The 56109-nt window shown below is 66.1% G+C and carries 52 protein-coding genes (1 of these 52 only partly in view); 27 read left to right on the forward strand and 25 right to left on the reverse strand.

Going from position 1 to position 56109, the window contains the following annotated elements:
- Window positions 1–234: 234 nt before the first annotated feature.
- Complete coding sequence (gstA, locus tag BRAO375_RS08325; RefSeq protein WP_009027018.1) at window positions 235–849, reverse strand: glutathione transferase GstA; 615 nt, start codon at window positions 847–849, stop codon at window positions 235–237.
- A 144-nt stretch (window positions 850–993) separates the two neighbouring features.
- On the opposite strand from gstA, the gene BRAO375_RS08330 reads away from it, so the two are divergent.
- The 5 genes from BRAO375_RS08330 to BRAO375_RS08350 all read left to right on the forward strand — a co-directional run bounded on the left by BRAO375_RS08330 (window position 994) and on the right by BRAO375_RS08350 (window position 5134).
- Window positions 994–1482, forward strand: coding sequence for a MarR family winged helix-turn-helix transcriptional regulator (locus tag BRAO375_RS08330; RefSeq protein ID WP_009027019.1), 489 nt, complete (start codon window positions 994–996; stop codon window positions 1480–1482).
- 96 nt (window positions 1483–1578) lie between these two features.
- Entirely contained in the window at window positions 1579–2949 is a 1371-nt protein-coding gene (locus BRAO375_RS08335) for a glutamate--cysteine ligase (RefSeq protein ID WP_009027020.1), read from the forward strand.
- Window positions 2950–3215: 266 nt separating this feature from the next.
- Complete coding sequence (locus tag BRAO375_RS08340; protein ID WP_009027021.1) at window positions 3216–3878, forward strand: PAN domain-containing protein; 663 nt, start codon at window positions 3216–3218, stop codon at window positions 3876–3878.
- Between the two features lie 131 nt (window positions 3879–4009).
- Window positions 4010–4411: a thioredoxin family protein gene (locus BRAO375_RS08345; protein WP_009027022.1), complete on the forward strand. Its 402-nt coding sequence runs from the start codon at window positions 4010–4012 to the stop codon at window positions 4409–4411.
- Window positions 4412–4417: 6 nt separating this feature from the next.
- Complete coding sequence (locus BRAO375_RS08350) at window positions 4418–5134, forward strand: cytochrome c biogenesis CcdA family protein (RefSeq protein ID WP_009027023.1); 717 nt, start codon at window positions 4418–4420, stop codon at window positions 5132–5134.
- Between the two features lie 183 nt (window positions 5135–5317).
- Here the strand turns inward: BRAO375_RS08350 and BRAO375_RS08355 are convergent, their stop codons facing one another.
- The 4 genes from BRAO375_RS08355 to tldD all read right to left on the reverse strand — a co-directional run bounded on the left by BRAO375_RS08355 (window position 5318) and on the right by tldD (window position 8528).
- Window positions 5318–5887: a nucleotidyltransferase family protein gene (locus BRAO375_RS08355; protein ID WP_009027024.1), complete on the reverse strand. Its 570-nt coding sequence runs from the start codon at window positions 5885–5887 to the stop codon at window positions 5318–5320.
- Window positions 5888–5967: 80 nt separating this feature from the next.
- On the reverse strand, window positions 5968–6306 hold the full coding sequence (locus tag BRAO375_RS08360) for an MmcQ/YjbR family DNA-binding protein (protein ID WP_009027025.1): 339 nt from the start codon (window positions 6304–6306) through the stop codon (window positions 5968–5970).
- A 9-nt stretch (window positions 6307–6315) separates the two neighbouring features.
- On the reverse strand, window positions 6316–7107 hold the full coding sequence (gene lepB, locus BRAO375_RS08365) for a signal peptidase I (RefSeq protein WP_009027026.1): 792 nt from the start codon (window positions 7105–7107) through the stop codon (window positions 6316–6318).
- Window positions 7104–8528 carry a metalloprotease TldD gene (gene tldD / locus BRAO375_RS08370; RefSeq protein WP_009027027.1) on the reverse strand — a complete coding sequence of 475 codons (1425 nt, stop codon included), beginning with the start codon at window positions 8526–8528 and terminating at the stop codon, window positions 7104–7106. Before tldD ends, lepB begins: the two co-directional genes overlap by 4 nt.
- Window positions 8529–8612: 84 nt before the next feature.
- Between tldD and BRAO375_RS08375 the strand changes: the two genes are divergently transcribed.
- A complete protein-coding gene (locus BRAO375_RS08375) occupies window positions 8613–9113 on the forward strand; it encodes a GNAT family N-acetyltransferase (RefSeq protein ID WP_009027028.1) in 501 nt (166 codons plus the stop codon).
- A gap of 75 nt (window positions 9114–9188) precedes the next feature.
- On the opposite strand, the gene BRAO375_RS08380 is transcribed toward BRAO375_RS08375, so the two are convergent.
- Window positions 9189–9815, reverse strand: a complete 627-nt coding sequence (locus tag BRAO375_RS08380; protein WP_009027029.1) for an invasion associated locus B family protein — start codon at window positions 9813–9815, stop codon at window positions 9189–9191.
- Between the two features lie 476 nt (window positions 9816–10291).
- Here BRAO375_RS08380 and coxB point away from each other — a divergent pair, with 476 nt between their 5' ends.
- The 8 genes from coxB (at window position 10292) to BRAO375_RS08420 (ending at window position 17278) form a co-directional block, all read left to right on the forward strand.
- Window positions 10292–11131: a cytochrome c oxidase subunit II gene (coxB, locus tag BRAO375_RS08385; RefSeq protein ID WP_009027030.1), complete on the forward strand. Its 840-nt coding sequence runs from the start codon at window positions 10292–10294 to the stop codon at window positions 11129–11131.
- Window positions 11132–11203: 72 nt separating this feature from the next.
- On the forward strand, window positions 11204–12817 hold the full coding sequence (gene ctaD / locus BRAO375_RS08390; RefSeq protein ID WP_009027031.1) for a cytochrome c oxidase subunit I: 1614 nt from the start codon (window positions 11204–11206) through the stop codon (window positions 12815–12817).
- A gap of 171 nt (window positions 12818–12988) precedes the next feature.
- The gene (locus BRAO375_RS08395) at window positions 12989–13927 is read left to right on the forward strand and encodes a heme o synthase (RefSeq protein WP_009027032.1); all 939 of its coding nucleotides are present in this window, start codon (window positions 12989–12991) and stop codon (window positions 13925–13927) included.
- A 21-nt stretch (window positions 13928–13948) separates the two neighbouring features.
- Window positions 13949–14125 (forward strand): cytochrome c oxidase system small membrane protein, encoded by a 177-nt coding sequence (locus tag BRAO375_RS08400; protein WP_009027033.1) that lies wholly within the window; start codon window positions 13949–13951, stop codon window positions 14123–14125.
- A gap of 36 nt (window positions 14126–14161) precedes the next feature.
- Complete coding sequence (locus BRAO375_RS08405) at window positions 14162–14797, forward strand: cytochrome c oxidase assembly protein (protein WP_035639603.1); 636 nt, start codon at window positions 14162–14164, stop codon at window positions 14795–14797.
- 87 nt (window positions 14798–14884) lie between these two features.
- Complete coding sequence (locus BRAO375_RS08410; protein WP_009027035.1) at window positions 14885–15742, forward strand: cytochrome c oxidase subunit 3; 858 nt, start codon at window positions 14885–14887, stop codon at window positions 15740–15742.
- A gap of 169 nt (window positions 15743–15911) precedes the next feature.
- Window positions 15912–16301, forward strand: a complete 390-nt coding sequence (locus BRAO375_RS08415; protein ID WP_009027036.1) for a DUF983 domain-containing protein — start codon at window positions 15912–15914, stop codon at window positions 16299–16301.
- A gap of 218 nt (window positions 16302–16519) precedes the next feature.
- The gene (locus tag BRAO375_RS08420) at window positions 16520–17278 is read left to right on the forward strand and encodes an SURF1 family protein (RefSeq protein ID WP_009027037.1); all 759 of its coding nucleotides are present in this window, start codon (window positions 16520–16522) and stop codon (window positions 17276–17278) included.
- A 74-nt stretch (window positions 17279–17352) separates the two neighbouring features.
- Here BRAO375_RS08420 and BRAO375_RS08425 read toward each other — a convergent pair whose 3' ends face one another.
- Window positions 17353–18186, reverse strand: coding sequence for a PhzF family phenazine biosynthesis protein (locus tag BRAO375_RS08425; protein ID WP_009027038.1), 834 nt, complete (start codon window positions 18184–18186; stop codon window positions 17353–17355).
- A gap of 854 nt (window positions 18187–19040) precedes the next feature.
- Between BRAO375_RS08425 and BRAO375_RS08430 the strand changes: the two genes are divergently transcribed.
- Window positions 19041–19388, forward strand: a complete 348-nt coding sequence (locus BRAO375_RS08430; protein ID WP_009027040.1) for a barstar family protein — start codon at window positions 19041–19043, stop codon at window positions 19386–19388.
- On the opposite strand, the gene BRAO375_RS08435 is transcribed toward BRAO375_RS08430, so the two are convergent.
- Both BRAO375_RS08435 and BRAO375_RS08440 read right to left on the reverse strand, forming a co-directional pair.
- Window positions 19385–19612 carry a hypothetical protein gene (locus tag BRAO375_RS08435; RefSeq protein ID WP_009027041.1) on the reverse strand — a complete coding sequence of 76 codons (228 nt, stop codon included), beginning with the start codon at window positions 19610–19612 and terminating at the stop codon, window positions 19385–19387. The genes BRAO375_RS08430 and BRAO375_RS08435 overlap by 4 nt on opposite strands.
- Window positions 19609–19932, reverse strand: a complete 324-nt coding sequence (locus tag BRAO375_RS08440) for a YbjQ family protein (protein WP_035639604.1) — start codon at window positions 19930–19932, stop codon at window positions 19609–19611. Before BRAO375_RS08440 ends, BRAO375_RS08435 begins: the two co-directional genes overlap by 4 nt.
- Window positions 19933–21364: 1432 nt before the next feature.
- Between BRAO375_RS08440 and thrC the strand changes: the two genes are divergently transcribed.
- From thrC to BRAO375_RS08460, 4 genes are all read left to right on the forward strand, one after another.
- Window positions 21365–22780, forward strand: coding sequence for a threonine synthase (thrC, locus tag BRAO375_RS08445; protein WP_009027043.1), 1416 nt, complete (start codon window positions 21365–21367; stop codon window positions 22778–22780).
- The gene (locus BRAO375_RS08450) at window positions 22780–24069 is read left to right on the forward strand and encodes a M16 family metallopeptidase (protein ID WP_009027044.1); all 1290 of its coding nucleotides are present in this window, start codon (window positions 22780–22782) and stop codon (window positions 24067–24069) included. Before thrC ends, BRAO375_RS08450 begins: the two co-directional genes overlap by 1 nt.
- A gap of 94 nt (window positions 24070–24163) precedes the next feature.
- On the forward strand, window positions 24164–24751 hold the full coding sequence (locus BRAO375_RS08455) for a GNAT family N-acetyltransferase (RefSeq protein WP_009027045.1): 588 nt from the start codon (window positions 24164–24166) through the stop codon (window positions 24749–24751).
- Window positions 24752–24956: 205 nt separating this feature from the next.
- The gene (locus BRAO375_RS08460; RefSeq protein WP_009027046.1) at window positions 24957–25568 is read left to right on the forward strand and encodes a hypothetical protein; all 612 of its coding nucleotides are present in this window, start codon (window positions 24957–24959) and stop codon (window positions 25566–25568) included.
- Between the two features lie 125 nt (window positions 25569–25693).
- On the opposite strand, the gene BRAO375_RS08465 is transcribed toward BRAO375_RS08460, so the two are convergent.
- From BRAO375_RS08465 to BRAO375_RS08485, 5 genes are all read right to left on the reverse strand, one after another.
- Entirely contained in the window at window positions 25694–26185 is a 492-nt protein-coding gene (locus BRAO375_RS08465; protein ID WP_009027047.1) for a F0F1 ATP synthase subunit B family protein, read from the reverse strand.
- Entirely contained in the window at window positions 26185–26745 is a 561-nt protein-coding gene (locus BRAO375_RS08470; protein WP_009027048.1) for a F0F1 ATP synthase subunit B family protein, read from the reverse strand. The genes BRAO375_RS08465 and BRAO375_RS08470 overlap by 1 nt, the downstream gene beginning before the upstream one ends.
- A gap of 28 nt (window positions 26746–26773) precedes the next feature.
- Window positions 26774–27001, reverse strand: a complete 228-nt coding sequence (locus BRAO375_RS08475) for a F0F1 ATP synthase subunit C (protein ID WP_006615622.1) — start codon at window positions 26999–27001, stop codon at window positions 26774–26776.
- Window positions 27002–27039: 38 nt separating this feature from the next.
- Window positions 27040–27783 carry a F0F1 ATP synthase subunit A gene (locus tag BRAO375_RS08480; RefSeq protein WP_009027049.1) on the reverse strand — a complete coding sequence of 248 codons (744 nt, stop codon included), beginning with the start codon at window positions 27781–27783 and terminating at the stop codon, window positions 27040–27042.
- 73 nt (window positions 27784–27856) lie between these two features.
- Window positions 27857–28234, reverse strand: coding sequence for an AtpZ/AtpI family protein (locus BRAO375_RS08485; protein ID WP_035639607.1), 378 nt, complete (start codon window positions 28232–28234; stop codon window positions 27857–27859).
- A gap of 295 nt (window positions 28235–28529) precedes the next feature.
- On the opposite strand from BRAO375_RS08485, the gene BRAO375_RS08490 reads away from it, so the two are divergent.
- The 3 genes from BRAO375_RS08490 to BRAO375_RS08500 all read left to right on the forward strand — a co-directional run bounded on the left by BRAO375_RS08490 (window position 28530) and on the right by BRAO375_RS08500 (window position 30314).
- Complete coding sequence (locus tag BRAO375_RS08490; RefSeq protein WP_009027050.1) at window positions 28530–29153, forward strand: 2-hydroxychromene-2-carboxylate isomerase; 624 nt, start codon at window positions 28530–28532, stop codon at window positions 29151–29153.
- 102 nt (window positions 29154–29255) lie between these two features.
- Window positions 29256–29822, forward strand: a complete 567-nt coding sequence (locus tag BRAO375_RS08495) for a hypothetical protein (RefSeq protein WP_009027051.1) — start codon at window positions 29256–29258, stop codon at window positions 29820–29822.
- 24 nt (window positions 29823–29846) lie between these two features.
- Window positions 29847–30314 (forward strand): secondary thiamine-phosphate synthase enzyme YjbQ, encoded by a 468-nt coding sequence (locus BRAO375_RS08500; RefSeq protein WP_009027052.1) that lies wholly within the window; start codon window positions 29847–29849, stop codon window positions 30312–30314.
- Between the two features lie 107 nt (window positions 30315–30421).
- On the opposite strand, the gene BRAO375_RS08505 is transcribed toward BRAO375_RS08500, so the two are convergent.
- Complete coding sequence (locus tag BRAO375_RS08505) at window positions 30422–32092, reverse strand: MFS transporter (RefSeq protein ID WP_009027053.1); 1671 nt, start codon at window positions 32090–32092, stop codon at window positions 30422–30424.
- Window positions 32093–32445: 353 nt separating this feature from the next.
- Between BRAO375_RS08505 and BRAO375_RS08510 the strand changes: the two genes are divergently transcribed.
- The 3 genes from BRAO375_RS08510 (at window position 32446) to BRAO375_RS08520 (ending at window position 36490) form a co-directional block, all read left to right on the forward strand.
- Window positions 32446–33120, forward strand: a complete 675-nt coding sequence (locus BRAO375_RS08510) for a response regulator (protein ID WP_009027054.1) — start codon at window positions 32446–32448, stop codon at window positions 33118–33120.
- Between the two features lie 811 nt (window positions 33121–33931).
- Window positions 33932–34243: a hypothetical protein gene (locus BRAO375_RS08515; RefSeq protein WP_009027055.1), complete on the forward strand. Its 312-nt coding sequence runs from the start codon at window positions 33932–33934 to the stop codon at window positions 34241–34243.
- Window positions 34244–34456: 213 nt separating this feature from the next.
- The gene (locus BRAO375_RS08520; RefSeq protein ID WP_009027056.1) at window positions 34457–36490 is read left to right on the forward strand and encodes a DUF3857 domain-containing transglutaminase family protein; all 2034 of its coding nucleotides are present in this window, start codon (window positions 34457–34459) and stop codon (window positions 36488–36490) included.
- Between the two features lie 104 nt (window positions 36491–36594).
- Here the strand turns inward: BRAO375_RS08520 and BRAO375_RS08525 are convergent, their stop codons facing one another.
- Complete coding sequence (locus BRAO375_RS08525; protein WP_009027057.1) at window positions 36595–37566, reverse strand: alpha/beta fold hydrolase; 972 nt, start codon at window positions 37564–37566, stop codon at window positions 36595–36597.
- 101 nt (window positions 37567–37667) lie between these two features.
- On the opposite strand from BRAO375_RS08525, the gene BRAO375_RS08530 reads away from it, so the two are divergent.
- Window positions 37668–38597, forward strand: coding sequence for a LysR family transcriptional regulator (locus BRAO375_RS08530; protein WP_009027058.1), 930 nt, complete (start codon window positions 37668–37670; stop codon window positions 38595–38597).
- 12 nt (window positions 38598–38609) lie between these two features.
- Here the strand turns inward: BRAO375_RS08530 and BRAO375_RS08535 are convergent, their stop codons facing one another.
- The 8 genes from BRAO375_RS08535 to BRAO375_RS08570 all read right to left on the reverse strand — a co-directional run bounded on the left by BRAO375_RS08535 (window position 38610) and on the right by BRAO375_RS08570 (window position 51827).
- The gene (locus tag BRAO375_RS08535; RefSeq protein ID WP_009027059.1) at window positions 38610–42119 is read right to left on the reverse strand and encodes a PAS domain-containing hybrid sensor histidine kinase/response regulator; all 3510 of its coding nucleotides are present in this window, start codon (window positions 42117–42119) and stop codon (window positions 38610–38612) included.
- A 288-nt stretch (window positions 42120–42407) separates the two neighbouring features.
- The gene (hemA, locus tag BRAO375_RS08540; protein ID WP_009027060.1) at window positions 42408–43637 is read right to left on the reverse strand and encodes a 5-aminolevulinate synthase; all 1230 of its coding nucleotides are present in this window, start codon (window positions 43635–43637) and stop codon (window positions 42408–42410) included.
- 221 nt (window positions 43638–43858) lie between these two features.
- Window positions 43859–44056 carry a hypothetical protein gene (locus BRAO375_RS08545; protein ID WP_009027061.1) on the reverse strand — a complete coding sequence of 66 codons (198 nt, stop codon included), beginning with the start codon at window positions 44054–44056 and terminating at the stop codon, window positions 43859–43861.
- A 70-nt stretch (window positions 44057–44126) separates the two neighbouring features.
- Entirely contained in the window at window positions 44127–46757 is a 2631-nt protein-coding gene (locus BRAO375_RS08550) for a metallophosphoesterase family protein (protein WP_009027062.1), read from the reverse strand.
- 80 nt (window positions 46758–46837) lie between these two features.
- Window positions 46838–47896, reverse strand: a complete 1059-nt coding sequence (locus BRAO375_RS08555; protein WP_009027063.1) for an MBL fold metallo-hydrolase — start codon at window positions 47894–47896, stop codon at window positions 46838–46840.
- Window positions 47897–48178: 282 nt separating this feature from the next.
- Entirely contained in the window at window positions 48179–50317 is a 2139-nt protein-coding gene (locus BRAO375_RS08560; RefSeq protein WP_009027064.1) for a methyl-accepting chemotaxis protein, read from the reverse strand.
- A gap of 247 nt (window positions 50318–50564) precedes the next feature.
- Window positions 50565–51296 (reverse strand): outer membrane protein, encoded by a 732-nt coding sequence (locus BRAO375_RS08565; RefSeq protein ID WP_009027065.1) that lies wholly within the window; start codon window positions 51294–51296, stop codon window positions 50565–50567.
- A 219-nt stretch (window positions 51297–51515) separates the two neighbouring features.
- Window positions 51516–51827 (reverse strand): hypothetical protein, encoded by a 312-nt coding sequence (locus tag BRAO375_RS08570; RefSeq protein WP_009027066.1) that lies wholly within the window; start codon window positions 51825–51827, stop codon window positions 51516–51518.
- A 370-nt stretch (window positions 51828–52197) separates the two neighbouring features.
- Here BRAO375_RS08570 and BRAO375_RS08575 point away from each other — a divergent pair, with 370 nt between their 5' ends.
- A complete protein-coding gene (locus BRAO375_RS08575; RefSeq protein WP_009027067.1) occupies window positions 52198–54186 on the forward strand; it encodes a methyl-accepting chemotaxis protein in 1989 nt (662 codons plus the stop codon).
- 83 nt (window positions 54187–54269) lie between these two features.
- Here the strand turns inward: BRAO375_RS08575 and BRAO375_RS08580 are convergent, their stop codons facing one another.
- Window positions 54270–56109, reverse strand: the 3' portion of a protein-coding gene (locus BRAO375_RS08580) for a xanthine dehydrogenase family protein molybdopterin-binding subunit (protein WP_009027068.1). 425 nt of this gene lie beyond the right edge of the window; 1840 of the gene's 2265 nt are visible here — the last part of the coding sequence; its start codon lies off the right edge, out of view; the stop codon is at window positions 54270–54272.

Raw genomic sequence — 56109 nt, forward strand, 5'->3', positions numbered from 1 at the left:
TCTCAGGAAAAGGTCTTAGTTGGTGGAGACCTCTTCATTCGGCCGCTTCCAGCACGAAGGTAGTCCGCAAGTCGTGCCCGGCATTCCCAGCGGGTTCTCGAAGTTAGCTATCGATTGAGGGGGAGGACTCACGCAGAGTCCCCGTGTGGACCCCCACCCCTAACCCCTCCCCGCAAGGGGGAGGGGAGCTCACCGGCGTCGTGGCGTCGCGATCGCTTTATAAGAAGCTAATGCTCACCCCGCCTTCATCAGCCCTTCCTTCGTCAGTGCCTCCTGCACCTTCGGCCGGGCCGCCACGCGGTTCTTGTAGGCCACCAGGTTCGGCATCGCCGAGAGATCGAACTTCATGCGCTCGGCCCAGGTCAGGATCGTGAACAGATAGCCGTCGGCGACGGTGAACTGGCTGCCCATCAGATAGTCGCGGCCGGCGAGCTGGCTGTCGATGTACTTGAACTTGCTCATCACCCGGTCCTTGAAGAACGCCTTGGCCTCGTCGGCGAGCACTGGCGAGAACATCGGACCGAAATTCTTGTGCAGCTCGGACGTGATGAAGTTCAGCCACTCCAGCAGCTTGTAGCGCTCGCCGCTGTCGCGCGCCGGCGCTAATCCCTTGTCCTTGGCCTGGTCGGCGATCATCTGGACGATGACCGGTCCCTCTGTCACGATTTCGCCGCTCGGCAGCCCCAGGGCGGGCACCTGGCCCTTCGGATTGACCTTGAGATAATCGTCGCCATTTTCCAGGGTCTTGGCGCGCAAATCGACCTTGACGAGGTCGTAGGGCAGGCCGGCCTCGAGCAGGGCGATATGGGGCGAGAGCGAGCAGGCGCCGGGTGAATAATAAAGCTTCATCTTGTATTCCCTCCGTGAGACCTTTTTTTGCTGGAACCGACCGGGCGTACCACCCGCCCTTACATGCAGGTGCATGGAATAGTCAAGATTGATGCAGCTGCATCGAATGCGCTAGAACGAGGACCTGAGGATACGAGCCGGCCCATGAAACGCAAACCATCGACCGAGGCGACCGCCGCCTGGATCCGCCTGATGCGGGTCCAGAGCCGGGTGCTGGACTGCGTCGAGCAGGAGCTCAAGAAGGCCGGTTTCCCCCCGCTCGCGTGGTATGATGCGCTTCTCGAGCTGTCGCGGGCCCCCTCGGGCGAGTTGCGTCCGGTCGAGCTGGAGCGGCAGATGCTGATCCCGCAATATTCGACCTCGCGGCTGATCGACCGCTTGGTCGACGAAGGTCTGGTCATCAGGCGCGAATGCAAGATGGACAAGCGGGGCCAGTTCGTGGAGATCACCGAGGCCGGCCGCGAGTTGCAGAAGCGGATGTGGTCGGCCTATTCGGCGGCGATCGAGAAGCATGTCGGCTCCAAGCTGTCGGATGCGGATGCTGCCAAGCTCTGCACGCTGCTCGACCGGCTCGGCTGCTCCTGCGGGCAGGCCGCGCCCCTGGCGGCCGGAGAGGGCGCGTCGACCCGATGAAGCATTGGCACTCATTCACAGCCGCGGCCCCAAGGGGTCCGCGGCCCGTCCTGTCACCACGCGCGACCGTCGAAGCGCTTCTGAACCGAGACTCCCATGGCGCGTGACCAGATCGATATGACCCCGCTGCAGTCGCGCGACGAGCTCGTGGCGTGGCTGGAAGCCGGCGTGAAGCCGCCGTCGGCATTCCGCATCGGCACCGAGCACGAGAAGACGCCGTTCACGCTCGACGGTCACCGCCCCGTGCCGTACGAGGGCGCGCGCGGCATCGGCGCGCTGCTCGAGGGCATGAAGCTGCTGCTCGGCTGGGAGCCGATCATGGAGCGCGGCAACATCATCGGGCTGTATGACGTCACCGGCGGCGGCGCGATCTCGCTGGAGCCGGGCGGCCAGTTCGAACTCTCCGGCGCGCCGGTCGAGACCGTGCACCAGACCCAGAGCGAGCTGATGGCGCATCTGGCGCAGGTGCGCGAGATCGCGACCCCGCTCGGCATCGGCTTCCTCGGCCTCGGCATGACGCCGTCCTGGACGCGCGAGGAAATCCCCGTGATGCCCAAGGGCCGCTACAAGATCATGCGCGGCTACATGCCGAAGGTCGGCCGCTATGGCCTCGACATGATGTTCCGGACCTGCACGGTGCAGACCAATCTCGACTTCTCCTCCGAAGCCGACATGATCAAGAAGCTGCGTGTCTCGGTGGCGTTGCAGCCGATCGCGACCGCGCTGTTCGCCAACTCGCCGTTCACCGAGGGCAAGCCGAACGGCTATCTCTCGTTCCGTTCGGAGATCTGGCGCGACACCGACAATCAGCGCGCGGGCATGATCCCCTGGGCGTTCGAGGACGGCATGGGCTTCGAGCGCTGGGTCGACTACGCGCTCGACGTACCGATGTATTTCGTCAAGCGCGAGGAAAACTACATCGACGTCTCCGGCACGTCGTTCCGGGATTTCTTCGACGGCAAGAACCCGGCGATGCCGGGCGAGCGTCCGACGCTGTCGGACTGGGCCAATCATCTCTCCACCGCGTTTCCCGAGGTGCGGTTGAAGCGCTATCTCGAAATGCGCGGCGCCGACGGCGTGCCGTGGGGCCGCCTGCCGGCGCTGCCGGCATTCTGGGTTGGCCTGCTCTATGACGACACCACCCTCGACGCCGCATGGGACCTGGTCAAGGACTGGACGGCGTTCGAGCGCCAGAACCTGCGCGACGACGTGCCCCGCCTCGGCTTCAAGGCCCGCATCCGCAATCGCTATGTGTTCGAGGTCGCCAAGGAGTGCCTGACCCTGGCGCATCACGGCCTGCGCCGGCGCAACCGCGTCGACCATCTCGGCCGCGACGAGAGCCGCTATCTCGAGCCACTCGACCAGATCATCGCGTCGGGCCGTTCGCCCGCCGAGGAGATGCTGGAGAAGTACAATGGTCCCTGGCACGGCTCGATCGAGCCCGCCTATGACGAATATGCGTTCTGATCATCCGCGATTGCGGTGAGCATCGCGACGCGCGGCTGTCTCGTTGGCCGCACCTGCGCCGGGTTCCGCTGCGCGCAGCCAGCGCGGCACCTGATGACTATTTTGTTTCGTGATGTGTCCTGCGTCCGTTTTGGCCGCTCTCTGCCGCGGCTTCGCCTTTGGCTGTTCCGATCGGCCGGACCTGTTCATCCGCCATACAGGTTCGTGGCCATCAAATGACGGTCCAAGAACACGCCAGAAAAACTCGAACGTTAACAATGGGTCCAATGGTTCAGCGGCGTCGCGCGGGGCGTCTCATCGGGGCATGGCTGCGGGCATTCGCGTGCCTGCTCGCCGTTGCTTGCCTGACATCCGCCGAGGCCCAGACCTATTCGGACCGCCCCGGCGGCGACTACATGAGCGCGCCGATCGCCTCCGGCGATCCCGCCGACTGCGCGCTGTTGTGCGAGCACGACCGGCGCTGCCGTGCCTGGAGCTTCAACTATCCGACCGTGATGGAAGCGGGCGCGGTGTGCTGGTTGAAGAACAGTGTGCCGGCGCGGGTGCCCGACAATTGCTGCGTCTCCGGAGTGCGCGGTGCCGGCGTCGTCGAGGTCCGCAACGATGCGGTGGAGACCTCGATCGATCGTCCCGGCGGCGATTATCGCAGCTTCGACATCAAGACCACCGATCTGAAGGGCGGCGACAAGGCCGAGAAGGCTGCCGACAAGGGCGGCGACAAGGCGAGCGACAAGGCGGCTGACAAGAAGGATGAGAAGGCCGCCGACGCCGAGGAGATCTGCAAGGCCGCCTGCACCGGCGACAACAAGTGCCGCGCCTGGACGTTTGCGCGGCCGGGCTATGCCGGCAAGGAGGCGCACTGCTTCCTGAAGAAGGAGATCAAGCCGCCGCGGCGCCGGGCCGGATTCACGTCCGGCGTTGTTCGCTGAAGCCGCGGATCCCAACTCCGGATTTTTCTCGGTCGGCAGGTAACATTGCAGCGGTTCTGCGCGTACTGGGTTGCGGCTCCGGAGGCTTTCACCGCCGGCTGTCAGTCGCAACGCAGAAATCGGGGTTCGCCATGACGTTTTCGCGCAAGTTCTTTGCCGCCGCAGCTGTCGCTACCACTGTCGCCGTTGCCGGGCTCGGGCAGGCGTTCGCCGTCGACACCACGCCCTATTCGGACGCCGCCTTCAAGGCCGCGCAGACCGCCGGGCAGCCGATTCTGATCGAGATCCATGCCGGCTGGTGCCCGACCTGCAAGGCGCAGAAGCCGATCATCGACAAGCTCGCGGCCGAGCCGAAGTTCAAGGAGCTGAAGATCTTCCGCGTCGATTTCGACGACCAGAAGCCGGTGGTGAAAGGCTTTGGCGCGCAGATGCAGTCGACCTTGATCGTCTTCAAGGGCGCGAGCGAGACCGGCCGCTCCGTCGGCGACACCAAGGAAGCCTCGATTTCCGCGCTGCTCGACAAGAGCCTGTAACGCGCCATGGTCGCGCTGGCGCTGGCCTTCGTGGCCGGCCTGCTCTCGATCCTGTCGCCCTGCGTGCTGCCGCTGGTGCCGATCGTGCTCGGCGCGGCGGCCTCAGCGCATTCGCGCGGTGCGCTCGCGCTCGCCGCGGGCCTTGCGGTGTCGTTCACCGCCATCGGCCTGTTCATCGCGCTCGCCGGCAATGGCTTGGGTCTGGATGCCGGCGCGTTCCGCGTGGTCGCGGCTGTGCTCATGCTGGTGATCGGCATCGTGCTCCTGGTACCGGCCTGGCAGGCGCAGCTGGCCGTCGCCGGCGGTCCGGTCCAGCGCTGGGCTGACCAGCACTCGCAGGGTTTCGCGGGGTCAGGTGCGGGCGGTCAGTTCATGATCGGGCTGCTGCTCGGCTCGGTCTGGTCGCCCTGTGTGGGGCCGACGCTGGGTGCTGCGTCGCTGCTGGCCTCGCAGGGGCACGACCTCGTTCGCGTGACCGTCACGATGCTGGCGTTCGGGCTTGGCGCCGGCCTGCCCCTGGTCGCGCTTGGAATGGTGTCGCGAAGCACCACGATGCGGCTACGGGAGCGGCTGCTGTCCGCCGGCAAGCTCGGCAAGATGCTGATGGGTGCGGCGTTCGTGGTCGTCGCGATTGCGATCCTCAGCGGCGCAGACAAGCAGCTCGAGGCGTGGCTGGTCGCGATCTCGCCGGCGTGGCTGACGGAGTTGACGACGTCGATCTAGCGAGCGCGGGGCAACTGCCGTGCGACACCCGCGGTGTCATTCCGGGGCGGGCCGCACAGCGGCACGAGCCCGGAATCCATCGGGCCGCGCGCACTGACGATCAATGGATTCCGGGTTCGCGCTCCGCGCGCCCCGGAATGACGCGTGGAGAGAGCTGTTGCGCCGCGCACCGCAACGGTTCGATCATTCGTCAGGGGCGATCACCTTGAGCTCCGGCCACAACGCCTTCCAGCGCGCCGCCTTGGCGGTGTAGTTCGCCACCGAGAAATTGGCCGTGGAGTTCGGCCGGACTATCATCCGATCGATGTCGTCGAGGCCCTTCGGCGCATAGACTTCGTATCTGTCGCCGACAGCGCGAATCCCGACTTGCGTGTTGGCGGTGAGAAAGCGGTCGATGCCGTCGGTCGATCGTGTCAAAGGCGGGTAGGGGCGGCCGTGCTTGGCGGGATACCAGAGATGGACACGTGCCTGGTTGCGCACTTCCACCTTTGCCGCGACGCCAGCCAGTTCTGACGCGAAGCGCCGGATCACCGCGTCTTCTGCATCCCATGACGTATCCGGATCGAAATAGAACACGTCGTAGTCGAGAATGCCATGGTCGACGGCGCGTCCCGTCCGCACGTTCCAGACCGTCTGCACGAGGCATCCCGAGACGAGCCACGCATCCGGCAATGCCGTCGCGCGCAGCACATCGATGATCGCCGCGTTGACCGGATTACGAAGCGCTGACGTGACGAAGTCGTCTTCGATCATGTCCGTTGATAGCATGCAAATACCGTCCGCTCACGCGAACATTGCCGTAGTCATTTAATCGATGTGGGAAACAAAAAGCCTCAACAGCCATCTAGCGCAGCGACGGCTTTCCTTGACGCCAGCGCCCGCCACTGTCGCCGCAGCAGCGGCTCCACGTCGGCGCGCCCCGCCTTCGAGAGCCGCAGCAGCACGATCGGATAGTCGCGGTAGTGATCGGTAAAGTAGAACAGCTCTGGCCGGCTCTCGACCAGCATCGCGCGCTCGTCCGGCGGCACGCCGGGGAGGACGAGGCTGTCGCCGTCCTCCTTCAGCCGCGCCAGCATCTTCTTGCGTACCTTCAGCGCCGGTGTCCCATAGGACGTGCCGTCCTCGACCTCCGGCCATGCCAGCGCGAGTGCCCTGACATCGTCGAAGGTCACTGCCGCCTCTCAGCGCACCGCGGTGAAGAAGCGATCGAGCCGGAAGCCGGACAGCCAGGACCAGACCGGCTGGTTCTTGAAGCCGAGATCCCAGGAGCCGACCACGGCATCGGCGCGGCCGACGAGGTTGTCGATCGGCAGCAGGCCGACGCCGCCGTCGCGCAGCGAGACGCGGCTGTCGGCGGAGTTGTCTCTGTTATCACCGAGCACGAACAGCTTGCCGGGCGGGACGGTGACCTCCGGCGTGTTGTCGAGCCGGCCGTTGTCGCGCATCTTGAAGATCAGATGCGAGACGCCGTTCGGCAGCGTCTCGACGTAGCGATAGGCCGGCTCATTGCGGCCGCTGTCGTCCTCCGCATCGCCGATGCCGTCCGGCTTGAGCTGGGCGGCCTGACCGTTGATGTAGAGCTGGCCCTGGCGCATCTGGATGCGGTCGCCGGGCAGGCCGACGACGCGCTTGACCCAGGCCTGCGAGGTGTCGCCCGGCCAGCGGAATACGACGACGTCGCCGCGCTTCGGCGTCTCGCCGAACAGCCGGCCCGTCTCAGGCAAGGTGATCTGCATCGGCAGCGACGAGGTGCCGTAGCCGTAGGGGAATTTGGAGGCGAGCAGTGCATCGCCGATGAGGAGCGTCGGCTCCATCGAGCCCGAGGGCACGTAGAACGGCTCGGCGATCGCGCCCTTGGCGAGGAACACGACCGCGACCACAGCAGCGAGCTGCGCGATCTGCCCGCCCCACGTCGCCTCCTTGCGTGGGGCTTTGGTGCTGACCTTGCCCGTGGACATCTTGTCGAGGCTCATCGGCCCGTGCCTCCCACCGTGATGCGATCCATGCGAAGCGTCGGCTGTCCGACGCCGACCGGCACGCCCTGGCCGTTCTTGCCGCAGGTGCCGATGCCCGTGTCGAGCGCGAGATCGTTGCCGATCATGCTGATGCGATTGAGGTCGGTCGGGCCGTTGCCGATCAGCATCGCGCCCTTCACCGGCGCACCGACCTTGCCGTTCTCGATCTTGTAGGCCTCGGTGCACTGGAACACGTATTTGCCCGAGGTGATGTCGACCTGGCCACCGCCAAAATTCACGGCGTAGATGCCGTTCTTCACGGAAGCAATGATCTCGGCCGGGTCGCGCTCACCGGCCAGCATGTAGGTGTTGGTCATGCGCGGCATCGGCACATGCGCATAGCCCTGGCGGCGGCCGTTGCCGGTCGGCGCCATGTTCATCAGGCGCGCGTTCTGGCGGTCCTGCATGTAGCCGACGAGAATGCCGTCCTCGATCAGCACGGTGCGGCTGGTCGGCGTGCCTTCGTCGTCGATCGACAGCGAGCCGCGGCGCGAGGCCATGGTGCCGTCATCGACAACCGTCACGCCCTTGGCGGCGACCGGCTTGCCCATCAGGCCGGCGAAGGCCGATGTCTTCTTGCGGTTGAAGTCGCCTTCGAGGCCGTGGCCTACGGCTTCATGCAGCATCACGCCGGGCCAGCCGGCCCCGAGCACGACGTCCATCTCGCCGGCGGGGGCGGGGACGGATTCGAGATTGACCAGCGCCTCGCGCAGCGCGCCGTCGGCGGCCTCGCGCCACGCCTTGGTCTCGATGAAGCGCGCATAGGCCTCGCGGCCGCCATAGCCCTTGCTGCCGCTCTCCTGGCGGTCGCCCTGGCCGGCGACGACGGAGACGTTGACGCGCACCAGCGGGCGAATGTCGCGGTAGCTCTCGCCGTCGGGCCGGAGGATTTCGACCACCTGCCAGGTCGCGCCCAGGCTCACCGTCACCTGGCGCACGCGCGGATCCTTGTCGCGCAGATAGGCGTCGATCTCGCCGAGCAGCTTGACCTTGCTCTCGAACCCCGGCGCGTCGAGCGGATTGTCGTCGGCGTAGAGCCGGACATTGGTGTGCGGCGGCGGGCTCGCGAACGTCCCGGAATAGCCGCCGCGCACGGCGCTCACCGCGTCCGCCGCGCGCATCAGCGCCGGCAGCGAGACGTCGGAGGAATGGGCGTAGCCGACCGCATCATCCTTCACCGCGCGCAGGCCAAAGCCCTGGCTGGTGTCGTAGGTCGCCTGCTTGAGCCGGCCGCTGTCGAAGGTCAGCGCCTCGGTCTGGCTGTATTCGAAGAACAATTCACCGTCATCGGCGCCGGCCAGGCCGCGCGCGACCTCGCTCCGGACCGCATCACGATCCAGATTGGCGCGCTCGAGCAGGGAGGTGGTTGGAGCTGTCATGGGTCAATCCGTTGTCGGAGCGTTCATTCCAAGATAGTTGTTTTGACGCCGGGGCGCGAGGGGCAGGATGATTACCGAACTGACATGGTTGAGATCGTTCCCATTACGGCCGCTCACATCGAGAGCTTCCATCGCACGCTGGACTGCGTCGCGCGCGAGCGCCGCTATTTGTCCTTCGTGCAGGCGCCGCCGCTGGAGTCGACGCGCGCCTTCATTCTGAACAACATCCACGAAGGGTACCCGCAATTCGTCGCTCTCTCGGCCGGGGAGGTCGTCGGCTGGTGCGATGTGACGCCCAAATCGGGGCCAATCGATGCCCGGGTCGGGGTGCTCGGCATGGGCCTTTTGCCGCAGTTCCGACACCAGGGCCTCGGACGTCGGCTGATGGACGCGTCCCTGGAGGCGGCGCGGGCGGCAGGCTTCTCGCGCGTCGAGCTCACCGTCTATCGCGGCAACACCAATGCGATCCGGCTGTACCAGAAGGCCGGCTTCCTCCTCAAAGCCGTGCAGCCGCGGGAAGCCGGCAATGACGGCTTCGACCGCACATTACTGGTCATGGCCTTGGCGCTGGATGCGCGCGGCTGACGCGGCGCGCAGGCCGGTCCGACGGCGGTCTGATCACGTCAATGTGCGAGGCTGTGATGTCAAGCTGGCGCAACGTCAGGGCAGCTTGTCGAATCCGTCGGCAAGGCCGTTGAGGCTCAGCGGAAATCCGATGCCTTCTTCCGGCGTCTCGAAGATGATGAAGGTCGCCGTCTTCGCGGTCTTCAGCTGACCCAGCAGCTTGTCCTCCAGCACCACCTCGGCGACGCAGCCGTTAGGCAGGCAGCGCACGAAACCGGCGCGGCCGACATCCTGATTGTCGAGCTTCAGCCCGAGGCCGGACGGCAGCAGCACGCCGAGCGGCGCGACCACGCGCATCAGCCGGCTCTTCTGGTCCGCGGTCTTCAGCATGATCACCGTGAGGCCGGCATTGGAACGGTCCTCGGCGACCACGCTCTGGATCAGCGCGCACTGCTCGGCCTGCGCACCCGGCGGGGTGTCGCAGCGGATCTGCCAGTCGCCATGCACCGAGCGCACCGCGCCCTGCGCATGCGCCGCGTGCGGCATGTTGATTGCAGTCGCCAGCGCCAATGCGACGGCCGCGACACCGGCCATGGCAGCGACGCGCGTGGTGAGTCGCGCGCGCACCGCGCTGAATCGGCACAAACCGCGCGAGTCATTCGCAGCTGGGGTCGACATGTCAGCTGTCCTGTCCGTTGAAACCCTGAGCCGGGTCGGCGCCATGACAATTTCCTGTGGGTGATCTGCGCATCCGACGCCATGATACGGCAATGATGGCGTCATGAGGACAGCGCCAGCAGCGTACGGCACGAAACGATACGAAATAAGGCCGCACCCCTGGTGCAGGACCGCTGCGTCTCGCCGAATCAGCGCCGCAAACGACCATGGCCCGTTGCCTACATCGCGCCGCACGGCTGTCAAGCGCCCGTTGTCCGCGAAACCACGGGCTGCGGCAATTTCTCGGAAAAATCGATGGGCCGTCACCGAGAGCATCGCACGCGATATCCGGCTTAAGACTGCATTGCGATAGGTCAAGAATTATGGTTTGAGAAGAAAGATTTCGTCATTCCAGTGAACTGGCCCAGGTGCTTTTCTGAAGCGTCCGCCCGAAGGCCAATTGTCAGGAGAGCGGATCGACGGCGTGCCGCGTGAATCGCGCGGTGCGCTGAGGGGGAAAGTTCTGAAGGGAGCGCGACGACATGAAGATGTCGAAAGGCCAATTGGGCGCCTGCTTGCTGAAGTTGGCTGTGACGGGCATGACGCTCGTGTCGGGTGGATCGGCGTTTGCTGAAACGGGGCAGCCGGCGCCTTGGGAGTACAAGCTGCAGGAAGCCGCGACGCCGGTGATGGAGAACATCACCTGGTTCCATGGGCTGCTGCTGACGATCATCACCATCATCACGCTGTTCGTGCTGGCGCTGCTGGTCGCCGTGGTCGTGAAGTTCAATGCGCGCGCCAATCCGGTGCCGTCGCGCACCACGCACAACACGCTGCTCGAAGTGGCGTGGACGCTGATCCCGGTGCTGATCCTCGTCACCATCGCGGTGCCGTCGTTCCGCCTGCTGTTCCTCGAGCTGGACGTGCCGAAGGCCGATCTGACCATCAAGGCCACCGGCAAGCAGTGGTACTGGAGCTACGCCTATCCCGATAACGGCAAGTTCGAGTTCGACTCGCTGATGGCGCAGGACAAGAAGCCGCGCCTGCTCGCCGTCGACAACGAGATGGTCGTGCCGGTCAACAAGGTGATTCGTGTCCAGACCACCGGCGCCGACGTCATCCATTCGTTCGCGGTGCCGTCCTTCGGCATCAAGATCGACGCCATTCCCGGCCGTCTCAACGAGACCTGGTTCAAGGCGACCAAGGTCGGCATGTATTACGGTCAGTGCTCCGAGCTGTGCGGCAAGGACCATGCCTACATGCCGATCGCCGTGCGTGTCGTGAGCGACCAGGAATTCACCGCCTGGGTCGAGGACGCCAAGAAGAAGTACGCCAGCGCGCCCACGAGCACCTACGCCTCTGCTGCGGGCGTGTCGCAGTAACGCGGGGACGAACGCTTAAAAGATTGAGGGCCGCTTCAGGCGGCGGCCCACGGGGACACTGAGGATTGGACAATGGCGACGAACGTAGCGACCCACACCGGCCATGACGATCACGCGCACGACCATCCGACCGGATGGCGGCGCTGGGTCTATTCGACCAACCACAAAGACATCGGCACGATGTATCTGATCTTCGCGGTGTGCGCCGGCATCATCGGCCTCGCCATGTCGGTCGCGATCCGCATCGAGCTGATGTATCCGGGCGTGCAGCTCTTCCACGAGAACCACACCTACAACGTGTTCGTGACCTCGCACGGCCTGATCATGATCTTCTTCATGGTCATGCCGGCGATGATCGGCGGCTTCGGCAACTGGATGGTGCCGCTGATGATCGGCGCGCCGGACATGGCGTTCCCGCGCATGAACAACATCTCGTTCTGGCTGCTGCCCGCCTCGTTCGCGCTGCTGTTGACCTCGACCTTCGTCGAGGGCGAGCCCGGCGCCAACGGCGTCGGCGCCGGCTGGACGATGTACGTGCCGCTGTCGACCTCGGGCCATCCGGGACCGGCGGTGGACTTCGCGATCCTGTCGCTGCATCTCGCCGGTGCGTCGTCGATCCTCGGCTCGATCAACTTCATCACGACGATCTTCAACATGCGCGCGCCGGGCATGACCCTGCACAAGATGCCGCTGTTCGTGTGGTCGATCCTGGTGACGGTGTTCCTGCTCCTGCTGTCGCTGCCGGTGCTCGCCGGCGCCATCACCATGATGCTGACCGACCGCAATTTCGGCACCACCTTCTTCGATCCGGCCGGCGGCGGCGACCCGCTGCTGTTCCAGCACTTGTTCTGGTTCTTCGGCCATCCGGAAGTGTACATCCTGATCCTGCCCGGCTTCGGCATGATCAGCCAGATCGTCTCGACCTTCTCGCGCAAGCCCGTGTTCGGCTATCTCGGCATGGCCTACGCCATGGTCGCGATCGGCGGCATCGGCTTCGTGGTCTGGGCGCACCACATGTACACGGTCGGCATGTCCTCGGCGACGCAGGCCTATTTCGTCGCGGCGACGATGGTGATCGCGGTTCCGACGGGCGTGAAGATCTTCTCCTGGATCGCCACGATGTGGGGCGGCTCGATCGAGTTCCGCGCGCCGATGCTGTGGGCCGTGGGCTTCATCTTTCTGTTCACCGTCGGCGGCGTCACCGGCGTGGTGCTGGCCAATGCCGGCGTCGACCGCGTGCTGCAGGACACCTACTACGTCGTCGCGCACTTCCACTACGTGCTGTCGCTCGGCGCCGTGTTCGCGATCTTCGCGGGCTGGTACTACTGGTTCCCGAAGATGTTCGGCTACATGTACAACGAGGGCATCGCGAAGGCGCACTTCTGGGTCACCTTCATCGGCGTGAACCTGGTGTTCTTCCCGCAGCACTTCCTCGGCCTCTCGGGCATGCCGCGCCGCTACATCGACTATCCGGATGCCTATGCCGGCTGGAACCTGGTGTCGTCGGTCGGCTCGTACATCTCGGCCTTCGGCGTGCTGATCTTCATCCACGGCGTGGTCGATGCCTTCATGCGCAAGCAGCAGGCGGCGGCCAATCCGTGGGGACCGGGCGCGACCACGCTGGAATGGACCTTGTCGTCGCCACCGCCGTTCCACCAGTTCGAGGTGCTGCCGAAGGTGCAGTAAGCCCCGACGGCCTCCGATGCGGCGCCGCTTCGGCGCCGCATCGATATCTGCCAGCCGACGCGCCCCTGGGCGGACCCCTTGGGCGTAGCGGCCGGATCTCCGAAGCCAACGTGCTGACCTGCGCTGCCGCGCAAGAGTCCGGCGCCCTTTGAATTGAAGTCTGGATTCGTCGTGTCGGTCATTGATCAGAACGCCATCGCCGTCGACCCGCGGATTTCCGAGGCCGATGTTGGCGATTATCTCGCGCTCCTGAAGCCGCGGGTGATGTCGCTCGTGATCTTCACGGCGCTGATCGGCCTCCTGATCGCGCCCGGCCATTTTCACCCCGTGCTCGCGATCACCTCGCTGCTGTGCATCGCCGTCGGCGCCGGCGCGTCGGGCGCGCTGAACATGGCGCTGGAAGGCGACATCGACTCGCTGATGTCGCGCACCGCCAACCGCCCGATCCCGCGGGGACGCGTGACCCGCCAGGAGGCGCTGGCGTTCGGAATCACGCTGTCGTTCTTCTCGGTGCTGACGCTCGGCATCCTCGTCAACTGGTTCGCCGGCGCGCTGCTCGCCTTCACCATCTTCTTCTATGTCGTGATCTACACGCTGTGGCTGAAGCGCTGGACGGCGCAGAACATCGTGATCGGCGGCGCCGCCGGCGCGCTGCCGCCGGTGGTGGCCTGGGCCGCGGCGACCGGATCGGTTGCGCCGGAGCCGCTCTGGCTGTTCCTGATCATCTTCTTCTGGACCCCGCCGCATTTCTGGGCCCTGGCGCTGTTCCGCACCGACGATTACGCCCGCGCCGGCGTGCCGATGCTGCCCGTGGTCGCCGGTCCGGATGCGACCCGGCTGCAGATCCTTCTCTACACCATCGTGCTGGTGGCGATCGCCGCCGCGCCGTGGCCGCTCGGCTATTTCGACGCCGTCTACGGTGTCGTCTCGCTCGCGCTCGGCACCGGCATGCTGTGGCTCGCCATCGAGGTGTTCCGCAAGCGTGAGCGCAGCCAATCGCTGCGCGCCAACCGCAAGCTGTTCGGCTTCTCGATCCTGTATCTGTTCGCGCTGTTCGCGACGCTCGGGCTCGAGGCCGTGGCGCGGATGATCGCGCCGCTGATCTGGTAAGGGGGCGCGGGGCAGGAAGGCATGGCAACCGCGATGGTCGATCCGAACGAGCCCGAGGGCGTCGTCCTCACCGAGGCGCAGCTGCGCAGCCGCCGCCGGCGGTCGATCGCGATCGCTCTGGCGCTTGGCGTGCTCGTGGTGCTGTTCTTCGCCGTGACCATGGTGAAGGGCCCGATCGTGCTGAAGCGGCCGATGTAGCGTTCGATGCAGGACGGTGTGAGGCAGACCGAGACAATGGCGAGCGACGACCAGACCCCTCCGACGGCCGTACAGGTTGCGCCGCGCCGTGGCATTGGCCGCGACGCGCTGGTCGGCACCATCTGCGGGGCCGTCGTGGTGCTGATGGTCGGCGCGTCCTACGCCGCCGTGCCGTTCTACAACTGGTTCTGCCGCGCCACCGGTTTCAACGGTACCACGCAGGTGGCGACCTCGACGCCGTCGTCCGCGCCGCTGGCGCGCCGCATCGGCGTCCGGTTCGACGCCAATGTCGGTGGCGGGCTGCCCTGGAAGTTCGAGCCGGAGAAGACCGAGATCGAGGTCGCGATCGGCGAGGTCGTCACGGTCTACTACAAGGTCACCAACCAGTCGGCGCGCACCACCATGGCGCAGGCCGCCTACAACGTGACTCCGCTGACCTCAGGTGCCTATTTCCAGAAGATCAACTGCTTCTGCTTCACCGAACAGACCATGGCTCCGGGCGAGACCCGCGAGATGCCGGTCGTGTTCTACGTCGATCCGGCGATCACGGCCGATCACGAGAACGACGGGCTGAAGACGATCACGCTGTCCTACACTTTCTATCCCGTCCGCGACGCCGAGCCCAAGCCGGTCGCCGCGGGCGAGCCGGACAAGCCGCGGGGCAACCTATGACCGCGCGGCCGTCCGAGATCCGGGGACCATTGCTGTTGAACGACACCGTGCCGGGGCGACCGGCATCGATCTGGGGAGAGACTTGCCATGGCTGAGGCGCACGCCAAGCATCACGACTACCATCTGGTTGATCCGAGCCCTTGGCCGTTCGTCGGCTCGGTGTCGGCCTTCATCATGGCGTTCGGCGCGATCGGCTGGATGCACAAGATGTTCGGCGCCGCGCCGATCGTGTTCGGCATCGGCACCATCGGCGTGCTCTACACGATGGCGAGCTGGTGGGGCGACGTCATCAAGGAAGCCCAGTACAAGGGCGACCACACCCGCGTGGTGCAGCTGCATCACCGCTACGGCATGATCCTGTTCATCGCCTCCGAGGTGATGTTCTTCGTCGCCTGGTTCTGGGCCTATTTCAACGTCGCGCTGTTCCCGGGCTTCGAGGTGCAGGCCACCCGCGACGCGCTGATCGGCGGCGTCTGGCCGCCGAAGGGCATCGAGACCTTCGACCCCTGGCACCTGCCGCTGCTCAACACGCTGATCCTGCTGACCTCGGGCACGACAGTGACCTGGGCGCACCATGCGCTGCTCGAAGGCGACCGCAAAGGCCTGAAATACGGCCTGATCCTCACCGTCCTGCTCGGCGCCACCTTTACCTGCGTGCAGGCCTATGAGTACGGCCACGCGACCTTCTCGTTCGCCGGCCACATCTACGGCTCGACCTTCTTCATGGCGACCGGCTTCCACGGCTTCCACGTTCTGGTCGGCACGGTGTTCCTGATCGTCTGCCTGATCCGCGCCTATGCCGGCCACTTCACGCCGAAGCAGCATCTCGGCTTCGAGTTCGCCGCCTGGTACTGGCATTTCGTCGACGTGGTCTGGCTGTTCCTCTTCATCTGCATCTACGTCTGGGGCCACGGCGCCGAATCCATGGCGCACGGCGCGCACTAAAGCAGCGCACCAGCCTCGTCGAACGTGATAAGGGAAGGGCGGCCGTCGGGCCGCCCTTTCTCGTTGGGTGGCCGGTTGATCCGAATGTGATCCGCGTTCACCGCCTCCGGTTGTATCACCAGGAGGCGTTGCGTCCGGCGGCCGAGATCGAGACCAAGGGCAAGACATCATGATCAGCCATCCGCCCGTCACCCTGGCCCAGACCGTCCTGCGCGGGCTCGCCTGCCGCTGTCCGCGCTGCGGCCAGGGCAAGCTGTTCGAGGGGTTCCTCAACCTGCGCAAGCGCTGCGAGGCCTGCGACCTCGACTATGCCTTCATCGACACCGGCGACGGCCCGGCCATCTTCATCATGATGCTCGCCGGCGCCATCGTCGTCGGCGCCGCCCTGATCGTCGAGGTCAAGTACCAGCCGCCGTTCTGGGTCCATGCCGCGCTGTGGGGCCCGCTGATCCTGATCACGACGTTGCTGCCGTTGCGCGCGATGAAGTCGCTGCTGATCGCCCTGCAATTCCACCACAAGGCCGCCCCCGGCCGGCTCGTCGACAAGACCCCGCAATGACGGTGCGCTCCCTCTCCCCGTTCTTACGGGGAGAGGGTTGGGGTGAGGGGCCGCCGCACGGGAAGTGGATGCTGTGGACCCCCTTCACCCCGGATCGCTCTAACGATGCGATCCGACCTCTCCCCGCAAGCGGGGCGAGGTGCAGAATGAGCCAGCCGCGCCATCTGCCTCCTCATCGAACCAAAGAGACGGGTCAATCTGCCCGACCCGACCAGCAAATGACCTCCGCACTTCCCAAAGCCTCCTCCCGCGCCTTCGCCGCCTTCACCGTGCTGATGGTCGCGCTATTCATCGGCCTCGGCGTCTGGCAATTGCAGCGCCGCGCCGCCAAGCATGCGCTGATCGCAGCGCTCACCGATCGCATCGCCGCCGCCCCCCTGCCGCTGCCGCCTCAAAACGACTGGCGCGCGCTGACGCCCGAGCGCGACGAGTTCCGCCGCGTCAGCTTCAACGCCACCTACGCCAAGCTGCCCGACGCGATGGTCTATAGCGCCGGCTCCGCGGTGCGCGAGGACGTCTCGGGCCCCGGCACCTGGGCCTTCCTGCCGGCCCGCCTCGCGTCCGGCGAGACCGTCGTGATCGACGCCGGCTTCGTCGCCAACACCATGCAGGAGCGCAGCATCCAGGACCGTCAGGTCGGCAAGCTCGTCACCGGGGAGCCCGTGACCCTGACCGGTTATCTCCGCTTCCCCGAGGCGGCCGGCCTGCTCACCGCCGCCGAAAACCACGACAAGCGCCTGTGGTTCACCCGCGACCACCTCGCGATGGCCCGTGCGCTTGGCTGGGGCGAGGTCGCCCCGTTCTACATCGATCTGGAATCGCCGGTGCCGGACAACGGCATCCCCAAGCCCGGCCCGCTGTCGCCGCATCTGCGCGACGAGCACATGCAGTACGCGATCACCTGGTTCTCGCTGGCTGCAGCGCTCATCGCAGCCTTCGCCGTGTGGGCGAGGGGACGCCGCGCGCCGAAGCCCTGACCTCGTAGCCCGCACGAGCGATAGCGACATGCGGGAGCGGTGCTGACCCCGCATGTCGCTTTCGCTCATGCCGGCTACGCCTCGATCGACCTGACGCTGCTGGACACCCTCACCGGCGCGCCCACCGCCCCGTCGAGATCGACCTGCAGGCAGCACGGCACGCCCATGTCCTCGCCCTGCCGGATCGTGATCGGGCCCTCGGCCGCCCAGCCGAGTTCTCGCAGATAGCCGGCAAGCGCCGCGGCGGCCGCACCTGTCGCGGGATCCTCGTAGACACCGCCGAACGGAAACGGATTGCGCGCGTGAAACAGCTCCGGGGTCTCCGCATGGATCAGGGCGAAGGTGCAGAAGCGCTCGCGCTGCGCCAGCGTCTGGCCGCGGCTGAATTCATAGGCGATGGCCGCGAGGCGGCCGCGTTCGCGAAGAGCAATGACCGGATGATCCATTCCGGCGTGAGCGATGACCGGCGGAATCCGCTCGTCGAGATCGCCGTGCGTCAGCCCGAACAGCGCGAGGATCTCATCCAACGCGGCCGATGACAACGCGCGAGTCTGCGTTGGCGGCGATCGAAACGCCGCGCTCCACTCGTTCGCCGAATGATGCCCATCGACCGTGATCTCGGCATGATTGAGCCGCAATGCAAACCTTCCCGAGCCTTCCTGACGGGCCAGCGCCGCGCCGAGCGCGATGGTCGCGTGCCCGCAGAAGTCCACCTCGGCCTGCGGCGCGAAATAGCGCACCCGCCATGCATCTCCGTCCGGCGCCGCGAACGCCGTCTCGGAATAGCCGATCTCAGCCGCCGTTGCCTGCATCGCTGCTCGATCGGGCAGAGTCTCGCCGATGACGACGCCGGCCGGATTGCCGCCGCGTGAGCCGTCGGTGAAGGCTGCGATGCGTTGGGTGATCATGTTGGGATCCTGTCGAATGATTTGCAGATCATGTCGTTTCCGGGCGCGCCTGCAGGGCAGGCTATCGTAAATGGCGATGAAGAGCTGCTCCGACGAACGATCCTGCGTGTTTGTTACTGCGTCATGCCCGGGCTTGTCCCGGGCATCCACGTCGTTCTCGGTCCGTCGCACGACGTGGATGGCCGGGACAGGCCCGGCCATGAGGATGTGGAAAGAGATGAGTGCAAGACTGCGACCGTCAAATTCGATAGCCCTGGAGTACGAGGGGAGCGTCGCGCTCATGCTAGCTGGGCTTGCCGAGACGTTGGACGTTAGGTCAAGGTGAGCAGGGACGAAGTTCAGGAGCTGAACTTGAGCACTGATGACGCTGGTGTGCTGCGGACCTTCCGCGACCCGCTGGTCGGCTTGCCGCTTTCCCATGTGTGGCGAGGCGCTGGCTCCGCCATTTTCTTGGAGTTTGGACGCCTCACAGGTTGTAACCGCCGTGACGGCACGCCGGGAAACCCACGAGGCGAGTTTGGTCTGATGATTCAGTGGAGCTGGCGTATCGAAGACAGATCGTCGATCTTGTGCGGAAGCTGGAGTGAGGAATCTCGATGGGCGGAAACGTTCGATCTGATCCGTAACAAGGCAATTGTAGAGTTGTCGTTGGTCGGCCGATTGCCCGAAATCGCCGTCGCGCTATCCGATGAACTCTACGTGTCATCCTTCATGACCGCCGAAGGCGATCCCGCTTGGGCACTGTTCGATCGACGAAGGGACCCCTTGAGAACCTTGTGTGTTCAACATGGGCGACTCGAGATGGAGATCGCACAGCCAGCAGCAGGAATAAGCGGTCGGTAGGGAGTCCTGCCATGACTCAAGCAACGATCATCTCCATTCCCTCCGACCGCATTCACGACTGGGATAGTTTCCATCGCGTGTTTCAGGAGGTCCTCGGCTTCCCCGACTTCTACGGCTGCAACATGGATGCCTGGATCGATTGTATGACCTATGTCGACGATCCCGACGCCGGCCTGTCCAGCATCACCGTGGCCAAGGGGGAGGTTCTCATCCTGCGCATCGATCACGCCGACGCTTTGCAGCGGCGCTGTCCTGAACAATATCGGGCGCTCGTTGAATGCAGCGCCTTCGTCAATCAGCGGCGGGACAAACCCGGCGAGTCGCCGGTTTTGGCATTAATGCTAGGTGGCTGGTTCTAACCTTGGCGTCCCGCCCGCACATAAGCCCGCTCGCCCGTCCGCGGCTGAAACCACACGTCCAGCGTCACACCGCTGGTGGGATCGACGAAGCGCTCCTCGGTCTTCACCCAGTCCGGCCCCGGCGGCGCGCTCAGCGCATCGCGCTTGTAGCCGCCCTGGCGGAAAAAGAACCAGACCAGCACGACCGCTGATATGACGGCGAGCCAGAGCACGAGGCCGATCATGATGTGGGTTCGATCACGGCCGCCGTGCCGTAGGCGACGATCTCGCTCATGGTCTGGCCGATCTCGGCGCTGTCGAAGCGCATCATGAGAATCGCGTTCGCACCCATCGAGGTCGCGTTGTAGACCAGACGGTCGAGCGCATGGCGCCGCGCCTCCTCCAGCATCTGCGTGTATTCATGGATCTCGCCGCCGACGATCGAGCGCAGGCTGGCCATGAAGTTGCCGCCGATGCCCCGGCTGCGCACCACCACGCCAAAGCACTGCCCGAGCATCCGCACCGTGCGGTGGCCGGTCACGTTTTCAGTCGTCACGACGATCATGGGAGGCTCCATCTCTTGCCGGCCAACTCGGCCGGCGCTCGGTTTGACAACGGAGCCGGGGTTCCGGTTCAAGGGAGGCGCAAGCGTCGCGCGCTGTGTTCTTACCTCTCTCGCTCGAGATTACGCTGGGCCTTCAAACTCCGCTGTCGTCCCGGGCAAGCACGTCGGCGCGACAGCGCCGGCGTGCGCCGACCCGGGACCCATAATCCCGGTCGGTTGTGAGGCGGCAGGCTGGAGCAACAGCGTGCCTCATCCGGGCGATGGTGGTTATGGGTCCCGGGGCGGCGTCCGCCAACGCTTGCGCGTTGTCGGACTTGCCCGGGACGACACCGAGGTTGCGGCGGGCAGCGAACGCGACGACGGCTGCAGCCCGCCTTATTGGGGCTGAGTCGCCCGACGGGCAATCTGAGCCGGTTTTGGAGAGCGGCGAACTGATAAGTTCGGCTACGCCGAAACCATATCTTCGCCAACAGATACAACACGATCCGCCGTTCCTGCCCGCCTCGGCCAAAAGTTTCGCTTTCATTTTTTCCGAAATCGTGCTTGTTTATGCCCGTCCCGCCTCGTTGCGAGGGGCGTACGCGTCGTCACGGACGTGAGGCGGGATGCGATGGACGGGCAGGCTGCACCTGACGAGTGCGGCCGGCACGGACGGCGAAGTCGCGTGGTCCTGATACCCCGACGCTGGTATCACGCGCTGATGCGCAAGCATCATGCGCAACGGTGGCCAACAAGCCGGTGCACCGAGGAGATCGCGTATAAGTCGTAAGCCATCGCGCAGGGAAGGCCGGGTCGCTCTGGCTGAACCTGTGGTTCCTGCCCCGTGCATTCTTGCTCGCACGGGAGCCGCGGGTGCCAGCCGGCATCCGGTCTTCCCTGCGCCCTCCATTGGAAGGGGGGAGGAATGATTGCAAAGCTCGGGCGCCGATCGCGCCGCGAGATGGTGGAGCTGTGCGTCCCGGATCAGAATGCTTCCGCGCGGGAGCTCTCTGTGAAGTGCTCTGCTCTCTCCACGTCATTGCGAGGAGCACAGCGACGAAGCAATCCAGAGTCCCGCCCACCACCCTGGATTGCTTCGCTTCGCTCGCAATGACGGAGGAAGCGCTGATGTCTTCGACTTCATTCGGTGTTTTGAGGTGCCCCGCTGATCGCGACGTCCACCGCCGTCATCCTCGCGAAGGCGGGGTGGGGAGGCGAGACCTGGATCGACACCGGGCGGCGAGAGCCGGGCGCGTGGCACTGCCCAAACCCGGCTGACATCCGCCCGCGTAACGCCGCCGTAACCAGGCCTCATGACCATGTCCTCCGCCAACAACCGGTTTCACAGCCCGCTCAAAACCATTATGGTGCCGGACCATGTTGCCGCCAGGCGGTTCCGATTTCGAGTTCAATCAACGGGTTACGGCCTGATGACGCAGGTCAGGAGAGCGGTTTGACGCGCTATGTTTCGACCCGCGGGGAGGCCCCCGCGCTCAGCTTCTGCGACGTGATGCTGACCGGGCTCGCCCGCGACGGCGGCCTGTATGTGCCAGAGACCTGGCCGCAGCTGTCGCCCGAGACGATCGCCTCGTTCTTCGGCCGGCCCTATTGGGAAGTCGCGGTGGAGATCATCAAGCCGTTTGTGGCCGGCGAGATCTCGGATGCCGAGCTCGGCCGCATGGCCAACGAGGCCTACGCCACCTTCCGGCATCCCGCCGTGGTGCCGCTCGACCAGACCGCCCCGCATCAGTTCGTGCTCGAGCTGTTCCACGGCCCGACCTTGGCCTTCAAGGACGTTGCGATGCAGCTGCTCTCGCGGCTGATGGACCACGTGCTGGCCAAGCGCGGCGAGCGCACCACCATCGTGGTGGCGACCTCGGGCGACACCGGCGGCGCCGCTGTCGACGCGTTTGCCGGCCGCGACAATGCCGATCTCATCGTGCTGTTCCCGCACGGCCGCATCTCCGAGGTGCAGCGGCGGATGATGACGACGTCGGGCGCATCGAACGTCCATGCGCTGGCAATCGAAGGCCATTTCGATGATTGCCAGGCGATCGTGAAGGGCCTGTTCAATCATCACGCCTTCCGCGATTCGGTGGCGCTGTCCGGTGTGAACTCGATCAACTGGGCGCGCGTCGTCGCCCAGGTCGTCTACTACTTCACCTCGGCGGTCGCCGTCGGCGCGCCGCATCGCGCCGTCGACTTCACGGTGCCCACCGGCAATTTCGGCGACATCTTCGCCGGCTATGTCGCCAAGCGCATGGGCCTGCCGGTGCGCAAGCTTCGCGTCGCCACCAACGTCAACGACATCCTCGCGCGCACGCTTGCCACCGGGATCTACGAGGTGCGCGAGGTGCATGCGACGGCGTCGCCGTCGATGGACATCCAGGTGTCCTCGAATTTCGAGCGGCTGCTGTTCGAGGCCGGCGGCCGCGACGCCGGCACCGTGCGAAGGCTGATGGAGAGCCTCAAGCAGTCCGGCCGCTTCGTGCTGCCGGATGCGATGCTGGCGGAGATCCGGTCAGGCTTCGAGGCCGGGCGCGCCGACGAGACCGAAACGGCGGCCGCGATCCGCGCGGCGTTCCGCGAGGCCGGCGATCTCGTTGACCCGCATACGGCTGTCGCGCTGGCCGTGGCCGACCGCGACGGCACCGATACATCTGTGCCGAACATCGTGCTGTCGACCGCGCATCCGGCCAAATTCCCCGATGCGGTCGAGGCCGCCTGCGGACAACGGCCACACCTTCCAGTCTGGCTGGAGGGACTGATGAGCAAGCGCGAGGACGCGAAGATCATGCGGAACGACCAGGCCGAGGTGGAAAAATTCATCCGCTCGGTCAGCCGGGCCGCCAAGCAGGGAATGGCATGATGGGCGTGGAAGTCACCAAGCTGCCGACGGGGCTGACGGTCGTCACCGACACGATGCCGCATCTGGAGACCGCCGCGCTCGGCGTCTGGGCCGGCGTCGGCGGCCGCGACGAGAAGCCGGACGAGCATGGCATCTCGCACCTGCTCGAGCACATGGCCTTCAAGGGCACGACGACGCGCAGCGCGCGCGAGATCGTCGAGGCGATCGAGGCGGTTGGCGGCGATCTCAACGCCGGCACATCGACCGAGACCACCGCCTATTATGCCCGCGTGCTGAAGGCCGACGTGCCGCTGGCGCTCGACGTGCTGTCCGACATCCTCGCCAATCCCTCCTTCGTGCCGGAGGAGCTGGAGCGCGAGAAGAACGTCATCGTGCAGGAGATCGGCGCGGCGCAGGATACGCCCGACGACGTCGTGTTCGAGCATCTCAACGAGCTGTGCTTCCCCGACCAGCCGATGGGTCGCTCGCTGCTCGGCACCGCCAAGACGCTCGAGGCGTTCGATCGCGACAAGCTGCACGGGTATCTGTCGACGCATTATCGCGGGCCCGACATGGTGGTGGCCGCGGCCGGCGCCGTCGATCATCAGCGCGTGGTCGAGGACGTGACCAAGCGCTTTGCCAGCTTCAACGGCGGCGAGGGGCCGAAGCCGCAGCCGGCAGCGTTCGGCAAGGGCGGCTCGCGCGTCGTGCATCGCGATCTCGAGCAGGCGCATCTGACGCTCGCGCTCGAAGGCGTGCCGCAGGCCGATCCGTCGCTGTTCTCGCTGCAGGTGTTCACCAACATCCTCGGCGGCGGCATGTCGTCCCGGCTGTTCCAGGAGGTCCGCGAGAACCGCGGGCTCTGCTACTCGGTCTACACGTTCCACGCGCCCTACAGCGACACCGGCTTCTTCGGCCTCTACACCGGCACCGATCCCGCCGACGCGCCGGAGATGATGGAGGTCGTGGTCGACATCATCGGCAATGCGGTTGAGACGTTGAGCGACGCCGAGGTCGCCCGCGCCAAGGCGCAGATGAAGGCGGGGCTTCTGATGGCGCTGGAGAGCTGCAGCGCCCGCGCCGAGCAGCTCGCGCGCCATATTCTGGCTTATGGCCGGCCGCAGACCCTGCAGGAGATGGTCGCCAAGATCGAGGCGGTCAGCGTCGAGAGCACGCGCGACGCGGCGCGTGCGCTGCTCGCACGCAGCAAGCCCGCCGTGGTCGCGCTCGGCAGCGGCAGAGGTCTGGACACGGCGGTGACTTTCGCCGAAGGTCTCGTGGGGCCGAAATCGAAGGCTCAGCTGCATTGAGCACGAGTCCGCAACGCCGGGAGATTGTGCGAAGGGCGGTCTTCGGGCCGGTCATTCGCCGATCAAGGGGCTGAAGAGCAGGGGAACGTCACCGATGGCCCTGTTTCGCTTACCCAGCAGTGGACCGGCCGCGCTTGCTCCGCGCGGACTGGGCTTGTTCTTGCGCGCGCCGCAGATGGCCGATTACGCGCAATGGGCCCAGCTGCGCGAGCTCAGCCGCGATTACCTGACGCCTTGGGAGCCGATCTGGCCGTCCGACGACTTGACGCGCTCCGGCTTTCGCCGCCGGCTGAGGCGTTATGCCGAGGATATCTCGGCCGACCGCTCCTACCCGTTCATCGTGTTCCGCGAATCAGACGGCGCCATGCTGGGCGGCATCACGCTCGCCAATGTCCGCCGCGGCATCGTCCAGGCCGGCACCATCGGTTACTGGATGGGCCAGCCGCACGCCCATCGCGGCTACATGACGACGGCGCTCAAGCTGCTGCTGCCGACGCTGTTCGGCGAGCTCAACCTGCACCGCGTCGAGGCCGCCTGCATCCCGACCAATACGCCGTCCATCCGCGTGCTGGAGAAGTGCGGCTTCACCCGCGAGGGTCTGGCGCGCCGCTATCTCTGCATCAACGGAGTCTGGCAGGACCATTACCTCTACGGCCTGCTTCATGAGGATTTTCGGGGCTAGGATTTGTGATCGGGCAGGGGAAGGGAGAGGCCGATCGGGGCTGGTTCCGGCCTCTGAAATGGGTATAGACGCTCTTGGACAGCGCCTCTGGCCAGGCGTCCCGGGCTCGCCGCCGTCGCGCGGTCCGAGCCTTCGGGAAGGCCGGTCGAGCGAGATGCCGGGGACTTCGAGAATGCGACAGACGCGTGTGATTCGAGTGGGGACGTTGGCCGTTGTGCTGGTGGCCTTGGGTGCCGCGAGCGCGGCGCCGCCGGCCGTCGCACAATCGCTGACCGACCGCTTCAAAAGCCTGTTCGGCGGCGGCTCGGACGACAAGCAGGAGAACCTGCCCGCCAGCGGCGGACCGCCGGCCGACCCCACCGACGGGCTGACCTGCCCGCCGGTCAACATCCGGGCCGGCGCCTCGACCTATGCGGTGGCGGCGCCCGGCAAGCAGGCCGTCGGCAACGACGTCCGCTTCCAGGCCTCCATCACCAAGACCGCCCGCGAGTGCAACCTCAACGGCTCCGAGATCATCGGCAAGATCGGCATCCAGGGCCGCGTCGTTGCCGGCCCCGCCGGTGCGCCGGCGACCGTCGACATTCCCATGCGTATTGCGGTGGTGCAGGGCGGCATCGGCGAGAAGGTGATCGCGACAAAGGCGTATCGCACGACGGTTCAGATGACGGCCGACGGCAGCGTACCGTTCACGATCGTCGCCGAGGACATGGTCTATCCCGTCCCGCCGCCGGGCACGAACTCCGACAACTATGTCTTCTACATCGGTTTCGACCCGCAGGCCCTGACCCCGGAGCGCGGGGCTAAGAAGCGGAAGTGACGCGCAGCCGATCGCTCTTCATCGCGATCCGCGGCCAACTCACGAGGGGGCCGCAACGCCCTCAAAAAGCAAAAGGCCGGTGCGGGCACCGGCCTTTTGGAAGATGCTGGATGATGGGGCGCCGCTCAGTTCAGCTTGCGGCTGACTTCCGCGATGCCCTTGGCGACGAGGTCTTCGCCGAGAGCGCCCTTGACCGACTGCGACAGCACGGTCGCGGCGGCCTGGACGGCGGCGTCGGCCGCAGCGGCCCGGACGTCGGCCAGAGCCTGAGCCTCTGCGAGGGCGATCTTGCTCTCGGCGGCCTTGGTGCGACGGGCGACGAAGTCTTCCATCTTGGCCTTGGCGTCCGCCGCGATGCGCTCGGCTTCCGCCTTGGCGCTGGTGACGATCTCCTCGGCCTCACGCTCGGCGCTGGCGCGGCGGGTCTTGTAGTCGGCGAGCACCTTGGCCGCCTCGTCCTTGAGCCGCTTGGCCTCCGCCAGCTCGTTCCTGATGCGATCGGCGCGGTGGTCGAGCGCTTTCAGAACCATGCGGTGGACACCGAGATAGGCGAACAGGCCCATCAGGATCACGAAGGCAATCGCAACCCAGGTTTCCGGATCAGCAAGCAGATGCATCAGGCTGTTCCCTTCAACGATGCATCGACCGCAGCTTCCACCGTCTTGGCCGCGGGGGCCTTGCCGGTCAGCTGCTGCACGATCGCGCTGGCTGCATCCGAGGCGATGCCACGGACATTGCTCATTGCGGTCGCACGGGTCGTGGCGATCGACTTCTCCGCCGCCGCGAGCTTCGCCGCGAGGCTGTCTTCCAGCGCCTTGCGCTCGGCATCCGAGGAGGCCGCGAGCTTGTCGCGGGTCTCGGCACCGATCGCCTGGGCGCGGGCGCGAGCCGTCGCCAGCTCGGTCTCGTACGCCTTCATCGCGGCTTCGGATTCATCCTTCAGCCGCTGCGCATCGGCCAGATCGCCGTCGATCGCTTTCTGGCGGGCGTCGATGACAGCCCCGACCTTCGGCAGCGCCACACGCGAGACGATCACGTACAGCGCCACGAAGGCGATCACCAGAGAGACGATCTGGGAGGGAAAGGTTTCCTTCGAGAAGGGAGGGAAACCATGCCCGCCATCGGCCTCCGTATGGGCGCTTGCAGTGCCCTTGGCCTCACCATGACTTTCAGCCACGGGCTTCTCCTGTCCGGCTCAGGCCGTCTTAGACGGCGTACAGCAGGAGCAGGGCGATCAGCAGCGAGAAGATGCCGAGCGCTTCGGTCACCGCGAAGCCGAAAATCAGGTTACCGAACTGGCCCTGGGCGGCCGACGGATTGCGCAGAGCAGCCGACAGGTAGTTGCCGAAGATGATGCCGATGCCGGCACCCGCGCCACCCATGCCGATGCAGGCAATGCCCGCGCCAATGTACTTCGCTGCAACCGGATCCATGACGAACTCCTTTGAGAGGTTTGGTAGAGAGGGCCGGATCAGTGGCCCGGATGGATAGCATCGTTGAGATAGATGCAGGTGAGGATCGTGAAGACGTAGGCCTGGAGGAACGCGACCATCAGCTCGAGGCCGGTCAGGGCGACCGTGAGGCCGAGCGGCAGCAGCGCGCCGACCTTGCCGACGAAGCCGAGCGCGCCGAGCATGGTCACGAAGCTCGCGAACACCTTCAGCGTGACGTGGCCGGCCAGCATGTTGGCGAACAGACGGACGCTGTGCGAGATCGGGCGGGAGAAGAAGGAGATGATTTCGATCACGACCACCAGCGGCAGGATCACCGCGGGGATGCCGGAGGGCACGAACAGCTTAAAGAACTTCAGGCCGTTCTTGTAGAAGCCGTAGATGATGACCGTCAGGAACACCAGGAGCGCCAGCGCGAAGGTGACGATGATGTGGCTGGAGACGGTGAAGGTGTAAGGGATGATGCCGACGATGTTCGAGACGAAGATGAACATGAACAGCGAGAACACCAGCGGGAAGAACGTCATGCCGTGCGAGCCGGCGCTGGTTCTGATGGTGTTGGCGACGAATTCGTAGGACAGCTCGACCACCGACTGGAACCGGCCCGGGACGAGCGCGCGTCCAGCGGCCAGCATCATGACGGCGATGAGAACGACCGCGAGCAGCATGTACGCGGACGAATTGGTGAAGGCGATCTCCTGATTGCCGATGTGGCCGATCGTGAAGATCTTGTTGAGGTGGAATTGATGGATCGGATCGATCATCCGCGTGGCGTCTCAGTTGTTCACCGGCCACGCCGGCGCTTTGCAATTCACTCGACGATCTTCCGCACGGATCTCACTGGCGGGACCTGTCGGGGGCGACGCCTGCAGATCTGACCACGTTCAACACGCCGGCGGCGAAGCCGAGCAGGAAAAACACGATAAATCCGAAGGGCGATGTCGACAGCAAGCGGTCGAAGCCCCAGCCAAGCACCGCGCCGACGAGGACACCGGCGATCAACTCGGAGGACAGTCGCAGGCCACGCGCCATGGCCGAAGCCCGGGCTGCAGTGTCACCGCTGCCGTTTCCAGGTTGATCAGCCCCGATCTTTCGGCCGTCCCGAATTTCGGACAACCGTTGGTCGAGACTTCCGAGCCTTGCGGAAAGCGCAACCTCATCAGGCGACTTGTCGCGATCTCCGTGTCCGCTGCCCTTGTTCGTGTCATCCGCCATGTGCCATCCGCCATATCTGGAGATGTCTGGAGACCCGACGCGTCGCCGCGAATTGCAGGAAATAGCGCCCCATCGCCCTTTAAAGCCGCGCGGACCATACTGACCGCATCCCCCCAAGTCAAGATTGCGTGTTGAACTGTTAGATGCCTGAAATTGCTCATTTTCTCGGCTTTTTCGTCAGATCGGCCGTAGCTGTCGCCGCGCCGCCTCAACAGTGTTGTGCGCAGTTGCGATGTTGCACCTCCCAGGGTCCTCTGATCCGATGCCGATGAGCCCCAACCCGCACGGGAACCACATGACCCGCCAGATCGATTATTATTTCTCCCTGCAGTCGCCCTGGGCCTATATCGGCCACCGGCTGTTCCGCGACATTGCCGCGAGCCACGGCGTCGCCGTGACCCTCAAGCCGGTGATGCTGGTGGATCTGTTCGCCGAGACCGGAGGCCTGCCGCTCGCCAAGCGTCATCCGGCTCGGCAGCGCTACCGCATCGTCGAGCTGAAGCGCTGGCGCGACCGGCGAGGACTTGATTTCCACATCCAGCCAAAGAACTGGCCGTTCAACGCCCGGCTCGCGGATGGCGTCGTCATCGCGGCCCTGCAGGCCGGGCTCGACCCTGAACCGTATCTGCAGCGGGCCTTTCCGGCGATCTGGGAGCAGCAGCTCAACCTTGCCGATGCGGAGGTCATTGTCGGGCTTGCCGATGCGGCCGGATTGCCGGGACGCGATCTCGTTCGGCAGGCGGCGACGGATGAGGTCGGTGCGGTCTACGAGCAGAACCGGCTGGATGCGATTGCGGCCGACGTGTTCGGCTCGCCGGCCTATGTGCTGGATGGCGAGGTGTTCTGGGGGCAGGACCGCCTCGAGCTGCTGGCCGATGCGTTGAAATCGGGCCGCTCCGCCTATACGTGCGATCCATAGGTGCGGCCTGTGGCAGGTGACCGCACCTCGCGGCACGTCATGGCCCCGACACAATGTGGGCGTGCATGGCCGCCTCTGCGCAGGCGCCTTGGAGATCCAGCCATGAGTCTCACCAACTCCTACCGGCCGCCCGTCGTCGCACTGCTGGCCTTGAGCTGCCTGGGCGGCGAAGCCCTGGCGGTCGAGGACGCCGCGCCCGAGAGCGACAAGGGACGCTATACGATGTCGACGACGTCGGATGGCGTGGTCCGGCTCGACACGCGGACAGGCGCGGTCTCGACCTGCAACAACAATTCCGGCTCCGGCTGGGCGTGCTACGCCGTTCCCGACGAGCGCGCCGCGTTCGACGCGGAGATCGGGCGTTTGCAGGCGGAGAACGAGAAACTCAAGGCGCAGCTCGCCTCGCGGGACCAGAGCATCTCCGGCAAGATCGACGAGCCGCTGCCGAAGGACCAGGCGCTGCCCAAATCCGATCAGTTGAAGAAGGCCGATCCCAAAGCCGGTGACAAGCCGGGCGATTCGAAATCGGCCGATGGAACGCGCAAGCTCGAGATTCCGTTGCCGAGCGACCAGGACATGGATCGCATGATGAGCTTCCTGGAGCAGGCTTGGCGTCGGCTGCTCGACATGGCGAACCGGGTGCAGAAGGACGTCTCGGGCAGGATCTGAGGTCACGGCGAGGAGGCGGAGCTTATGTCCGCAAGATCGACATCGCGGACGGCGCCTTCGGCCGTCACCGTCAACTCGGTCGTGACCTCGGTGTTGACCGTCCAGACTCCCGGGCGCGGTTTCACCGATCTCACGCGGGAGGTCGAGGCCTTTCTGCGCGAGATCGCCGCGCGCGAAGGTGTCGCGACCGCCTTCATCCGCCACACCTCGGCGTCGCTGACGATCCAGGAGAATGCCGACCCCACCGTGCTGCGCGATCTGACCACCGCACTGTCGCGGCTGGCGCCGGAGGATGCCGGCTGGGTGCATGACACCGAGGGGCCCGACGACATGCCGGCCCACATCAAGACGATGCTCAGCTCGGTCTCGCTGCAGGTACCGGTGCGCGACGGGCGGATGCTGCTCGGGACCTGGCAGGCGATCTATCTGATCGAGCATCGCTCTCGTCCGCATCGGCGCGAGGTGGTGTTGCAGTTCATCGGCGCAGTCTGACCTCGAAGAAGATAAAAGCTTCGGCCTTGAACGCCGAACGGCCGCGGAGCGATCCGCGGCCGTCGGTTTGAAATGGATGCGAGCGGGGGTCGCCGCTCGCCTCGCGATCACTTCTCCTGGATGTCGACGTCCTTCGTCTCCGGCAGGAAGATGAAGCCGACGATCGCCGTGATCACCGCGAACGTGATCGGATACCACAGGCCAGCATAGATATCGCCGGTCGAGGCCACGATCGCGAAAGCGGTCGCCGGCAGCAGGCCGCCGAACCAGCCGTTGCCGATGTGATAGGGCAGCGACATCGAGGTGTAGCGGATCTTGGTCGGGAACAACTCGACCAGCATCGCGGCGATCGGGCCGTAGACCATGGTGACGAAGATCACCAGGATCAGCAGCAGGCCGATGATCGCGGCCACCTGCGGACGGAAGATGTCGAACGGATGCGCCATCTTCACGATCGCCGGGTTGCCCGCCTTCGGGTAGCCAGCGTCAGCGATCGCGGCCGTCAGGGCCGGATTGCTGGTCTTGGCGTCGGTGTAGGGCACTTCCTTGCCGTTGAAGGTGACCTTCACGCCGGAGCCGGCCGGGCCAGGAACGGTCGAGTACTTGACCGAGGACTGGGCCAGGAAGGCGCGGGCGGTGTCGCAAGGCGCGGTGAAGACGCGGGTGCCGACCGGGTTGAACAGGTCGCCGCAGCCCGCGGGATCCGCCACCACTTCCACCTTCGTCGCTTCGATCGCCTTCTCCAGCGCCGGGTTGGCGTTGGTGGTGATCATCTTGAAGATCGGGAAGAAGGTCAGCGCCGCGATGAGGCAGCCGCCCATGATGATCGGCTTGCGGCCGATCTTGTCGGACAGCACGCCGAAGAACACGAAGAAGCCGGTGCCGAGCAGCAGCGACCAGGCGATCAGGAGGTTGGCGGTGTAGCCGTCGACCTTCAGGATCGATTGCAGGAAGAACAGCGCGTAGAACTGACCGGTGTACCAGACCACGCCCTGGCCCATGGTGCCGCCGATCAGGGCGAGCAGCACGATCTTGGCGTTGCTCCAGTTGGCGAAGGCCTCCGTCAGCGGCGCCTTCGAGCTTTTGCCCTCTTCCTTCATCTTCTGGAAGACCGGGGATTCGTTCAGCCGCAGACGGATCCAGACGGACACGCCGAGCAGCAGCACGGACACCAGGAACGGAACGCGCCAGCCCCATTTGGCGAAGTCGGCCTCGCCGATGATGGTGCGGGTGAACAGGATCACCAGCAGCGACAGGAACAGGCCCATCGTCGCGGTGGTCTGAATGAAGGAGGTGTAGTAGCCGCGCTTGCCCATCGGAGCATGCTCGGCGACATAGGTCGCAGCGCCGCCATATTCACCGCCGAGCGCGAGGCCCTGCAGGAGGCGCAGACCGATCAGGATCACCGGCGCGGCGAAGCCGATTGTCTCGGCGTTCGGCAAGATGCCGACGATGAAGGTCGACAGACCCATGATCAGGATGGTGACAAGGAAGGTGTATTTGCGGCCGACGATGTCGCCGATGCGGCCGAACACGATGGCGCCGAACGGGCGGACGAGGAAGCCGGCGGCGAAGGCGAGCAGGGCGAAGATGTCGCGGGTGGCCGGCGGATAGGCGGAGAAGAACTGCGCGCCGATGATCGAGGCCAGGGACCCGTACAGGTAGAAGTCGTACCACTCGAAGACGGTGCCGAGCGACGAGGCCAGAATGACGAAGCGTTCGTCCTTCGTCATGCCTCCCGTTCGCGCTGGTGTGGCGACCATTGTTGACATTGGCATTCGCTCCCCAAGATCGTTGTGATGATGGCTTCGTCTCCGCATGCCGGACTTGGACGGCTGATGTCGCGGAGGCCTTAGGCCTTCAGTAACATTGCAGTGAAACTCGGCCCAATACGACTTTCGGCCCTGCCGGCTGCGGCGTGCGGGAAAGGTGGGGACATTGCGGCGGATCAAGTTCGCGGATCGGCCGCCGCGCTATCGATGCTGCGTCGCACAAGGCGCGGATTAACCGCTCCGCCTGCAAGTGGAATTGCCCGCTTGCATGCAACCAGTCGCCGGGCGAGTATTTCCGAAAGTCCGAGCGATGTGCACGTCGCGCGCGTTGCCGGTGTCGTAAGGTCAAGTCAGAATTCATGGCGGCTGCCACCACTCATCTCGTCATCGCCGATGATCACCCGCTGTTCCGCAACGCGTTGCGGCAGGCGGTCGCGAGCGTCCTCGCGGAGGCCGTGGTCGACGAGGCCGGTTCGTTCGAGGACCTCACCGCACTGCTGGAGAAGGATTCCGAGGTCGATCTCGTCCTGCTCGACCTCACCATGCCCGGCATCTCCGGCTTCTCCGGGCTGATCTACCTGCGGGCGCAATATCCGGCGATCCCGGTGGTGATCGTGTCGGCCAGCGACGACGGCGCCACGATCCGCCGCTCGCTCGATTTCGGCGCCTCGGGCTTCATCCCGAAGCGGTTTGGCGTCGATACCCTGCGCGACGCCATCAAGAAGGTGATGGACGGCGAGGTCTGGGTGCCGGCCGACACCGATCTCGCCGCCGGCGCCGATCCGGAGATGACGAAGCTGCGCGACCGCCTGGTGACGCTCACGCCGCAGCAGGTGCGGGTGCTGATGATGCTGTCGCAGGGCCTGCTCAACAAGCAGATCGCCTACGAGCTCGGTGTCTCCGAAGCGACCATCAAGGCGCATGTCTCGGCGATCCTGCAGAAGCTCGGCGTCGAGAGCCGGACGCAGGCCGTGATCGCCGCGGCGAAGATCGCGGGCAGCGCGTGGCGGCAGGATACGCCGACGGGGAAGTAGGGCAGTGCGAAGACCGGATTGAGACGTCATTCCGCGATGGTCCGAAGGACCAGACCCGGAATCTCGAGATTCCCGGTTCGATGCTGCGCATCGCCCTGGAATGACGCTGAGCGAAAATCACTTCGTTCGATTCGGAATCCATCGCGACACACCTTCTCAGCCTCGCGGCGCACGACGCGTCCGAGCTTTGCTCATCGACCGCCCTCTCGAAATCAGAGGGCGCAGGGAAGGCCGGGCGCTGGCCGCGCCCGTGGCCCGCCTGCAAACAAGAAAGCAGGCGGCAGTCACCACAGGTCTGGCCTGGAACACCCGGCCCTCCCTGCGCGATGGTTTTGACGGCTGCTCCGAGCTCTCCCCGGGGATCGGCGTTCTTGCCCCCGTCGTCCGCAACATCGTCGCTACGGACTTGGCATCAGCACCGGGATGCCAGGACCACACGGCTTGACCGTGCGCGCCGGATCGTTCGTCCGCGAGACATAAGCCCGCTGCGACCCGACGCGCCCACCGCATCCCGCGCCCCACGTTCGTGACGATCGCGAAGCGTCCCTCATGACGAGCACGGGACGACTCAGTGGATAGCATGATTTCGGGGAAAAAGAAATGAAATCTTTGGCCTGGCGGCGCTCGGGCAATGGCGTGATCGGGCGGTGGCGGTCGGGCTGAATTGATTCACTCAATCCCGACATCTCGATTGCGCGCATTCTGTTCTGGTTGCTTATCTCGGCGGACGCATGAGATCGAACGCGTCACGCCCGTCGGGAGGACGCCCGAACATCCGGCGCGCGGAGCTTCGGGAACGGAGGGAAGACCGATGCCGAAATCGCGCATCATGTATATCGAGAACAAATCGGAGTCGTTGAACGGGCCGGCGCGGATCGGGCGCGTCACGTACTCCAAGTCCGGCAAGTCGATCAGCTACGGCGGGCGCACTTTTCAGACCCTGAAGGGGCGTGGCTACAAAGCGAATTATTTCGATGTGGAGACCGGCGAGCGGTTCTGGATTTCCGGTCCTCGCAAGGACGGACAGGATCGCCTTTATCCAGGCAGCGCCGCGCCGGTCGATATCGATCCGGATGTTGCGGAGGAATATTGGCGCGACATTCGGGGACGAGACGCCAGTTGACGCGATCCGTCGCGCGGTTGCAGACGGGTTGACGTTCGCGAGAATTGTCTCTGGTGAGGTTGGAAGCAGCACGGGCGGCGGTCTGTTCGCTTGTGTGAGCGCAACCCGTCATGCTCGGCCAGATCCTCTGGCCAACGCTGCGCTCATCGCCTTTGCTTGAACGCTTTCATGATGGATTGTACCTCCATCATCTCGTGTCTGGGGCATGTTGTCGTGAATGATGTCGGGGAGATCGGTCGTGGCGGGGCGGCGACAGCCGCCGGCGATGGGATCAGCTACGCGCCCGTGCCGGCGTGGGTCGATCTCGCTCCCTATCAGACGGAGCCGTCGCCCGATCAGGAGTCGTGCGTTGCGAACGGGATCGGTCGGCTGCTGACGGATGTGCAGGCCAATCTCACCGGTCCGATCCCCTGCTGGAGCTATCGCAATGCGCAGCGGATCCTGACCAAGGAGGGCGCCGAGCGGGCGTCGCACATCGTCATCGAGTTCGACCCGGGCTATCAGCGGCTCGAGGTCCACGCCGTGCGCATCTTGCGTGGCGACCAGTGCATCGATCATGCGCGGCCCGGATGTTTCCAGGTGTTCCGCCGCGAGCGGGACATCGAGCGGCTGATGCTCAATGGGCGTCTCTCCGCGTCCTTCCTGGTGCCGGACGTCCGGGCGAACGACATCCTGGAGTTCAGCTGCACGCTCCATGGCGACTCGCCGGTCCTGCAGGGCAAATACGACTCGCTGGTGACGCTCGATGGCGTTCATCCGAGCTTCGATTTTCGCCACCGCGTGCTGAAGCCGCGCGCTCGCGTCATCGCCAGCAGGGAGTTCAACGGACCGCCGTCTGCCACGATCAGCGTGACCGACGAGATCGAGGACCTGCGCCGGCGTCTGCTCGGCCAGACGAAGCGCGCCCCGAGCGCGCCTCTGACGCCGCCCTGGGTGATCGAGAACCCGGCCTTCCAGCTCAGCGAGTTCGCGGGCTGGGGCGATGTCGCGGCGCTGATGACGGCGGCCTATGACAGCCCCGAGCTGCCGCCGACGCTCGCCGAGGAGGTCGACCGGATCGGCGCGGCGCATCCGGAGCCTGCGCAGCGCGCGGCCGAATGGCTGCGCTTCGTGCAGCGTGAATTGCGCTACTTCCTGCTCGCGCTCGGCGAGGGCGGCCTCGTTCCGCGCGACCTCGATGCGATCTGGGCCGACCGGTTCGGGGACTGCAAGGACAAGGCTCGGCTCTATGTGGCCGGCGCGCGCCGTCTCGGTCTCGACGCCTGTGCCGCGCTGGTGTCAACGACGCGCGGCCCCATGCTCGACAGGCTGTTGCCGAGCCCGGCCATGTTCGATCACTGCATCGTTCGTGTCCGGATCGACGGCAAGAGCTACTGGCTCGATCCGACGCTGCCGCGGCAGGGCGGCAGCCTTGCCGCGATCGAGCTGCCTCATCTCGGCTGGGCGCTGCCGCTCGCGTCGGATGTCGCGCAGCTGGAGAAGCTGCCCGAGCAGACCGTCGCGCACATCGCGCACTGGCACGACGAATGGCGGATCGGCCCGACCCGGCAGGCCCCCGCGACCTTGCATCGCCGCGCCGAGTTCTCCGCCTGGGGCGCCGACCATGTCAGGACGGTGATCGCCAATGAGGGCGAGGCCGGCTACGCCCGCGCCCTGCTCGCGCAAATGCGCTCGGTCTGGCCGGGCGCCGCCGAGGCGAAGCCGATGGTCATCCATGACGATGAGCAGCACAACAAGCTCAGCCTGGACACGTCCTATACGATCGGCGACGGCTGGCGGCCGTCGGATCGGCCCGGCCGCATTCAATGGCAGTTCGAGCGATCGTTTGGCACCGAGTTGGCTTTGGCCGGCCGTGCGACGCGCGAGCACGACATCTTCGTCGGCCGGCCGCGGCGCCTGTCCTGGCGCGTGCATGTCGAGATGCCGCGGGCCTGGCCGCGAACCAACACCGACGAATCCTGTGAGCTGCCCGGCATCAAGCTGACGAGCCGCCACGGCACGGCGGACCAGCACATCGACAGCTTCGTCGAGCTGGCCGTCGGAGCATGGATCGTGCCGGCGGCGGAGGCCGAGCGCTATGAGCAGCTCGTCCGGCGCATGCAGCAGGATGTCCTGTTCATCCGGGCCGACGACGGGCCGACGACGATCCGTCCCGCCGGCGCTCGCAAGCGTCTCATGATCCTAATCGGCGCGCGGCTTGTCATCGTGGCGATCTGGATCGCGCTGTGCGTCTGGATGTGGCGCTGAGATCGTGCGTCCGCTGCCTTCGCGCATTGGCCTCTCCAACCGCATCGCCGAGGGAATGCGTCGGCATGATCGGCATCCTGCTGCGTTGGAGAGGTGCCTTGGACTCAGCGTGAGGACGGTGCGGCGGCCGGCGGCGCGTTGAGGAAGGCGTCGATCGCGGCGACGGTCGCGGCGGGCTGCTCTTCCATCAGCCAATGGCCGGAGCCGTCGATGACCTTCTCCTGCACGTTGTCGGCGCCGGCCCGCGCGACCACGGCCATGGTCGGGCCGAACGAGGCGCTGCCGCCGATCGCGAGCACCGGCATCGGCAGCTTGCCGTGGGCGGCGAGCCAGGCGCGGTTGTCGATGGCGTCCTGATCGAAGGCGGCGAACTGGCTGAAGCCGGCATGCATGCGGCCCGGGCCGGCATAGAGCTGCGCGTAGTGGACGCGCGCGGCCTCCGGGAAATTCGCAGGCTTGGCCGAGAACTCGTTCCAGAAGCGGTCGAGATAGATGCGCTCGCGGCCCTCGACCAGGCGCTCCATGTCCGGTCCGCCGAAGCGGAAGTGCCACAGCAGCGGGTTCTTCAGGATCTCCTCCCACGGGCCGATGCCCGGCACCGGCGCATCCATCAGCACCAGTTTTGTCACCCGATCGGAGTGCCTTGCCGCCAGTGCGTAGGCGACCATGTTGCCGATGTCGTGCGCGACGACCTCGGCGGTGCGGGCGCCGAGTGCATCCATCACGCCGGCGATGTCCTCGGCCTGGTTGGCCTTCTCAAAACCCTTGTCGGCGCGGGCGGACAGGCCGAGGCCGCGGAGATCGGGCACGATCACGGTGTGGTTCACCGCCAGCCTGGCGGCGAGCGGCACCCACATGTCGCCGGTGTCGCCATAGCCATGCAGCAGCACCACCGCGGGCCCCGTGCCGCCGACGCGGACGTGGATCGTGGTGCCGTTGGTCGGGATCTCCTGGGTGCGGAAGGCCGCGGGGAATTGGCCGGGCGCGTCGGCCGCATCGGCGAGGGCGGCGTCGGTCAGGACAGTGAGCGCGGTGGCGGCGAGGGCGGTTCGTTGCAGCAGGCCGGGCAGGGTCATGGCGGTCTCCTCTGGGCTTCTCGATGCAGGCAAAGCTAGACCGGAGATGATCGCGGTATTAGAGGAGTGCGAGGCCAAGGATTTTTGAATTGAACGCAAAGATGACGCTGGCGAGCGCGGACCGCGCCCGCGATCTCGAAGTGTTCTGCGCCGTCGCCGACAGCGGCAGTTTCTCCGCTGCCGGGCGCGGTCTCGGACTGACGCCGTCGGCGGTGAGCCGGACGCTCGACCGCATCGAAGCGAGGCTCGGCGCGCGGCTGTTGCTGCGCTCCACGCGCGCGCTGACGCTGACGGCGGAGGGGCAGGCTTATCTCACCGCCGCCCGCCGCATCCTTGCCGATCTCGACGAGGCCGAGCAGGCGATCGCCGACCAGGGCGCGCCGCGCGGCCGCATCCGGGTCAGCGCCGCGCTCTCGCACGGCCGCCTCTGCATCGTGCCGCTGCTCGGCGAGTTCGTGCGGCGCTATCCCAACATCCGGGTCGACATCCATCTCGGCGACGGACTCGTCGACGTGGCGGCGGGGCAGGCGGACGTGGCGATCCGTGGCGGCCCGCTGGCCGACAGCGCGCTGACGGCGCGCCGTCTCAGCGACAACGGCCGCAGCATCGTCGCCTCGCCGGATTATCTCGCGCGCTGGGGCGTGCCGCAGACGCCCGAGGATCTGCATCACCACAACTGCCTGAACTTCAGTTTCCGCCGCGCCGAGCCGGTGTGGCCGTTCCGGCGCGACGGCGTCGACTATGCGCTGAAGCTGCGCGGCGCGATCGAAGCCAACAGCGGCGATACGCTGACGGAGCTCGCGTGCGACGGCGTCGGCATCGCCCGCGTCGGCGATTTCAGTCTGGGCAACGCGGTTGCCCAGGGGCGACTGGTGCGGCTGCTCGAGGCATACAATCCCGGCGACCGGGAAGTCTTCCACGCGGTGTTCGTCGGCGGCGCCAACACGCCGGCGCGCGTGCGTGTGTTCGTCGACTATCTGGTGGAGCGGATGGCGGGGAGTCCGAATGCGGCCATGCGGCGAGGCGTGTAGCCCGGGGTTCGCCTACTCCGCCGCCACCATCTGCTGGATCCGCCACTGCCCGAGCAGCGCCCGCAACGACGCCGGCTTCAGCGGCTTGTTGAGGACGGCGATGTTGTCGTCGCGCGCGGCGGCGCGGACGTGGGGGCTGCGGTCGGCGGTGATCAGGATCGCAGGCAGCGCCTCGTTGAAGCGGCGGCGGATGTCGCGGATCGCGGCGATGCCGTTGCCGCGGTCGAGGTGGTAGTCGACGAGCAGGCCGGTGACTGCGCCGTTGCGGGCGGCGATGGCTTCCTCGGCCGATTCCGGATCGGAGACGGCGATCACCTCCGCACCCCACGCGGTCAGCAAAGTGCGCATGCCGTCGAGGATCGCCGGGTCGTTCTCGATGCAGACGATGAGGGCGCCGGAGATCGGTGTCGTCGCCAATGGCGTCGCGCTGGTGACGGCGGCGGTGTGGTTGATCGCCTTCGCGATCGGCACGGTGACGGAGAACACCGAGCCGCGGCCGGGCTGCGACTCCAGCGCGATGCCGTGGTTGAGCACGCGGGCGATGCGCTCGACGATGGAGAGGCCGAGGCCGAGGCCGCGGGCGATGCGCGCGCCCTGTTCGAGGCGATGGAATTCCTTGAAGATCTCGCCGCGCTTGACCGGGGGAATGCCGACGCCGGTGTCGTAGACGCCGATCTGCAGCGACGTGCCGTGGCGGCGGCAGCCGACCAGCACGCGGCCCTGGGGCGTGTATTTGATGGCGTTGGAGATGAAGTTCTGCAGCAGCCGGCGCAGCAGCAGGCGGTCGGATTCGACCGGCAGCGAGGAGGGCACGAAGATCAGATCGAGGCCTTTGGCGCGCGCCGCTGGAGCGAACTCGATCTCCAGCGAGCGCATCAGATCGGCCATCTTGAAACTCGATACCGACGGCGTCATCGCGCCGGCATCGAGCCGGGAGATGTCGAGCAGGGCGCCGAGGATCTCCTCGATGGCTTCCAGCGAGTCGTCGATGTTCTCGACCAGGCGCGAATCCTCGCCGGCCGTCTGCCGTTCGACCAGGCTCGTCACGTAGAGCCGCGCCGCGTTCAGCGGCTGCAGGATGTCGTGGCTGGCGGCGGCGAGGAAGCGGGTCTTGGAGATGTTGGCATCCTCGGCGGCGCTCTTGGCGACCGCCAGCTCGGAGTTCAGCCGCGTCAATTCTTCGGTGCGGTCGCGCACGCGCTTTTCCAACGTGGCGTTGGCGCGCTCCAGCGCCTCGGCGGCCTCGAAGGACGGCGTGACGTCGGTGAAGGTGATGACGAGGCCGCCATCGGGCATGCGGTTGGAGCGGACCTCGATCACCATGTGGCGGTCGGCGAGGCGTTCGAGGTAGGGTTCACCTTCGGTGGTGTAGGCGGCGAGCCTCCGCGCCAGCACCGCCTCGCCGTCCTCATAGGTCGGCGCGCCGATCGTGCCCATGAATTCGAGGATCTCGCGCAGGGGGCTCCCGATCTGCACCAGATGCGGCGGCAGGCCAAGCAAATCGACGAACTGGCCGTTCGAGCAGATCAGCTGCAGATCGGCGTCGAACACGGCGATGCCCTGACGCACGTGATTGAGCGCGGTCTGCAGGATCTCGCGGTTGAAATGCAGCGCCGCGTGGGAATCGTCGAGCAGCTTGAGCGCGGCCTTGGCGGAGACGGTCCGCTTGCGCAGCAGCAGCGACATCACGAGGCGCGACGACGCGGCGCCGATCGACGAGGCGATCAGATGCTCGGCGTGACGCAGCAGCTCGAAATCGGCCGGTGCCGCGGGATCGAGCGCCATGTTGCGCTGGGCGGCGAAGGCCTCGAACGAGGCGCGGGCGCGATCGGGGCCGAGATACTGGCCGACCGTGCTCTGGATGTCCTGCACGGTGACAGTGGAGCGCCAGCGGCGGAAGCTCGGCGCGCTCGGCGTCAGTTCGGCCGGCACGAACAGGTCGGCCTGCAGCAGCTCGATCGACGAGGGCTGCCGCGCCAGCGACAGCACGATATAGGTGAGCAGATTGAGCGACAGGCTCCACAACACGCCATGCAGCAGCGGCGGCAGGTCGGTGCCGAGCAGCGCCTGCGGCCGCAGCGGCTCGAAGCCGAACGGGCCGTGCTGCAGGAACAGGATGCCTGCGGTGGAGGTGTCGAGGAAGCTCGGGATGAACAGCGTGTAGAGCCACACGGCGAAGCCGACCAGCATGCCGCCCATCGCGCCGCGCGCGGTGGCGCGCCGCCACAGCAGGCCGCCGAAGAAGCTCGGCGCCAGCTGCGCGATCGCGGCGAAGGACAAGAGGCCGATGGCGGCGAGCTGCGCGGTGCCGAGCGCGCGGTAGTAGAAATAGGCCATCACCATGATGGCGAAGATCGCGATGCGGCGGGTGCCGAGCAGGAAGCCGGCGAAGTCGCGGCCGATCTCGCGCTGCGCCTCCTGGCGCTGCAGCACCAGGGGCACGACGATGTCGTTGCAGACCATGATCGACAGCGCGACGCACTCGACGATCACCATCGCGGTCGCCGCCGACAGGCCGCCGACGAACACCAGCACCGAGAGCCACTGCGAGCCGGCCTCGATCGGCAGCGCCAGCACATACATGTCGCTGTCGACGGCGCCGAACGGGAAGGTGACGAGGCCGGCGAGCGCGATCGGAATCACGAACAGATTGATCGCGACGAGATAGAGCGGGAACAGCCAGCGTGCGCGCGACACTTCGGCGTCGTTGGCATTCTCGACCACGCTGACATGGAACTGGCGCGGCAGCAGCATCGCGGCGCAGAACGACAGCAGGGTCATCGTGAGGAAATTGCCGATGCCCGGGACGTATTCCAGTGCGCGCTCCGCCTCCGGCGATTTCATCGCGCGCTCGATCAGCTCGACCGGCGAGAACATCCAGAAGGTGACGAAAGCGCCGGCGGCGATGAAGGCGACGAGCTTGATGATCGACTCGGTTGCGACCGCCAGCATCAGGCCGTGCTGGTGCTCGGTGGCATCGGTCTGGCGGGTGCCGAACAGCACCGCGAAGACAGCCATCGCGAGCGTGACCATCAGCGCCATGTCGCCGACGATCGGGATGTGGGCGAAGGCGCGGTCGTCGATCAGGATGGTCTGCAGCGAGGAGGCGACGGCCTTCAGCTGCAGCGCGATATAGGGCACCGAGCCGATGATCGCGATCAGCGCCACGGTCGCTGCCACGGCCTGGCTCTTGCCGTAGCGCGCGCCGATCAGGTCGGCGACCGAGGTGATGTTCTGCGTCTTGGCGAGCTGGATCACCCGCCGCAGCAGCGGCGTGCAGGCGCCGACCATCAGGATCGGGCCGAGATAGATCGCCAGGAAGTCGACGCTGGTGCGCGAGGCGAAGCCGACCGAGCCGAAGAACGTCCAGGAGGTGCAGTAGATCGCGAGCGACAGCGGGTAGATCAGCCCGGCCAGCCGCGACGGCCGCCGCCCCCCGGCCCGGTTGCCGCGGCTGGCGACCAGGAACAGGAACCCGATATAGCCGAACGCGGCCAGGATCACGCCCCAGTCGTGCAGCATGTGTCGCGCGAACTCCTCGGCGCTCCGCCTTGAAATTGAGGCGCGAGCTTAGCGCGTTGGGGGAGGTGGGGCGATAGCGATGTGGCAGGGGCGTGGGGAATGAAGCGGCGTCGTTAAGGGCGGGCGTTCGCCTCATGAACATGAGAGCCGACATCGTCGCAGCGAGGCCGGTCTGCTCCCCTCCCCCTTGCGGGGGAGGGGAGCGCAGCGGAGTGCGGAGCGATATCCGGGGTCACACGCGCTGTTGAGGTGAACCCGGGTGTCGCTGCGCTCGCCCGGGCTACGAACCTACTCCGCCGCGAGCGGCTTCTTGTGCAGCGACAATCCCAGGCGTTCCCACACCTGCAGCAGGGCTTCGGCCAGGCGGTCGATCAGGCCGTCGTCGTGGTAGGGCGAGGGCGTGATGCGCAGGCGCTCGGTGCCCTTGGCGACGGTGGGGTAGTTGATCGGCTGGATGTAGATGCCGTGCTCCTCGAGCAGCAGATCGGAGGCCTGCTTGCACTTCTCGGGGTCGCCGACGAACAGCGGCACGATGTGGGTGTCGTTGTCCATGACAGGCAGGCCGGCGGCGTTGAGGATCGCCTTGACGCGGGCGGCGCGGTCCTGGTGGCGCTCGCGCTCCCAGCTCGACGTCTTCAGATGCTTGATCGCAGCCGTCGCGGCCGAGCAGATCGGCGGCGGCAGCGCGGTCGTGAAGATGAAGCCCGGCGCGTAGGAGCGCACGGCGTCGATGATCTCGCCCTTGGCCGCGATGTAGCCGCCGAGGCAGCCGAACGCTTTCGCAAGCGTGCCCTCGAGGATGTCGATGCGGTGCATGACGCCGTCGCGCTCGGCGATGCCGCCGCCGCGCGGGCCGTACATGCCGACCGCGTGCACCTCGTCGACATAGGTCATCGCATTGTAGCGCTCGGCGAGATCGCAGATCGCCGCCAGCGGCGCCACGTCGCCGTCCATCGAATACAGGCTCTCGCAGGCGATCAGCTTCGGCCTGTTGGGGCCGGCGGCGATCAGGAGCTGCTCGAGATGGGCGAGATCGTTGTGGCGCCAGATCTGGCGCTCGCAGCCGGACTGGCGCACGCCCTCGATCATCGAATTGTGGTTCAGCGCATCCGACAGGATCAGGCAGTCCGGGATCAGCTTGGCGAGCGTCGCGATGCCGGTCTGGTTGGAGACGTAGCCGGAGGTGAACAGCAGCGCCGCTTCCTTGCCGTGAAGGTCGGCGAGCTCGGCTTCCAGCTGCACCAGGGGATGATGCGTTCCGGCGATGTTGCGGGTGCCGCCGGCGCCGGTGCCGACGCGGGTCGCGGTCTCGACCATCGCGCCGACCACCTTGGGGTGCTGGCCCATGCCGAGATAGTCGTTGGAGCACCAGATCACGACATTGCGCGGGCCGCTGGGCGAGTGCCATGTCGCGTGCGGGAACCGGCCGGCGATACGTTCGAGATCGGCGAAGACCCGGTAGCGACGCTCGTCATGCAGACGACCGAGGGCGGCACTGAAGTACTGGCTGTAGTCCATCACGAAACCTGACGTGCTGCGCTGCAGCGCAGCGCCTGGAACGGACCCTCTAAGCAACGGGGGCTTAAGGCCTTCTTAGAGCTTTTCCAGAGCGGCTGTCGAGCCGGAATCCCACGGCAGGACTTGGGCGATTTGTCCAAGGGAGCGTCGATGGCGGACGGATTTCGGCCGAATTCGGATGGCTTTGCGGCGGCGCTGCGGAGCAGCGCAAGGCGATCATCTCAGGAGCCGCTCTCAGGCTCCTTCCCGACCGAGGCCGCCGGGTGGGCGAGACGTTCCTGATAACGCCGGATGTTGGCCACCACCTCCGGTGGCCAGTCGCGCCGGCTGAGCTCGGCCGGATCGACGCTGCCGATGCGATCGGCCTCGCCCTCGGTTTCGAAGGCGACGGCGCCGCCGCCAAGATTGAGACGAAACATGGTTTCTCCTGGAGTCCCGTGTATCGATTCTCGTCGTGCACCGCCGATCGTGCACCAGCAGCCAATGGCGCTACGATAATGGCCGATCCGTTGCGCCGCAAGATGGCGGTCCGTCCGCACTGTCGCGCTCTCCGCGCACCGCACGGATGATGTTGTCCATCTGCGCCTGCGCCAGCGTGCGGAGCAACAGTCGCTGCTTGTCGTCCATGTCCTTGATAGAAGAAGCATAGGAGGATGAATCGACGGTAACGACGCCGATTGTAGCCCAGGGCGGCGGCCGCCGCTCGTCCTCCGTGCCGGTATGATAGACTGGCAAAGCAAGCACGTGGACCGCCTCGCCGCCCTCCTCGGTGGGCGGATAGGGCACCGGCGTGATCAGGGATTTCGCAGCGCCCTCGGGATCGCTGATCACGCCGCGATGGCTCCAGGCAATGATCCGGCGCTGCTGGAAGGCCGCTCCGCTGACCCCGTCGCCATAGGGAATGCTGAAGCTCCGCGGCAATGCCTCGCGCTGCGGCCCGGAGCGCCGGCTGAGAACGGGCCGCAGAACGAGGTCCTTGGCATCGTGGACCATCAGCGCGATGGTCCATTTCTCGTCACGACTGACGCGGCCGAGCCGAAGCTCCGTTTCCAAAGTTTGTACCAGCAGGTCGAACTGCCGGATCGCCTCGCGATCCTCATCGGTCGTCTGGCCAGCATCAACACGATCGCCCAGATGCAGCAGCGTGCGGTGCCATTCGCGAGTATTGCCCGCGATCGTTCGATCCTCGGGCTCTCCCGGCACCTGCCAGCGCAGGGCATATTGGTAGCCGACCAGCGGGTGATCGATCACGAGCTCCCAGGTCTGCGACCGGGCGTCGTAGGTGAGAGTTGGAGTTTCCTCGCACGACTTGTCGATTTCCCACCCGGAGGGCGCGTCGACGGCGTCGTCGACACCTTTGTCGCCTTCGAACTTCGCATCGCCCCATTGATCGATGTCGTAGTTGGGATAACCCGGAGGCCGCAGGCATTCGAGGGCGAGCTGCACGTCGGCCAGGCTCCGGGGAAGCCGCACCTTCAAGGTCAGTTTCTGCGCCGGGAAGGGCACGCGAATCCCCACCCATTCGTCGTCGAAGCCTTGCGGATGCGGCTTAGGGGTGCCGCGCTCGAGCCGCTCGACGGCTTCCCATTGCGTCATCGTCATGCAGTTGGCGCAGCCATGGCTGAACTGGTAGGGCACCGGTTCGTTATCCTTGGAGATGCCCCCGCCGGGAAATTTGAGCCAGTAGTAGTCACCTTTCTGGCCATCGGTCGCATCGTCAGGAGCCGGAACGATTTCGAAGCCGGCCCTTGCCGTATCCGGCGACAAGGTGAGCGTGTCATGCACGAAATGGCCGTAGGCCGGCAGATGCACGACCAGCGGGCGCTTTGCATAGCGGCCGATCTTTCCCTGCACGCGAAACCCGGAAATGCGATGGGTCACCCAGAGATCGCCATTCTCGGTGATTTCGCAGATCTGCTCGCGCTCTTCGCATTCGATGGGGTGGCGCTCGCGCGCACGTACGTGGGCACGGCGCTTCGCGGCCGCGAGCGGCTCCTCGTAGACCCGGAAGCCGGGACCTTCCTTCTCGTCCCTTCGGCTTCGAGGTCGCGGCGACTGACCTGCGCCATAGAACACGTTCTCGACCTCGATCCGCCCGGTCGGCGCAATCTGGATCAAGTTGATGCTGTTGAAGTTGGTATTGTCGGGCGTCGCCATGGCGGCGCTGCCGGCGGAGACGACGGCCATTGGATAGCTGTCGCCGGCATCGTTGCCGAAATCGATGCGGGCGAATTGCGCCTTGTGCCAGTGGCCGTGCAGGATCAGGTCGAACTGGTGATCGGCAAGAGTCCGCAGCAGAGCGCCCGCGTTGCGGAGCACCATCATCGGCTCCCCCGTCTTCCTGTGCGCGCCCGGTGCAAATGCGATCGGCAGGACGTGATGGTGCACGATGGCGATGCGCGCCACATAGTTCTGCTTGATCTGTTGCAGCCTCTCGGAAAGCTCGATCAGCACGTCGTTGTCGACTGTTCCGGTCGCCAGTCCGAGATCACCGCCGGATCCGTTGGAGTCGAACAGCGCAAGCAGGATCGGCGCTGATCCGGCAACACGGACTCTCGGCATCGTCCCCGCAGCGGGGAGTAGCTTCGCGTAGTCGTCGGCCTGGTCCCAGGGCATGACCGTCCGTCCGCCCAACAGCGCCGTTGCTCGCGCCCTGGCTCGGCGAAACCAGCTGGCGTCCTGCGGGCGCATGCCGGCCGGCAGGCCGAGTGCCTTCGGACCGAAGGTAAGCGTGTGCGTCGCGAGCTTGGCTTTCAGCGCCTGCTCGGCCCGTGTCGTGTCTCCGCCGAAGAAGATCCGCTCGAACCAGCTCAGCCGGGGCATGCCCATGGCAATGCCGCTCTCGAACACATCGTGATTGCCGGGGACGACGACCAGCTCCGCGTTGCGCCCCAGGCCGCCCCAGCGCGTAGCCGAGCTGGCCCGGGTGCGCTCCAGGAGATCGTTGAGTGCGCCCTTGGCGGCCAGCAGATGGTCCGGCGAGGGATCGTCGACGAGGTCGCCCGAGACCACGATGAGATGGGGATCGAAGTCGACCACGCAGCTGACGACCGCCTGCCACGTCGCCTCGCTGAAATTCAGTCCGAAATGGATGTCTGAAATATGCGCAATATGGATCATGGCCGCTCCACCCGATCATTCTAGTTCGGGTTGAGCGGGTGGCGAAAGGGGTCTTGGAGGCGGAGCCGATCGTGGCTCGGTCAGGTCGTGCTGTAATGCAGCACGCCGTCGATCTCGCGGCTCGTGAGGCGGCCCTCGACCAGCATGTAGTTGACGTGAGCGATCAGCTCGCCGGCGGCGAAGCCCATCTGGTGCGGGTCGAGCACGTGCTTGTGGAACACCACCGGCACGAGCTGCGCCGAGGTCCTGGTCTCGTCACGGCAGGCGTCCGCGATCATGCGGCAGCGCTCCTCGTGATGATCGGCGAGCTGCTTGATGCGGGTCTTCAGACCGTAGAACGGCACGCCATGGCCGGGCAGCACCAGCACATCATAGGGCAGGGTGGTGGTCAGGCTCGCCAGCGACGCCAGATATTCGCCGAGCGAGTTCTGGTCCGGCTCGACCGCCCAGACGCTGACATTGGGCGAGATCTTGCTCAGCACCTGGTCGGCGGAGAGGAACAGCTTGTCGGCGGCGCAATACAGCATCACCTGGTCGAGCGCGTGGCCACCGCCGGTAATGACCTTGAAGCGGCGGCTGCCGATCTGGATCTCGTCGCCATGGGAGATGCGGCGGTAGGACGCCGGCAGCACGGAGACGCGCTGCAGATATTCCTGGCCGCGGCCGAGCAGCTTGTCGGTCAGGGTCTCGTCCATGCCGTGGCGGCGGAAGAACAGCCGCTGCGCATTACGGCGCTCCTCGGTGCCGCGGTTCTGGTGATAGACCGACTGCAGATATTCAACCTGCGACATCACCAGCGGGCAGTTGAAGCGCTCGACGATCCAGCCGGCAAGACCGACGTGGTCGGGATGCGAATGCGTCACGATCAACCGGCTGATCGTCACATGCTTGAGCGGGCCGTCGAGCAGCCGCGTCCAGGCGGCGATCGACTCCTCGTTGCCGAACCCTGAGTCCACCGCGACCCAGCCGTCGCCGTCGGCCAGCAGGTAGATGTTCACGTGGTTGAGGCGGAACGGCAGCTTCAGCCGCAGCCACAGCACGCCGGGCGCCACCTCGACGACCTGGTCCTCACCGGGATGCTGCTCCCAGGGGTAGCGCAGGGCTTCGGCGGAGGAATAAGCGGTGTCGGTCTTGGTCATGCCTCATCGATTAGCGGCCGCCGCGGGCGAGCGCCAGCCGAAAAACGCGGCGGGAACACATGGCTGCACGGCATTCCGGGGCGCGGCAGGCGCCCCGCGGTTGACCGAAACCGCCACCACGCTTGCTTGCGCCAACCTACCGTCATCCCGGGGCAGGGCCCGTAGGCCCTGAACCCGGAATCCCGAGATTGTCTTGGGTTCATCAGCTCGAGATTCCGGGTTCAATCGCCGATGCGCTTGCGCGCACCGACGATTGCCCCGGAATGACGGTGGAAGCGGTGACTACGCCGCCCTGATGTTGGTCAGGAACGCATCGACTTCCGCACGCAGGGTCTCGGCCTCGCGGCGCAGCGTCGCCGAGGCGGTCAGCACCTCGTTCGCCGACGTGCCGGCCTGCGCCGAGGCGTTGGAGACGCCGGTGATGTTGTGGGACACCTCGGTGGTGCCGGAGGCCGCCTGCTGGATGTTGCGAGCCATCTCGTGCGTCGCGGTGCCTTGCTGCTCCACGGCGGCGGCGATCGCGGTGGTGAGGTTGTCGATCTCGGCGATGGTCTCGCCGATATTGCGGATCGCTGCCACGGCCGACGAGGCGACCTGCTGCATGCCGGCGATCTGGGTGCGGATCTCGTCGGTGGCCTTGGCGGTCTGGCTGGCGAGGCTCTTCACCTCCTGGGCGACGACGGCGAAGCCGCGGCCGGCCTCGCCGGCGCGGGCTGCCTCGATGGTCGCATTGAGCGCCAGCAGATTGGTCTGCGAGGCGATCGCCTGGATCAGGTCGACGACGACGCTGACGCGGCTCGCATTGTCGGCAAGACCCTGCATCGTGGAGTCGGTGGCGCCGGCCTCCTCGACGGCCTTCTTGGCGATCTGCGCCGAGCTCACGACCTGGCGGCCGATCTCGGCGATCGACGACGACAGCTGCTCGGTGCCCGCCGACACCGTCTGCACATTGACCGAGGTCTCCTCGGCGGCCGCGGCGACCGCGTTGACGAGAGAGTTGGATTGATCGGCCGTCTGCGACATGCTCTGCGCCGTGCTCTGCATGGCGCTCGCGGAGCTCTGCAGATTGGCCAGCGCGCTGCGCACCGTGGCCTCGAACTCGGCGATCCGTGCCTCCATGCGCGTGGCGCGCTCGGCCTTGGCGGCGTTCTCGCGGTCCTGCTCGGCGGCGAGCGTGCGGGCCTGGATCATGTTGTCGCGGAACACCTGCAGGGTGTCGACCATCGCGCCGATCTCGTCGCGCTGCCGCGACGCCGCAATCTCGGTGTCGAGGTCGCCGCTCGACAGGTTCTGCATCGCCTGCTGCAGTCGCTTGATCCGGCGCAGGATGTTGCCGCCGACATAGAGCCAGACGAACAGCACCGAGCCGAGCAGGGTGGCGGCGCCGGCGCCGATCATGCCGAGGGTGCCGATCTCGATCTCGCGACCTGCCGTGCCGGTCGCGCCTTCGGTGGATTTCCGCACGCCCTCGACCAGCTGCTGGACGCTGATGTCGAGGCCGACATTGAGCTTGCGCGTCTCCTCCAGCACGGTCTGGCCGTAATCGTTGGCGTCGAGCTCCTTCTCGCGGGTCTTGAACACGCGGCTCTTGCCCTCGCCGAGCGCGGCGAGCTTCATCGCCGCGTCGTTGATCGCCTTGGTGCTGCGGCCGTTCGGCAGCAGCTCCAGGTTGGACTTGAGCTGGGCCAGCGACTCCTTGAACTGCCGCTCGACCGCCTCCAGCGTGTCGCTGTCATTGGCCGAGAGCGCGGCCGCCATCTGCGCAACGATCAGATTGCCGGACGCGATGACATTGCCGAGCTGCTCGACGAAGCGCGCGGCGGCGGTAGCGTCGTCTGCCGACACCTCGGCGGCGCCGAGCACGGCGTTGAGCTGCGTCTGCGCATCGAGCATCGGCTCGTTCGCCGCCTTGGTGAATTCCTCCTGCGCCTTGCGCAGAGCGTTGTACTGCTGGTTGTGCGTGGCGGCGACGGCGAGGCGCTCGCGGGCCGCGGACACCAGGCTCTGGTTGGCCTCGTTGATGTTCTTGATCGTCTCGGCCAGCGGCGCCACGACGCTCTTGGCGGCGCCGAGCGCGCCGATCTCGGCGAGGCGCTGCTCGGTGGCCTTCTGGATCTCCTGCATCTTCTTCAGGCGGTCGTTGAGCGCGTCCTCGCTCTGCGATCCCAGCAGCGCGGGGCCGAGGCTGGCGAGGCTCGAGCTCTGCGCCAGAAGCTGCAGGCTGGAGGTCAGGCGTGGAATGTCGCGGCTGGACAGCTCGACCATGGTGCCGCCGATATGGCGCAGCATCAGCCCGGCGCCGACGCTGATCGCAATCGCCATGCCGGCGATCACGGCGAATGCCGCGAACAGGCTTCCCCTGACGCCCCATCTCGGACGCAGGACTCCGAGCATTCTGCTGAAGCTGAACCGACCCGCCATGTCTCGTTTCCCTCGATAGCCGCTACTTGGAGCTGATGTTTGCGAGCACTATCGCGGTCGTGAGTTAACATTCCGGGAAATTACCTACTCCGCGCTGATTTTTCGTGCTTTTCTGCATTTCGCGCGGCGGCATTTGACGGCGCGCAGCGGGCTGTTAGTAGCCTGATAAACTAATAACCTATGATAACAAAAAGGCCGGCATCGCTGCCGGCCTCTCTCTGCTTGTTGTTGTTTTGACGCCTGCGGATCAGTAGCGGGCCGCGACCGGCGCGCCCCAGTTGAAGCGGTAGTTCACACCGGCCTTGAAAGTGTGGTCGTCGGTGGTGAAGCTGCCGGTCGGAACCAGCGCAGCCGGGGCCGCGAAGGTGGCGCTGCCGAAATTGTAGTACTGGTATTCGGCCTTGGCCGACCAGCTCGGTGCGAACATGTATTCGAGACCGCCGCCGACCGTCCAGCCGTTGCGGTGATCGCCATTGGTGGCAAAGCCGATCGGGGTGCCGGCCAGGGTCACCTTCTCGTTGTTGTCCGAATAGGCGTAGCCGCCCTTCACATAGAGCAGACCCGGACCCCAGGTGTAGCCGAAACGGCCGGTGATCGAGCCGAGGCCGCGCTGGCTGTTGCTGTAGACATAGCCGCCGGGGAAGGCCGCGCCGACGCTGCCGCTGAGCCAGCTGTACTGGCCTTCGGCGCCGATCACCCAGGTCGGGGCGAACTGCCAGTCGGCGCCGACCTGCACGCCGCCGAGGAAGCGGCCGTTGGAGTTGTTGCCGGTGGCCAGCCCAGAGAAGTTGTTGTCGCTGGAGAACGCGCCGCCGAGATGGGCGCCGAGATAGAAGCCGGTCCAGTTGTAGATCGGCGCGACATAGGCCGGCGCCTTGGCGGCGTAAGGATAGGTGCGCGCGCCGAGGTCGGCAGCGAAGGTGGACGAGGCCGATGCGAGGGCGGCGAGCGCAACGGTGGCGAACAGGATCTTCTTCATGGCGGGTCTCCAACTCAGACTAACAAGGCTCGCGCAGCGCGCGCCGTCGATGGATTGGAGATAGATCGCTTTTGAGTAAAATGCTGTCACTTGCGCAGCACACCGGTCTCGAACCCCACCGGATCAAGGGCAAACGTTGTGGCGTAGTTAGCAAATCTCTAACGAAGCCTGAAGCGCCGGTTAATGCCGCCCTCCGTTGTCCCGCCGCGGCACACCCGGTTAACGCGCGTTAAGAGCTTCGTGCAGCGCCGCGACCGCGTCGCGCAGCTGATCGCGATGCAAGGAGTCGCTCTCGGGATTCGCGGCGATCCCTGCGGCGACCTCGGTGAGGATCGCAGCCAGCAGCCCATAGTTCAGGTGCATGTGGATCGATTTGCGGACGTCCTCCGCTCCCGGCCGCTCCAGGGTCAGCGCCAATCCCGAGGGTTCGAGATGGGCCTCGAAGCGCGACGACCGCTCGAACGTGCCGACGTAGAACTTGTCGGGATATTCCAGCGCGATCTCGGCCTTGTCGGGGATCGGTTTCGACATCGGGAGCTCCTGATGGTGGGACACGTGGCATCCTCGCAGATGTCACTCGGTTTGCCTTGCGGCAGGTCATAGGACCGTGGTCGCAGGATGCCGGCATGTGCCGCGCGCGGCATCGATCGGCTGGGGCCCGCATGGGCGTGCAGCGAGGGGCTGCGCGATCCGCCGCCTCAGGCGACGCGCGGGCCCGCAATACTACGGATCCGAAAATTTACGTTGGTTGAAAAAGGGTTGTGCATGTTGATCGCATTATCCCTGGTACGGGGCAACCAGGACAGACAGCCAGTGATCCTCAACGAGGAGGGGACGTCGTGCAGCTGTGCCCCCGCCCGCCCGCGCGGTCGTGGGCCCTCAACGAGGAATGCCGCCTGACATGAAGATGCGTCTCTCCATTTCCGCCGTCATTGCAACGTTCGGCCTGGTGCTTGCCCTCGGCTTCGGCGCCGTCGTGCTGACCAGTGCCTACGCGCTGCGCGAGCTGAAGGTCGGCGGCCCGCTTTACAACAAGATCAAGCTTGGCAACGACCTGGTGGCCGACATCCTGCCGCCGCCGGAATATGTGCTGGAGGCCTATCTCGAAGCGACGCTGGCGTTGCGGGCGCCCAAGAACGTCGATGCGCATGTCGCGAAGCTGGCGCAGCTCAAGAAGGACTATGAGGATCGCAAGGCGTTCTGGACGGGCTCGCCGCTCGAGCCTGAGCTGAAGTCGCTGCTCATCGTGCGGTCCGACGCCGAGGTCGGGAAGTTCTGGCAGGCTGCGGAGGGCGAGCTTGTCCCGGCGTTGCGCGCCGGCGACATGGCGAAGGCCGAGGCCGCTTATGTCCGGCTTAGCAGCGCCTATGCCGCGCACCGTGCGGTGGTCGACACGCTGGTGGAGAAGGCGAACAAGCTGAACTCGGACATGGAGGGCACGGCCGCGGACCAGGACAGCCGCATCTCGGTCGTCGTCTGGAGCGTGGCCGGCATCGTGCTGGCGCTTGTCGTTGCAGGGATGTCCGGGCTCGTCATCGGCGTCGTCCGGCCGCTGTCGCGCATGACCGGCCTGATGCGGCGGATTGCCGAGGGCGAGCTGGCCACCGAGATCCCGTATGCCGGACGCGGCGACGAGATCGGCGCGATGGCGCGCGCGCTCGTGGTCTTCAAGACCAATGCGATCGAGAACAACAATCTGCGCGACAAGCAGGAGCGCGACCGCACCGAGGCCGAACAGACGAAGAAGCGGGCCATGCTCGACATGGCCGACGTGATCGAGCGCGAGACCGGCACGTCGGTCGAGGCGGCGGCAAGCGCCTCACGCCAGGTCGAGGCGGTCGCCAGCGGACTCTCCGAGCTTGCTCATGAATTGTCTGCGGATGCCCAGTCTGTGGCGGCGGCCTCGGAGCAGTCGCTCGCCAATGCGCAGACCGTCTCGGCGGCGGCCGAGCAGCTGAGCTCGGCGATCCGCGAGATTTCGAGCCAGGTGGCTCGCGCCAGCACCATCACCAAATCGGCCGTTACAGGCCGCGAGAAGGCCAAGACGACGATGCTCTCGCTGACGAAGGCCGTCGACAAGATCGCCGAAGTCTCGAACCTGATCGGCGGCATTGCCGAGCAGACCAACCTGCTGGCGCTCAACGCCACCATCGAGGCGGCGCGCGCCGGCGAGGCCGGCCGCGGCTTCGCGGTGGTGGCGGCCGAGGTCAAGTCGCTGTCGGACCAGACCGCGAAGTCGACCGAGGAGATCTCGCGCCTGATCGGCGAGGTGCAGGCCACCACGCACGCGACGATCGACGTCGTCGAAGGCATCGGCAGCCAGATCTCCGAGATCGACGAGGTGGCGGCCTCGATCGCTGCGGCGATGGAGGAGCAGCACGCGGCAACCCAGGAGATCAGCCGCTCGGTCCACTCCTCGGCAGACGCGGCGCGCGATGTCTCGTCCAAGATCGGCAATGTCGGCAGGGATGCCGGGATGGTGAATGACCGCGCCGCCGAGGTCCGCAGCGCGATCGGCGAGGTCGCCTCCCGCCTGACCTCTCTGCGCTCGACCCTGGTGAAGGTCGTGAGGACGACGACCGCCGAGGCCGACCGCCGGCATGCGCCGCGATTCAAATCCAACCTGCCGATCAAGGTCATCGACGCCAACAAACGGGTTGTGAAGGCCGAGCTGGTGGACATCTCGGAGGGCGGCGCCTGGTTCCGCTTCCAGCCCGAACCTGGAATCGGCGATCGCGGTGTTCTGCAGTTCGCAGGCTTCGACCAGGATGTGCCCTATCTGGTTCGCGGCCGCGACCGCGACGCGTTGCGGGTCGAGTTCGAACTGGGCGCCAGGCGCGAGCCGTTCGTGACCTGGTTCAGGTCCTCCTTCGTACGCGAGGCGGCTTGAGCTGCTTGCGGCGCGGTACAAAAGAAAAAAGCCTCCGCCGGATAGGTGGAGGCCTTTCTCTTTGGCGTGCGTTCCGCGTGGCGTCAGGCCCGGCGTGCCAAGTCGCTGATCCGCACCGGGAAGCGCCGGACACGAATGCCCGTGGCATGCGCCACCGCGTTGGCGACTGCGCCCGCCGAGCCGGTGATGCCGATCTCGCCGACGCCCTTGATTCCGAGAGGGTTCACAAACGGATCGTGCTCCTCGACCGTGAACGCCTCGATCGCCGGGACGTCGGCATTCACCGGCACATGATATTCGCCGAGATTGGCGTTCATGATGCGCCCGCTGCGGCGGTCGGTGATCGCCTCCTCGTGCAGCGCCAGCGAGATGCCCCAGATCATGCCGCCGACCAGCTGGCTCTTGACCAGCTTCGGATTGATGATCCGCCCGGCCGCGAAGGCGCCGACCATGCGGGTGACGCGCACCTGGCCAAGATCCGGATCGACCTTCACCTCGGCGAAGACAGCGCCGTGCGAATGCATCGCGTACTGCTCGTTGGCCGTCGGATCAGGCACGCCACTGCCCGAGCCTTCGACCTCGTCGAGGCCGGCGCGCGCAAGGATGTCCGCATAGCTTTCGCCGCGGCCCTCGTCGTCGCGCCGGAGCAGCCTTCCCTGGCGGGCGATCACGCCGGCATTGCCGGCACCGAACAGCGGCGAGCGCTGGTCCGACGTCGCGAGCTCGGCGAGCTTGGCAATGACGGCCGCGCCGGCATTGTGGATCGCGGTGCCGACGGTCGCGGTATGCGCCGAGCCGCCGGCGATGCCGGCATCCGGGAGATCTGACGTGCCCGCCTTGAACGTGACCTGGTCGCGGTCGAGCGCCAGCGAATCTGCCGCGATCTGCGCGAATGCGGTCCACGCGCCCTGACCCATGTCATGGGCGCCGCTTTCCACCACGCCAGAGCCGTCGCGCCGGATCACGGCGCGCGCCTGGCCGGCGAACATCAGCGCGTGGAACGTCGCCGTGCCCATGCCCCAGCCGACCAGGAAGCCATCCTTGTCGCGCATCATCCGCGGCTTCAGCGGCCGCTCCCACCAGCCGAAGCGCTCGGCGCCCTGCGTGTAGCAGTCGCGCAGCGCCTTGGACGAGAACGGCTTGCCGGTCGATGGCTCGACCTCGGCGTAGTTCTTGACGCGGAAGGCGAGCGGATCGAGGCCGCAGGCCGCGGCCATTTCGTCGACCGCGCTCTCCAGCGCGATCGATCCCGGCGCGATGCCGGGCGCGCGCACGAACAGCGGCGTGCCGGTGTCCACGCGCACGGCGTCATAGGTCGTCGCGATCGCCGGCGCGGCGTAGAGCGTGTGGGTCACGTGGGCCGCCGCTTCATAGAAGTCCTCGAAGCTCGACGTCGCGATGCGCGCGTGGTGATGAATGCCCGCGAGCTGCCCAGCGTTGCTTGCGCCGAGGCGCAGCGTCTGCCGCGTCGGTGAGCGGTGGCCGAACGGGCCGTAGAGCTGCTCGCGGCGCGCCACCAGCTTGACCGGACGGCCGACCATCTTGGCGGCGAGAATGCCGAGCACCTGCGGCCCGGCCATCAGGCCCTTGCCGCCGAAGCCGCCGCCGAGATAGGGGCTGCGGATCAGGATGTTCTCCGGCGCGATGCCGAACAGCTCGGCGAGACGCGCCCGCATCATCACGAGGCCCTGCGTCGGCGTGTCGATGACGAGACGATCGCCCTGCCATTCCGCGACGATCGCATGCGGCTCCATCGCGTTGTGATAATGCGGCGGCGTCTCGTAGATCGCGGTGATCTGCTTGTCACTGGCGGACAGCGCAGCCTCGACATCGCCGTGGCGCTGCTCGGCCGGCATGCCCATGCCGACGACCGGCGGCACATAGGCTGCTGCAGCATCGAGACCGATACGCGCGGGCTCCGCC

The organism is Bradyrhizobium sp. ORS 375 (genome assembly GCF_000239775.1).
Classification (GTDB): Bacteria; Pseudomonadota; Alphaproteobacteria; order Rhizobiales; family Xanthobacteraceae; genus Bradyrhizobium.

Excerpts from the sequence above, each read along its gene's own strand:
- gstA (WP_009027018.1), bottom strand. The coding sequence starts at position 849 with ATGAAGCTTTATTATTCACCCGGCGCCTGCTCGCTCTCGCCCCATATC.
- BRAO375_RS08330 (WP_009027019.1), top strand. The coding sequence starts at position 994 with ATGAAACGCAAACCATCGACCGAGGCGACCGCCGCCTGGATCCGCCTG.
- BRAO375_RS08335 (WP_009027020.1), top strand. The coding sequence starts at position 1,579 with ATGGCGCGTGACCAGATCGATATGACCCCGCTGCAGTCGCGCGACGAG.
- BRAO375_RS08340 (WP_009027021.1), top strand. The coding sequence starts at position 3,216 with ATGGTTCAGCGGCGTCGCGCGGGGCGTCTCATCGGGGCATGGCTGCGG.
- BRAO375_RS08345 (WP_009027022.1), top strand. The coding sequence starts at position 4,010 with ATGACGTTTTCGCGCAAGTTCTTTGCCGCCGCAGCTGTCGCTACCACT.
- BRAO375_RS08350 (WP_009027023.1), top strand. The coding sequence starts at position 4,418 with ATGGTCGCGCTGGCGCTGGCCTTCGTGGCCGGCCTGCTCTCGATCCTG.
- BRAO375_RS08355 (WP_009027024.1), bottom strand. The coding sequence starts at position 5,887 with ATGATCGAAGACGACTTCGTCACGTCAGCGCTTCGTAATCCGGTCAAC.
- lepB (WP_009027026.1), bottom strand. The coding sequence starts at position 7,107 with ATGAGCCTCGACAAGATGTCCACGGGCAAGGTCAGCACCAAAGCCCCA.
- tldD (WP_009027027.1), bottom strand. The coding sequence starts at position 8,528 with ATGACAGCTCCAACCACCTCCCTGCTCGAGCGCGCCAATCTGGATCGT.
- BRAO375_RS08375 (WP_009027028.1), top strand. The coding sequence starts at position 8,613 with ATGGTTGAGATCGTTCCCATTACGGCCGCTCACATCGAGAGCTTCCAT.
- BRAO375_RS08380 (WP_009027029.1), bottom strand. The coding sequence starts at position 9,815 with ATGGCGCCGACCCGGCTCAGGGTTTCAACGGACAGGACAGCTGACATG.
- coxB (WP_009027030.1), top strand. The coding sequence starts at position 10,292 with ATGAAGATGTCGAAAGGCCAATTGGGCGCCTGCTTGCTGAAGTTGGCT.
- ctaD (WP_009027031.1), top strand. The coding sequence starts at position 11,204 with ATGGCGACGAACGTAGCGACCCACACCGGCCATGACGATCACGCGCAC.
- BRAO375_RS08400 (WP_009027033.1), top strand. The coding sequence starts at position 13,949 with ATGGCAACCGCGATGGTCGATCCGAACGAGCCCGAGGGCGTCGTCCTC.
- BRAO375_RS08405 (WP_035639603.1), top strand. The coding sequence starts at position 14,162 with ATGGCGAGCGACGACCAGACCCCTCCGACGGCCGTACAGGTTGCGCCG.
- BRAO375_RS08410 (WP_009027035.1), top strand. The coding sequence starts at position 14,885 with ATGGCTGAGGCGCACGCCAAGCATCACGACTACCATCTGGTTGATCCG.
- BRAO375_RS08415 (WP_009027036.1), top strand. The coding sequence starts at position 15,912 with ATGATCAGCCATCCGCCCGTCACCCTGGCCCAGACCGTCCTGCGCGGG.
- BRAO375_RS08420 (WP_009027037.1), top strand. The coding sequence starts at position 16,520 with ATGACCTCCGCACTTCCCAAAGCCTCCTCCCGCGCCTTCGCCGCCTTC.
- BRAO375_RS08425 (WP_009027038.1), bottom strand. The coding sequence starts at position 18,186 with ATGATCACCCAACGCATCGCAGCCTTCACCGACGGCTCACGCGGCGGC.
- BRAO375_RS08430 (WP_009027040.1), top strand. The coding sequence starts at position 19,041 with ATGACTCAAGCAACGATCATCTCCATTCCCTCCGACCGCATTCACGAC.
- BRAO375_RS08435 (WP_009027041.1), bottom strand. The coding sequence starts at position 19,612 with ATGATCGGCCTCGTGCTCTGGCTCGCCGTCATATCAGCGGTCGTGCTG.
- BRAO375_RS08440 (WP_035639604.1), bottom strand. The coding sequence starts at position 19,932 with ATGATCGTCGTGACGACTGAAAACGTGACCGGCCACCGCACGGTGCGG.
- BRAO375_RS08450 (WP_009027044.1), top strand. The coding sequence starts at position 22,780 with ATGGGCGTGGAAGTCACCAAGCTGCCGACGGGGCTGACGGTCGTCACC.
- BRAO375_RS08455 (WP_009027045.1), top strand. The coding sequence starts at position 24,164 with ATGGCCCTGTTTCGCTTACCCAGCAGTGGACCGGCCGCGCTTGCTCCG.
- BRAO375_RS08465 (WP_009027047.1), bottom strand. The coding sequence starts at position 26,185 with ATGCATCTGCTTGCTGATCCGGAAACCTGGGTTGCGATTGCCTTCGTG.
- BRAO375_RS08475 (WP_006615622.1), bottom strand. The coding sequence starts at position 27,001 with ATGGATCCGGTTGCAGCGAAGTACATTGGCGCGGGCATTGCCTGCATC.
- BRAO375_RS08480 (WP_009027049.1), bottom strand. The coding sequence starts at position 27,783 with ATGATCGATCCGATCCATCAATTCCACCTCAACAAGATCTTCACGATC.
- BRAO375_RS08485 (WP_035639607.1), bottom strand. The coding sequence starts at position 28,234 with ATGGCGGATGACACGAACAAGGGCAGCGGACACGGAGATCGCGACAAG.
- BRAO375_RS08490 (WP_009027050.1), top strand. The coding sequence starts at position 28,530 with ATGACCCGCCAGATCGATTATTATTTCTCCCTGCAGTCGCCCTGGGCC.
- BRAO375_RS08495 (WP_009027051.1), top strand. The coding sequence starts at position 29,256 with ATGAGTCTCACCAACTCCTACCGGCCGCCCGTCGTCGCACTGCTGGCC.
- BRAO375_RS08500 (WP_009027052.1), top strand. The coding sequence starts at position 29,847 with ATGTCCGCAAGATCGACATCGCGGACGGCGCCTTCGGCCGTCACCGTC.
- BRAO375_RS08505 (WP_009027053.1), bottom strand. The coding sequence starts at position 32,092 with ATGCCAATGTCAACAATGGTCGCCACACCAGCGCGAACGGGAGGCATG.
- BRAO375_RS08510 (WP_009027054.1), top strand. The coding sequence starts at position 32,446 with ATGGCGGCTGCCACCACTCATCTCGTCATCGCCGATGATCACCCGCTG.
- BRAO375_RS08515 (WP_009027055.1), top strand. The coding sequence starts at position 33,932 with ATGCCGAAATCGCGCATCATGTATATCGAGAACAAATCGGAGTCGTTG.
- BRAO375_RS08525 (WP_009027057.1), bottom strand. The coding sequence starts at position 37,566 with ATGACCCTGCCCGGCCTGCTGCAACGAACCGCCCTCGCCGCCACCGCG.
- BRAO375_RS08530 (WP_009027058.1), top strand. The coding sequence starts at position 37,668 with ATGACGCTGGCGAGCGCGGACCGCGCCCGCGATCTCGAAGTGTTCTGC.
- BRAO375_RS08535 (WP_009027059.1), bottom strand. The coding sequence starts at position 42,119 with ATGCTGCACGACTGGGGCGTGATCCTGGCCGCGTTCGGCTATATCGGG.
- hemA (WP_009027060.1), bottom strand. The coding sequence starts at position 43,637 with ATGGACTACAGCCAGTACTTCAGTGCCGCCCTCGGTCGTCTGCATGAC.
- BRAO375_RS08545 (WP_009027061.1), bottom strand. The coding sequence starts at position 44,056 with ATGTTTCGTCTCAATCTTGGCGGCGGCGCCGTCGCCTTCGAAACCGAG.
- BRAO375_RS08550 (WP_009027062.1), bottom strand. The coding sequence starts at position 46,757 with ATGATCCATATTGCGCATATTTCAGACATCCATTTCGGACTGAATTTC.
- BRAO375_RS08555 (WP_009027063.1), bottom strand. The coding sequence starts at position 47,896 with ATGACCAAGACCGACACCGCTTATTCCTCCGCCGAAGCCCTGCGCTAC.
- BRAO375_RS08560 (WP_009027064.1), bottom strand. The coding sequence starts at position 50,317 with ATGGCGGGTCGGTTCAGCTTCAGCAGAATGCTCGGAGTCCTGCGTCCG.
- BRAO375_RS08565 (WP_009027065.1), bottom strand. The coding sequence starts at position 51,296 with ATGAAGAAGATCCTGTTCGCCACCGTTGCGCTCGCCGCCCTCGCATCG.
- BRAO375_RS08570 (WP_009027066.1), bottom strand. The coding sequence starts at position 51,827 with ATGTCGAAACCGATCCCCGACAAGGCCGAGATCGCGCTGGAATATCCC.
- BRAO375_RS08575 (WP_009027067.1), top strand. The coding sequence starts at position 52,198 with ATGAAGATGCGTCTCTCCATTTCCGCCGTCATTGCAACGTTCGGCCTG.